51 protein-coding genes are annotated in these 56,611 nt (G+C 57.6%); 22 read left to right on the top strand and 29 right to left on the bottom strand.

All coding sequences use genetic code 11. The annotated features are described in order from the left end of the window. Positions 1-28: 28 nt before the first annotated feature. The 4 genes from QZ517_RS02175 to QZ517_RS02160 form a co-directional block, all read right to left on the bottom strand. Positions 29-694, bottom strand: coding sequence for an alpha/beta fold hydrolase (locus QZ517_RS02175; protein ID WP_294221379.1), 666 nt, complete (start codon positions 692-694; stop codon positions 29-31). 111 nt (positions 695-805) lie between these two features. After that, positions 806-1,510 carry a purine-nucleoside phosphorylase gene (deoD, locus tag QZ517_RS02170; protein ID WP_294221374.1) on the bottom strand — a complete coding sequence of 235 codons (705 nt, stop codon included), beginning with the start codon at positions 1,508-1,510 and terminating at the stop codon, positions 806-808. Between the two features lie 192 nt (positions 1,511-1,702). Continuing rightward, on the bottom strand, positions 1,703-2,017 hold the full coding sequence (locus QZ517_RS02165; RefSeq protein ID WP_294221371.1) for an H-NS histone family protein: 315 nt from the start codon (positions 2,015-2,017) through the stop codon (positions 1,703-1,705). Positions 2,018-2,211: 194 nt separating this feature from the next. Continuing rightward, positions 2,212-4,206 (bottom strand): protein meaA, encoded by a 1,995-nt coding sequence (locus QZ517_RS02160; protein ID WP_294221361.1) that lies wholly within the window; start codon positions 4,204-4,206, stop codon positions 2,212-2,214. A gap of 192 nt (positions 4,207-4,398) precedes the next feature. Here QZ517_RS02160 and QZ517_RS02155 point away from each other — a divergent pair, with 192 nt between their 5' ends. The 3 genes from QZ517_RS02155 to QZ517_RS02145 all read left to right on the top strand — a co-directional run bounded on the left by QZ517_RS02155 (position 4,399) and on the right by QZ517_RS02145 (position 8,258). After that, a complete protein-coding gene (locus QZ517_RS02155) occupies positions 4,399-5,757 on the top strand; it encodes a 1-acyl-sn-glycerol-3-phosphate acyltransferase (RefSeq protein ID WP_294221358.1) in 1,359 nt (452 codons plus the stop codon). 151 nt (positions 5,758-5,908) lie between these two features. Next, complete coding sequence (gene ccrA, locus QZ517_RS02150; protein ID WP_294221354.1) at positions 5,909-7,195, top strand: crotonyl-CoA carboxylase/reductase; 1,287 nt, start codon at positions 5,909-5,911, stop codon at positions 7,193-7,195. Positions 7,196-7,358: 163 nt separating this feature from the next. Beyond that, on the top strand, positions 7,359-8,258 hold the full coding sequence (locus QZ517_RS02145; protein WP_294221349.1) for a PhzF family isomerase: 900 nt from the start codon (positions 7,359-7,361) through the stop codon (positions 8,256-8,258). 222 nt (positions 8,259-8,480) lie between these two features. Here the strand turns inward: QZ517_RS02145 and QZ517_RS02140 are convergent, their stop codons facing one another. Further along, positions 8,481-9,176: a hypothetical protein gene (locus QZ517_RS02140; RefSeq protein WP_294221347.1), complete on the bottom strand. Its 696-nt coding sequence runs from the start codon at positions 9,174-9,176 to the stop codon at positions 8,481-8,483. A gap of 158 nt (positions 9,177-9,334) precedes the next feature. Between QZ517_RS02140 and QZ517_RS02135 the strand changes: the two genes are divergently transcribed. After that, complete coding sequence (locus QZ517_RS02135) at positions 9,335-10,867, top strand: AAA family ATPase (protein ID WP_294221345.1); 1,533 nt, start codon at positions 9,335-9,337, stop codon at positions 10,865-10,867. Next, positions 10,864-11,592 carry an SDR family oxidoreductase gene (locus QZ517_RS02130; RefSeq protein WP_294221342.1) on the top strand — a complete coding sequence of 243 codons (729 nt, stop codon included), beginning with the start codon at positions 10,864-10,866 and terminating at the stop codon, positions 11,590-11,592. The genes QZ517_RS02135 and QZ517_RS02130 overlap by 4 nt, the downstream gene beginning before the upstream one ends. A 114-nt stretch (positions 11,593-11,706) precedes the next feature. Here QZ517_RS02130 and QZ517_RS02125 read toward each other — a convergent pair whose 3' ends face one another. The 3 genes from QZ517_RS02125 to QZ517_RS02115 form a co-directional block, all read right to left on the bottom strand. Continuing rightward, the gene (locus QZ517_RS02125; RefSeq protein WP_294221337.1) at positions 11,707-13,593 is read right to left on the bottom strand and encodes a PhoX family phosphatase; all 1,887 of its coding nucleotides are present in this window, start codon (positions 13,591-13,593) and stop codon (positions 11,707-11,709) included. A gap of 101 nt (positions 13,594-13,694) precedes the next feature. Beyond that, positions 13,695-14,180, bottom strand: a complete 486-nt coding sequence (locus QZ517_RS02120) for a VOC family protein (protein WP_294221328.1) — start codon at positions 14,178-14,180, stop codon at positions 13,695-13,697. A 251-nt stretch (positions 14,181-14,431) separates the two neighbouring features. Further along, a complete protein-coding gene (locus QZ517_RS02115) occupies positions 14,432-15,925 on the bottom strand; it encodes a BCCT family transporter (RefSeq protein ID WP_294221325.1) in 1,494 nt (497 codons plus the stop codon). 256 nt (positions 15,926-16,181) lie between these two features. On the opposite strand from QZ517_RS02115, the gene QZ517_RS02110 reads away from it, so the two are divergent. Next, positions 16,182-16,739: a GNAT family N-acetyltransferase gene (locus QZ517_RS02110; RefSeq protein WP_294221322.1), complete on the top strand. Its 558-nt coding sequence runs from the start codon at positions 16,182-16,184 to the stop codon at positions 16,737-16,739. Positions 16,740-16,794: 55 nt separating this feature from the next. Here the strand turns inward: QZ517_RS02110 and trpS are convergent, their stop codons facing one another. Then, entirely contained in the window at positions 16,795-17,832 is a 1,038-nt protein-coding gene (trpS, locus tag QZ517_RS02105; RefSeq protein WP_294221319.1) for a tryptophan--tRNA ligase, read from the bottom strand. A gap of 87 nt (positions 17,833-17,919) precedes the next feature. On the opposite strand from trpS, the gene QZ517_RS02100 reads away from it, so the two are divergent. After that, positions 17,920-18,606 (top strand): rhomboid family intramembrane serine protease, encoded by a 687-nt coding sequence (locus tag QZ517_RS02100; RefSeq protein WP_294221314.1) that lies wholly within the window; start codon positions 17,920-17,922, stop codon positions 18,604-18,606. A gap of 11 nt (positions 18,607-18,617) precedes the next feature. Here the strand turns inward: QZ517_RS02100 and QZ517_RS02095 are convergent, their stop codons facing one another. The 4 genes from QZ517_RS02095 to QZ517_RS02080 all read right to left on the bottom strand — a co-directional run bounded on the left by QZ517_RS02095 (position 18,618) and on the right by QZ517_RS02080 (position 24,742). Further along, positions 18,618-19,163 carry a DUF308 domain-containing protein gene (locus QZ517_RS02095; protein ID WP_294221309.1) on the bottom strand — a complete coding sequence of 182 codons (546 nt, stop codon included), beginning with the start codon at positions 19,161-19,163 and terminating at the stop codon, positions 18,618-18,620. Between the two features lie 95 nt (positions 19,164-19,258). Further along, a complete protein-coding gene (murJ, locus tag QZ517_RS02090; RefSeq protein ID WP_294221305.1) occupies positions 19,259-20,800 on the bottom strand; it encodes a murein biosynthesis integral membrane protein MurJ in 1,542 nt (513 codons plus the stop codon). Beyond that, entirely contained in the window at positions 20,797-23,589 is a 2,793-nt protein-coding gene (locus tag QZ517_RS02085; protein WP_294221477.1) for a [protein-PII] uridylyltransferase, read from the bottom strand. The genes murJ and QZ517_RS02085 overlap by 4 nt, the downstream gene beginning before the upstream one ends. Beyond that, positions 23,570-24,742: a penicillin-binding protein activator gene (locus QZ517_RS02080; RefSeq protein WP_294221301.1), complete on the bottom strand. Its 1,173-nt coding sequence runs from the start codon at positions 24,740-24,742 to the stop codon at positions 23,570-23,572. Before QZ517_RS02080 ends, QZ517_RS02085 begins: the two co-directional genes overlap by 20 nt. A 93-nt stretch (positions 24,743-24,835) precedes the next feature. Here QZ517_RS02080 and rsmI point away from each other — a divergent pair, with 93 nt between their 5' ends. The 3 genes from rsmI to gshB all read left to right on the top strand — a co-directional run bounded on the left by rsmI (position 24,836) and on the right by gshB (position 27,091). Then, on the top strand, positions 24,836-25,696 hold the full coding sequence (rsmI, locus tag QZ517_RS02075; protein ID WP_294221296.1) for a 16S rRNA (cytidine(1402)-2'-O)-methyltransferase: 861 nt from the start codon (positions 24,836-24,838) through the stop codon (positions 25,694-25,696). A gap of 16 nt (positions 25,697-25,712) precedes the next feature. Then, positions 25,713-26,084 (top strand): YraN family protein, encoded by a 372-nt coding sequence (locus QZ517_RS02070; RefSeq protein WP_294221288.1) that lies wholly within the window; start codon positions 25,713-25,715, stop codon positions 26,082-26,084. 71 nt (positions 26,085-26,155) lie between these two features. Further along, on the top strand, positions 26,156-27,091 hold the full coding sequence (gene gshB, locus QZ517_RS02065) for a glutathione synthase (protein ID WP_294221285.1): 936 nt from the start codon (positions 26,156-26,158) through the stop codon (positions 27,089-27,091). Here gshB and QZ517_RS02060 read toward each other — a convergent pair. The 4 genes from QZ517_RS02060 to cobU form a co-directional block, all read right to left on the bottom strand. Next, positions 27,088-28,602, bottom strand: a complete 1,515-nt coding sequence (locus QZ517_RS02060) for a YifB family Mg chelatase-like AAA ATPase (protein ID WP_294221283.1) — start codon at positions 28,600-28,602, stop codon at positions 27,088-27,090. The two genes, gshB and QZ517_RS02060, sit on opposite strands and share 4 nt — an antisense overlap. Positions 28,603-28,683: 81 nt before the next feature. Beyond that, on the bottom strand, positions 28,684-29,550 hold the full coding sequence (locus QZ517_RS02055; RefSeq protein ID WP_294221281.1) for a glutathione S-transferase: 867 nt from the start codon (positions 29,548-29,550) through the stop codon (positions 28,684-28,686). A 58-nt stretch (positions 29,551-29,608) separates the two neighbouring features. Beyond that, positions 29,609-30,187, bottom strand: a complete 579-nt coding sequence (locus tag QZ517_RS02050; RefSeq protein WP_294221278.1) for a histidine phosphatase family protein — start codon at positions 30,185-30,187, stop codon at positions 29,609-29,611. After that, positions 30,184-30,705 (bottom strand): bifunctional adenosylcobinamide kinase/adenosylcobinamide-phosphate guanylyltransferase, encoded by a 522-nt coding sequence (gene cobU, locus QZ517_RS02045; protein ID WP_294221275.1) that lies wholly within the window; start codon positions 30,703-30,705, stop codon positions 30,184-30,186. The genes QZ517_RS02050 and cobU overlap by 4 nt, the downstream gene beginning before the upstream one ends. A 121-nt stretch (positions 30,706-30,826) precedes the next feature. Here cobU and QZ517_RS02040 point away from each other — a divergent pair, with 121 nt between their 5' ends. The 9 genes from QZ517_RS02040 to QZ517_RS02000 all read left to right on the top strand — a co-directional run bounded on the left by QZ517_RS02040 (position 30,827) and on the right by QZ517_RS02000 (position 41,927). After that, positions 30,827-31,618 carry a ChaN family lipoprotein gene (locus QZ517_RS02040; protein WP_294221271.1) on the top strand — a complete coding sequence of 264 codons (792 nt, stop codon included), beginning with the start codon at positions 30,827-30,829 and terminating at the stop codon, positions 31,616-31,618. Between the two features lie 66 nt (positions 31,619-31,684). Next, positions 31,685-32,881: a bifunctional phosphopantothenoylcysteine decarboxylase/phosphopantothenate--cysteine ligase CoaBC gene (coaBC, locus tag QZ517_RS02035; RefSeq protein ID WP_294221269.1), complete on the top strand. Its 1,197-nt coding sequence runs from the start codon at positions 31,685-31,687 to the stop codon at positions 32,879-32,881. A gap of 41 nt (positions 32,882-32,922) precedes the next feature. Then, entirely contained in the window at positions 32,923-33,390 is a 468-nt protein-coding gene (dut, locus tag QZ517_RS02030; protein WP_294221474.1) for a dUTP diphosphatase, read from the top strand. Continuing rightward, a complete protein-coding gene (locus tag QZ517_RS02025; protein WP_294221266.1) occupies positions 33,390-34,445 on the top strand; it encodes a HesA/MoeB/ThiF family protein in 1,056 nt (351 codons plus the stop codon). The genes dut and QZ517_RS02025 overlap by 1 nt, the downstream gene beginning before the upstream one ends. Before the next feature lie 156 nt (positions 34,446-34,601). After that, positions 34,602-36,614: a M3 family metallopeptidase gene (locus QZ517_RS02020; RefSeq protein ID WP_294221262.1), complete on the top strand. Its 2,013-nt coding sequence runs from the start codon at positions 34,602-34,604 to the stop codon at positions 36,612-36,614. A 272-nt stretch (positions 36,615-36,886) separates the two neighbouring features. Further along, a complete protein-coding gene (locus QZ517_RS02015) occupies positions 36,887-37,300 on the top strand; it encodes a rhodanese-like domain-containing protein (protein WP_294221259.1) in 414 nt (137 codons plus the stop codon). A 39-nt stretch (positions 37,301-37,339) separates the two neighbouring features. Next, the gene (locus QZ517_RS02010) at positions 37,340-39,550 is read left to right on the top strand and encodes a methyl-accepting chemotaxis protein (RefSeq protein WP_294221256.1); all 2,211 of its coding nucleotides are present in this window, start codon (positions 37,340-37,342) and stop codon (positions 39,548-39,550) included. A 292-nt stretch (positions 39,551-39,842) separates the two neighbouring features. Next, entirely contained in the window at positions 39,843-41,135 is a 1,293-nt protein-coding gene (locus QZ517_RS02005) for a sulfite oxidase (RefSeq protein WP_294221253.1), read from the top strand. A gap of 72 nt (positions 41,136-41,207) precedes the next feature. Then, positions 41,208-41,927, top strand: coding sequence for a cytochrome c family protein (locus tag QZ517_RS02000; protein WP_294221250.1), 720 nt, complete (start codon positions 41,208-41,210; stop codon positions 41,925-41,927). Positions 41,928-42,002: 75 nt separating this feature from the next. Here QZ517_RS02000 and QZ517_RS01995 read toward each other — a convergent pair whose 3' ends face one another. The 8 genes from QZ517_RS01995 to QZ517_RS01960 form a co-directional block, all read right to left on the bottom strand. After that, positions 42,003-42,740: a hypothetical protein gene (locus tag QZ517_RS01995; protein WP_294221247.1), complete on the bottom strand. Its 738-nt coding sequence runs from the start codon at positions 42,738-42,740 to the stop codon at positions 42,003-42,005. Next, positions 42,737-43,228, bottom strand: coding sequence for an RNA polymerase sigma factor (locus tag QZ517_RS01990; RefSeq protein ID WP_294221243.1), 492 nt, complete (start codon positions 43,226-43,228; stop codon positions 42,737-42,739). Before QZ517_RS01990 ends, QZ517_RS01995 begins: the two co-directional genes overlap by 4 nt. Positions 43,229-43,517: 289 nt before the next feature. Further along, positions 43,518-45,014 (bottom strand): phosphomannomutase/phosphoglucomutase, encoded by a 1,497-nt coding sequence (locus tag QZ517_RS01985; RefSeq protein ID WP_294221238.1) that lies wholly within the window; start codon positions 45,012-45,014, stop codon positions 43,518-43,520. 30 nt (positions 45,015-45,044) lie between these two features. Then, positions 45,045-45,878, bottom strand: coding sequence for a 3-deoxy-8-phosphooctulonate synthase (gene kdsA, locus QZ517_RS01980; RefSeq protein ID WP_294221235.1), 834 nt, complete (start codon positions 45,876-45,878; stop codon positions 45,045-45,047). Beyond that, positions 45,878-47,512, bottom strand: a complete 1,635-nt coding sequence (locus QZ517_RS01975; protein WP_294221233.1) for a capsule biosynthesis protein — start codon at positions 47,510-47,512, stop codon at positions 45,878-45,880. The genes kdsA and QZ517_RS01975 overlap by 1 nt, the downstream gene beginning before the upstream one ends. Then, positions 47,490-48,149, bottom strand: coding sequence for an ATP-binding cassette domain-containing protein (locus QZ517_RS01970; RefSeq protein ID WP_294116355.1), 660 nt, complete (start codon positions 48,147-48,149; stop codon positions 47,490-47,492). Before QZ517_RS01970 ends, QZ517_RS01975 begins: the two co-directional genes overlap by 23 nt. 290 nt (positions 48,150-48,439) lie before the next feature. Continuing rightward, entirely contained in the window at positions 48,440-49,477 is a 1,038-nt protein-coding gene (locus QZ517_RS01965; protein WP_294221226.1) for a permease, read from the bottom strand. After that, on the bottom strand, positions 49,470-49,814 hold the full coding sequence (locus QZ517_RS01960; protein ID WP_164644885.1) for a metalloregulator ArsR/SmtB family transcription factor: 345 nt from the start codon (positions 49,812-49,814) through the stop codon (positions 49,470-49,472). Before QZ517_RS01960 ends, QZ517_RS01965 begins: the two co-directional genes overlap by 8 nt. Before the next feature lie 84 nt (positions 49,815-49,898). Between QZ517_RS01960 and QZ517_RS01955 the strand changes: the two genes are divergently transcribed. Together QZ517_RS01955 and QZ517_RS01950 are read left to right on the top strand one after the other, a co-directional pair. Continuing rightward, a complete protein-coding gene (locus QZ517_RS01955) occupies positions 49,899-50,480 on the top strand; it encodes a uracil-DNA glycosylase family protein (protein WP_294221214.1) in 582 nt (193 codons plus the stop codon). Beyond that, positions 50,477-51,268 carry an SseB family protein gene (locus tag QZ517_RS01950; protein ID WP_294221211.1) on the top strand — a complete coding sequence of 264 codons (792 nt, stop codon included), beginning with the start codon at positions 50,477-50,479 and terminating at the stop codon, positions 51,266-51,268. The genes QZ517_RS01955 and QZ517_RS01950 overlap by 4 nt, the downstream gene beginning before the upstream one ends. A gap of 83 nt (positions 51,269-51,351) precedes the next feature. Here QZ517_RS01950 and QZ517_RS01945 read toward each other — a convergent pair whose 3' ends face one another. Further along, the gene (locus tag QZ517_RS01945) at positions 51,352-52,281 is read right to left on the bottom strand and encodes a glyoxylate/hydroxypyruvate reductase A (protein WP_294221209.1); all 930 of its coding nucleotides are present in this window, start codon (positions 52,279-52,281) and stop codon (positions 51,352-51,354) included. Further along, positions 52,278-52,688 (bottom strand): VOC family protein, encoded by a 411-nt coding sequence (locus QZ517_RS01940; RefSeq protein WP_294221206.1) that lies wholly within the window; start codon positions 52,686-52,688, stop codon positions 52,278-52,280. Before QZ517_RS01940 ends, QZ517_RS01945 begins: the two co-directional genes overlap by 4 nt. Positions 52,689-52,790: 102 nt before the next feature. On the opposite strand from QZ517_RS01940, the gene QZ517_RS01935 reads away from it, so the two are divergent. Then, complete coding sequence (locus QZ517_RS01935; RefSeq protein ID WP_294221201.1) at positions 52,791-53,636, top strand: LysR substrate-binding domain-containing protein; 846 nt, start codon at positions 52,791-52,793, stop codon at positions 53,634-53,636. A 7-nt stretch (positions 53,637-53,643) separates the two neighbouring features. On the opposite strand, the gene rodA is transcribed toward QZ517_RS01935, so the two are convergent. Both rodA and mrdA read right to left on the bottom strand, forming a co-directional pair. Continuing rightward, on the bottom strand, positions 53,644-54,789 hold the full coding sequence (gene rodA / locus QZ517_RS01930; protein WP_294221198.1) for a rod shape-determining protein RodA: 1,146 nt from the start codon (positions 54,787-54,789) through the stop codon (positions 53,644-53,646). A gap of 7 nt (positions 54,790-54,796) precedes the next feature. Beyond that, the coding region (mrdA, locus tag QZ517_RS01925) for a penicillin-binding protein 2 (RefSeq protein WP_294221195.1) at positions 54,797-56,611 on the bottom strand (1,815 nt) is incomplete at its 5' end.

Below are 56,611 nucleotides of genomic sequence, written 5' to 3'. Positions count from 1 at the left end.
TTGTTGCGAAAATGCGCAGCCCGTGGCCTTAAAGGCCCAGTTTGTCGCGCATAAAGGCGAGGGCCACGCTCAGGCCATCCGGGGCGATGCCGTGGGCTGTGCCCTTCATGATGTGGGCGTAGACATCACTAAAGCCGGCCTCTTGCAGGGCCTCGGCGGCTTCGGGCAGTGACTGTGGCGGCACCACATCGTCCTGATCGCCGTGGATCAGCAGGATTGGCGGTTTGCTGACGGCTTCGTCTTTGAGCAGGTCCGGTTGCAGCAGGCGACCGGAGAAAGCCACAATGCCAGCCATCTCATCTTCGCGGCGGGGCGCCACATGTAGGCTCATCATGGTGCCTTGGGAGAAGCCAAGAAGCACAACCTGTTCGGGCAGCAGGTCTTCGTCAACCATGACCGCATCCAGGAAGGCGTTGAGATCTTCGACAGCGGCCATCATGCCACGTTCGCTTTCTTCTTCAGAAGAGCCGTCGATCCAGGGGATTGGGAACCATTGACGGCCCATTGGCATGCCGGGGATTTCTTCCGGCGCGTCGGGGGCCAGGAACAACGTGTCTGGCAGGTGCTCGGCAAGCGGATCGGCCAATCCCATCAGGTCGGCCCCGTTGGCGCCGTAGCCGTGCAGGAAAATCACCGCAGAGCGGGTTTCGCCGGAAACCGGTTCCTTGCGTTGAGCTTGCAATACACGTGTCATGGAGGGCCCCTTGTGTCGTTGGGCTGCGGGTGCAGCGGTTAGGGGCGTGTGTGGCATGTCAGGCGGCCTGTCGCAAGATGTGCGCGGCCGCCTGACGGGATGTGTTGCGGATCAGGCGAAGGCGGCTTCGAGCGCGATTTCAACCATGTCGCCAAAGGTCTTTTCGCGGTCCTCAGAGGGCAGGGCTTCGCCGGTCAGCAGATGGTCAGACACGGTCAGAACCGCTAGCGCGCGACGACCGTGGCGGGCGGCAAGGTTGTAAAGCTCGGCAGCTTCCATCTCGACGCCAAGGATGCCGTGGCGGGTCATCTGCTCGGTCAGGTCCGGGCGCTCGTCGTAGAACACGTCGGAACTGTAGATGCCGCCCACGTGCGTGGCAGTGCCTTTGGCCTCTGCCGCGTCAGCTGCGGCGCGCAGCAGGCTGTAATCGGCGCAAGGGGCGAAGTTCAATTCTTTGAAAATGCCGCGCGATGGGGTGGAGAGCGTGGTTGCGGTCATGGCAACAATCACGTCACGCACTTTCACGCTGTCTTGCATGCCGCCGCAGGAGCCGATGCGGATCAGGGTTTTGGCGCCGTAGTCTTTGATCAGCTCGTTCACGTAGATGGAGAGCGAGGGCATACCCATGCCGGAGCCGTGGATGGTGACGCGGTTGCCTTTCCACATGCCAGTGAAGCCCAGCATGCCACGCACTTCGTTCACCAGTTTCACGTCGGTCAGGAATGTGTCCGCCGCCCATTTGGCGCGGTAAGGATCGCCAGGCAGAAGAACGGTTTCTGCGATGTCTCCGGGTTGGGCTCCAATATGTACGGTCATGACAATTCCTTTGTGTTTTTCTATGGGCGGGGAGGTTTGCAGCATGTGCAAACGTATAAGAGTGAATCAGATGCTCAAAATTGTAGCGAGGGACAAGTCGAAAATCTGAAAAACATCTGTTGAAAAAAGAAAAAGCCGAAGCGGCGTGTCTCAACGCGCTTCGGCTTTGTGTTTGGAGCCTTTCAGGCAGGCTTAGATTTCCATGGCGTCCGGCGCGATACCAGCGGCCAGCGCTTCGTCAAACCATTTGGGTTTGCGGCCTTTGCCGGTCCAGGTTTTGGTTTTGTCGTCGGGATGCGCGTATTTTGGCACGCCTTTCATCAGGCCGCCGCGCTTTTTGCCGGTTACACTGGCCAGTTCTTCCAGGGAGAAACCGTATTTTTCGGCGGCTTCTTCAATGGCTTTCAAAGCATCCGTTTTGCGTTGTGCTTCGCGTTTTTCGAGTTGGATATCAATCCGCGCCCGCAGGTCAATCAACTCTTCACGACCCATTTCTTCCAATTTCATTTGGAGTGTCCACTCGTCTATTACGTCCAGGAAGGATAATCGCAGCGGATTTGGCGGATTTGCAAGCCGGAAGACTATTTTTGGGAGATGTTTAGGAGGTTTTGCAACCTGAAATTGATGGTAGGGTTTTCCCTACCCGTTCCATCTGCGCTATTCGAAAGAATTGAGACTTATTCGAGGGCGGTCGGGCCGCGCTATTGCGCGGCCACAGAGGCGGGATTCGCCAAGGTGACGATGTCCCCCATGATGGTGTTGAGCTCAAAGTCTTTTGGCGTATAGACGCGGGATACACCCATGGCACGCAGACGCTCGGCATCTTCGTCCGGAATGATGCCACCAACAATGACGGGGGTGTCGCCCAAGCCAACATCGCGCATGCGCTGCATTAGGTCTTCGACCAGTGGAATGTGCGACCCTGACAGGATCGACAGGCCAACCACATGGGCGTCGTCTTCAATGGCCTTGGCGACGATTTCTTCTGGGGTGAGGCGAATGCCATCGTAGGTGATGTCCATACCGCAATCTCGGGCGCGGAAGGCTATTTGCTCTGCACCGTTAGAGTGGCCGTCAAGTCCCGGTTTACCAATGACAAATTTCAGGCGGCGCCCAAGTTTGTCAGAGACAGTGTTTACCGCGTCCCGTAATTCGTCCAGACCTTCGGTTTTGTTAGATGGGGCGCCAGAGACACCGGTTGGGCCCCGGTATTCACCGTGCACCACACGCATCTGTGCGGCCCATTCACCGGTGGTGACGCCCGCTTTGGCCGCGGCAATTGACGCGGGCATGACGTTTTTGCCATCAGCAGCAGCGGCGCGCAGGTCGGCCAGAGCTTTTTCCACGGCGGCGTTGTTGCGTTGGCTGCGCCAGTCGTTGAGGCGGGTGATCTGTTCCTGCTCCACGGCAGGATCCACCACCATGATGCCGCCATCTCCGGTCATCAATGGAGAGGCTTCGCCCTTTTGGAACTTGTTCACGCCCACAACAATAGTCTCACCCGCCTCGATGCGGTTCAGGCGCTCGGCGTTGCTGTCGACAAGACGAGATTTCATATAGTCAATCGCGCCAATAGCACCGCCCATGCTTCCCAAATTGGCCAACTCGCGACGCGCGCCGTCTTTTAACTCTTCCACTTTGGCATCGACCGCAGGGTTTCCGTCAAACAGGTCGTCGTATTCCAAAAGGTCGGTTTCAAACGCCATGATTTGCTGCATGCGCATGGACCATTGCTGATCCCAGGGGCGTGGCAAACCAAGCGCTTCGTTCCAAGCAGGCAATTGCACCGCGCGGGCGCGGGCCTTTTTGGACAGAGTTACAGCGAGCATTTCGATCAGAATTCGATAGACGTTATTCTCTGGCTGCTGCTCGGTGAGGCCTAGCGAGTTGACCTGAACGCCATAGCGGAAGCGGCGGAATTTGGGATCGGTCACGCCATACCGCTCAACAAGAATTTCGTCCCAGAGATCCACAAAGGCGCGCATCTTGCACATCTCGGTGACAAAGCGGATGCCCGCGTTCACAAAGAAAGAGATGCGGCCGGCGAGGGCTGGGAAATCTTGTGCAGGCACGCGGGGTTTCAGCGCGTCGAGCACGGCAATGGCGGTGGCCAGCGCAAAGGCCAGCTCCTGCTCCGGTGTCGCACCGGCCTCCTGCAGGTGGTAGGAACAGACGTTCATTGGGTTCCACTTGGGCACATTGGTGTAGCAGTACTCCGCCACGTCCGCGATCATCTTCAGGCTGGGTTCCGGCGGGCAGATATAGGTGCCGCGTGACAGGTATTCTTTGATCAGGTCGTTTTGCACCGTGCCTTGCAGCTTGGTGACATCGGCGCCTTGCTCCTCCGCGGTGGCGATATAAAGCGCCAAGAGCCACGGGGCGGTGGCGTTGATTGTCATGGAGGTGTTCATCTGCTCTAGCGGGATCTGATCAAACAGGGTGCGCATGTCGCCGAGGTGACTGACGGGAACGCCCACTTTGCCCACTTCGCCGCGTGCAAGAATGTGGTCGCTGTCATAGCCGGTCTGAGTCGGCAGGTCGAAGGCGACAGAGAGGCCGGTTTGGCCTTTTTCCAAATTGGAGCGGTAGAGCGCGTTTGAGGCTTTTGCGGTGGAATGGCCAGCGTAGGTACGAATCAACCACGGACGATCCTTGGTTGGCTTGTCAGTGGTCTGATTTTTCTGCGTCTGCGACATACTTCTGTCCTCTGCTGGGGGTCTCGAAGCGACCTAGCAACAATCTTTCGTTTGAGGGTATGTACGCGAAACATCGTTTGCAAGTCAATTCGCTGCATTGCGGCGAAAGCCCGTCGTCACCGTCAGGGCACATCAGGACAGAGTTGTGCGAAGTCTATTGTCCTTGGCGCAAGCTGTTGTCAGAGTTTTACCATGACGTCGACAATTGAGCTCCCTCTCTGGCTGTTTGTACTGATCCTGCTGTTTGCGGTGATCACAGCGGCCAGTCATTTGCTGTTCCCCTCGGTGCGGTGGTTTTTCCGGCGGCGGATGGAGCGGGTGGTTGCGCAGGTGAACGACCGGTTGGAGCGACCCATTGAACCGTTCAAGCTGGCGCAACGTCACGATATGATCCAGCGGCTGATTTATCAGCCGGATGTGACGCGGGCGGTTTCTGAACACGCAGCGGAGGAGGGTATTCCCGAGGCGGTCGCTTTTGAGACGGCCAAACGGTATGCCGGGGAGATTGTGCCGTCGTTTTCTGCGACGATGTATTTTAGCGTGGCCATTCGCATTGCGCGGTTTTTGAGCCGGGCATTTTTCCGCGTGCGGCTGACACATGTGGATGAGGCCGCGCTAGACGCAATCCCGCAGGACAGCACGGTTGTTTATGTGATCAATCACAAGAGCAACATGGATTACGTGTTGGTGACCTATTTGGCGGCGCGGCGCTCTGCGCTGTCTTATGCTGTGGGTGAATGGGCGCGGGTGTGGCCGCTCAGCCGGTTGATCCGCGCGATGGGGGCCTATTTTATCCGGCGCAAGTCGCGCAACGATCTCTATCGCAGGGTGCTGGCGGCTTACGTGCGATTGGCAACTGAGGCGGGTGTGGCGCAGGCGATGTTCCCAGAAGGGCGTCTGTCGCTAGACGGGGCGCCGCAGGATCCGAAGCTGGGGCTGATCAAATACATCACTGACGCTTATCAGCCAGACGGGCGTGATGTGGTCTTTGTGCCGGTGGCGATCAATTACGACCGTGTGTTGGAAGATCGCATTCTGTTGGAGTCCGCGGCGCAGGGTGGAAAGGGGTTTCACGCGCGCATTTCTGTGATCGTTGGGTTTTTCTTCAAGCAGTTGTTGTTGCGACTGCGCGGCAAGGTGCATCGGTTTGGCAATGCCACGGTGCGGTTTGGCGAGCCGGTTTCGATGACCGCATTTTCCAAAGATGTGCAGGGTGACCTGGCCAAGCCGTTGGGTGTGCAGCTGATGAGGCAGATCAATGCGGTTGTTCCGATTTTGCCGGTGCCGTTGATGTCGGTTGTTTTTGAAGCTGCGCAGGGGCCGATGACACGAGAAGAGGTGGGCGCTGCCTTTGCGGCGCGATTGGCCGCGCTGCCAGAGGGCCGGGCCCAGTTTATGCGGGATGCGCCGGATGAGGCGATTGAGAGCGCGTTAAAAACACTGGTGGGCCGGCGCGTGCTGACAGAACGCAACGGAGCCTTTGGGGTCAACGCAGATCAAGCTGAGATTTTGCGGTTTTACGCCAACTCCATAAGGCATTTGGTGGCGTGAGTGTGCAGGTGCAGCAATTCATGCTGCGCCTGCTGGGTTATTAAATTACAAAATTGGACCCAAGAAGGTTGCAATGTTACCCCTCCATCAATATCACGGTGGCAGGAACGCGATTCTGCATCGCGGCGAAACGACCAATCAGGAGGCGAAAATGGCTCTGGATACCGAAAACGGCCTTGCGACTTACGACGCACCACAAAAAGATCTTTATGAAGTGGGTGAAATGCCCCCGATGGGCTATGTGCCCAAGCAGATGTACGCGTGGGCGATCCGCCGCGAGCGTCAGGGCGAGCCGGACAAGGCGATGCTGCAAGAAGTTGTGGATGTGCCAACGCTCGACAGCCATGAGGTTCTGGTTCTGGTGATGGCCGCCGGTGTGAACTACAACGGCGTTTGGGCTGGCCTCGGCGTGCCGGTGTCCATGTTTGACGTGCACAAGCAGCCATACCACATTGCCGGTTCTGATGCGGCGGGCATCGTTTGGGCTATTGGCGACAAGGTGAAGCGCTGGAAAGTGGGCGACGAAGTTGTGATCCACTGCAACCAGGATGACGGCGACGACGAGCACTGCAACGGCGGCGACCCGATGTTCTCCGACAGCCAGCGCATCTGGGGCTATGAGACCCCTGACGGATCGTTTTCTCAGTTTACCCGCGTACAGGCGCAGCAATTGATGCCACGTCCCAAGCACCTGACCTGGGAAGAGAGCGCCTGTTACACGCTGACATTGGCAACCGCCTACCGGATGCTGTTTGGTCACGAGCCACATGATCTGAAGCCGGGCCAGAACGTTCTGGTGTGGGGCGCGTCTGGTGGATTGGGCTCTTATGCGATCCAGCTGATCAACACTGCCGGTGCCAACGCGATTGGCGTGATCTCGGATGAGAGCAAGCGTGATTTTGTGATGAATCTGGGCGCCAAAGGCGTGATCAACCGGAATGACTTCAACTGCTGGGGTCAATTGCCGACTGTGAACACGCCGGAATACAATGACTGGCTGAAAGAAGCGCGCAAGTTTGGCAAGGCGATCTGGGAGATCACCGGCAAAGGCGTAAACGTGGACATGGTGTTTGAACACCCCGGTCAGGCGACCTTCCCGGTGTCCACGCTTGTGGTGAAAAAGGGCGGCATGGTTGTGATCTGTGCCGGCACCTCTGGCTTCAACTGTACCTTTGACGTGCGCTACATGTGGATGCACCAGAAACGCTTGCAGGGGTCCCACTTTGCCCACTTGAAGCAGGCCGCATCTGCAAACCAGTTGATGGTAGAGCGTCGTCTTGATCCATGCATGTCAGAAGTGTTCCCATGGGCCGAGCTGCCGGATGCACACATGAAAATGCTGCGTAACGAGCACAAGCCGGGCAACATGTCGGTGCTGGTGCAGGCACCAAAGACCGGCCTGCGCACGCTGGAAGATGTGATCGACGCAAGCAAGTAACGCGTACGGATTGGTCAAACGGTTTCCCCCGTTTCCCTCCTCAGCCCCCGGAGCCGTTTGGTTTCGGGGGTCTTTTTGTTGGTGGGGGTGGCCTCTTGTTCTATTCAGCTGTGAGTTGCATGCTGCGATCTCTGGGAATTGTTCTTAGAAGAGAGGCAGCCACGTGAGCTCTGTAGAGGTTTTTGTCATCGACGCATTTACGCGAACGCCAAACAGCGGCAACCGCGCGGGCGTTGTGCTGGATGCTGCGGGATTGGATAGCCAGCAGATGCAAGCCATCGCAGCGTTTGCAGGATACTCGGAAACGGCGTTTGTTCTTCCCGCAGATGCGCGGGATCATGATGTGCATGTTAGATACTTTACGCCTACCCGCGAAGTGCCGATTTGCGGCCACGCGACGATAGCGACACACTTTCTACGAGCTGTGCGAGGACACGCTGGGCAATACCCAATGGTTGCCAAAACGGGCGCGGGCTTGCTGCCGGTTGAACTGAGCCAATTGCATGGTGACGGTGCGTTGCGCGTGTCGATGACACAGGGGGTGCCAGAATTTATGACCCCATTTGGGGCGATAGAGCAAAACCGTCTGGTCAAAGCTCTCGGAATAATGTCGGACGATCTTATGGATCTGCCGGTGCAGATTGTCTCAACCGGGCACTCCAAAGTCATCATACCCCTGCGTGAGCGCAAGGTGCTTGATGGGTTGAAACCAGATATGCCGCAGCTTGCCGCCCTCAGTGGCGACATTGGATGTAATGGATTTTTCCCATTCGTATTGGAGGGATCGCGCGCCAACCCGGTCACCTATGGGCGTATGTTTGCGCCTGCGATTGGTATCGACGAGGATCCTGTTACGGGCAATGCAAACGGACCAACGGGCGCGTATCTTGTGCATCACGATTTGATCGATTGTGACCGCAGCTGCACCTATCCGGGGCATCAGGGCGTAGCGCTGGGCTTGCCGGGAACTGTTTATGTCACTGTCTCCCGTGAGGGCGGCAAACTGAAGGTGCAGATCGCGGGGGAAGCGGTTGAGGTTGGAACGCGGATGTATTCATTTTGAGGTTCCGACCAGCTGAGGCGCTTCATGAAACCTACGTCTGATCAGCCGTCTTAAGCGGGGAAGAAAACGTCGGAGATTGGTCAAACGGTTTCCCCTGTTTTCTTCTGCAGCCCCCGGAGCCGTTTGGTTTCGGGGGGCTTTTGTTTGGGGACTTAACTTTATAATGGCATTGCCGGATTGACCTTGTTTGGTCTTTCTACTGCCGTCCGTGGCGCTGCTAGACTAGAAAGCGCTTTGTATTCTCAGAGCTATGCTGTCCATGTCTGAAAAGCTGAGAATAGAAAAATGGAAGGCTGAATACGTTAACGTTGCGCCAATCGTAAAGAACAAGGGGGTGCGCCAGGCCAACCTGCGTTGTTGAAGCAAAATGGCTGTGGGCCTTTGTATCGCCGCGAACAGTTGGCAGAAAACCAATAGGGTACAGTACTTCGCGAAGTACTGTAGAATGTTTGTGTCAAACTCGGCGGCCCTCTGTGACAACCCGTAGTATGAGACCGACGCGATGCCCAGGAGCAAGCCAACGGTGCGATCGGAGTATTTTCTGCGGTCTATACGGCGAGCGATGTTTTCTGGAGACATCTCGCTTGGTTTGAGTTTCCTCTTGGATGCCCGATAAATTACATAGGCTTCGATTACCGTGAAAATGGATGCGATCGGGAGAAAAATCAAAACGGCGGTTGAAAAGCTGGAGAGAGTGACCTCTGCGATGTTTTGGGACGTTGTGTTTTCCAGATCGAAGATGGTATCGAGCCTGTTCGCAATGGCGAACAACAGAGGAGCCAGGCAACTCACGTATAGGCCTAAGCCGACGATGTCGGTCCTACGTGGCTTATACATGAAGGAGGTATCATCTTGCGGCCTCTCTGGGGCGTTTGCTTTGATACGGTCAATGCGCGATGAGAAATCGGTTTGAGACATGAAGTAACTCCTTGAACTTTATTTAACGCGAAATTTTCCCAGCGATAGCAATTTTTAGGCGATCTCACGTACAGCCGCGACCTGTGGGGTATTCGCAATAGTCGCGCTACGATACAAACCGGCTGGCCCCCAATCGCGGCCCCCTGTAGGGTCGCGCCATGAGCAGCACATCCGTTACATTCAGCCATGATCAGGCCGAGGCCTTTGACAATATCTCCTCCTTGCTCAAAGGGCTGGGGGTGGATTTGGACGAGGGCCTGTTGACCCCTGCAATCGAAGGCAAGCAGGCGATTGCCGCCGTCACCGGCAAGGCTGGGTCGGGCAAAACGTTGCTTTTGGCGGAGATGGTAAAGGCGCTTGAAGGCGCGGGTGTGGACATTGTCTCCGGCGACTATGAGGGCAAGCGCAAGAAAGATCACCGCACGCTGGCGATTTTGGCGCCCACCAACAAGGCGGCGAGTGTTTTGCGGATGCGCGGCGTGCCTGCGACCACCATTCACCGGATTATCTACACGCCGGTTTATGACCCTGAATATGAAAAGATCGCAGAGTGGCTGGCAGACAAGGGTGACCGGCCGGAGATCGAAGGGTTGACGGACGAAGCCTTGGATCGGGCTCATGCGTTTTATCAGCTGCACAAATCTATTCCCGGCGCAATGGCGGCGGCGGGGTTACGGGGCAGTGATTTTATCACCGGTTGGAAACGGCGGGATGATCCGCTGGACATCGGGTTTATCGACGAAAGCTCGATGCTGGATGACAAGCAGTTTGATGATTTGAAAGAGATTTTCAGCACGTTGGTGCTGTTTGGCGATCCGGCCCAATTGGCGCCTGTGAACCAGTCGGGTGCGATGGTGTTTGACAAATTGCCGGCGCCTGCGGTCTACAATCTTGAGCGTATTCATCGGCAGGACGCGGACAATCCGATTTTGGATTTGGCGCATGCGCTGGCCGATCCGCAGCTGGAATTTCACCACTTTGAGAGCATGATCGAAGACGCCGCGCGGAAAGATGATCGTGTGGTTCTGGCGCAGCGGGTGGAAGTTGATTTGATGGCACGCTCGCCGGTACTGGTGTGGCGCAATGCAACCCGTATCCGGCTGATCAACGCGTTTCGACAGGTGCACGGCGCGCCCGAAGATGCGTTGATGGAAGGGGAGCCGCTGATCTGTGACGGGATTGAGCTGCCAATGAAGCACCGCAAGAAGCGGTTGGATCTGGAAGCGCGGGGGCTGATCAAAGGCGCGCAGGTGATTTACTTGGGGCCAGGGCGCAAGCCTGGATTTTCGCGATTGCATGTGATGGGCGCGGAAGATCCGCGTGTGTCAGCGGCCTCAATTGTGAAGATCGAAATGCCGGATGAAGAAGAGCCGTTTATTCCCTATGCCGCGCGCATGGGGGCGACGTTCCTGCATGGGGCGGCGGTGACCATTCACAAGGCGCAGGGGTCCCAATGGGAAAATGTGCAGGTTTTTGCGCCGGACCTGTTTGTGGCAGCGCGGATGAATCGCAATGAAGCAGGGCAGCCGCTGTGGAAGCGCTTGGCCTATGTCGCGATCACGCGGGCAAGTGAGCGGCTGCATTGGGTGGTGCGCAACCGGCTGGCAAAACCGACTGGGCCGCTGGACGTGAGTGATTTGACGGTGGCGCCTGCGCCGCTGGAGTTGATGGCGCAGGAGGAAAATGCGTGAAGAGCATCATTGTGACCGGCGCGAGCCAAGGCATTGGCAAAGCGACAGCTGAGGCGTTTTTGAACGCTGGTTGGCGGGTTGGTGTGTTGGCGCGCAGCGCTGATAAGTTGGAGGCATTGGCCAACAAATACGACGCGGCGGTGCCGCTGGTGGCGGATGTGACGGACGCGGCGGCAATGGAAAGCGCCTTCGCGAGGTTTGTGGCCCGCACCGAGCGTTTGGATGCGCTGTTTAATAATGCGGGTATGTTTGGTCCGGCGGGCCCGATCGACGAGGTCGATCTGGGGGGATTTGATCAGGTGCTCGACGTGAACGTGCGCGGCATGTTCATTGCGGCAAAGCTGGCTTTTGCGCAGATGCGGCGCCAAGTGCCCCAAGGCGGACGGATCATCAACAACGGGTCTTTGTCAGCGCATGTGCCGCGCGAGGGATCGGTATGTTACACGCTCACGAAACATGCGGTGACCGGGCTGACCCGGACGTTGTCGTTGGACGGGCGGCCCTATGATATTGCCTGTGGGCAGATTGATATTGGCAATGCGGAGACCGACATGGTCGCAGATTTGAACGCGCGCCTGCAGGCCGACGGCAAACCACCCAATCCAACTATGGATGTTCAGGATGCCGCGAAATCGGTGCTGCATATGGCCGAGTTGCCGCTCAATGCAAACGTGCAGTTCATGACGGTGATGGCGACCAAGATGCCATACATCGGACGCGGCTAAGCGCAGTTGCTCTGAAAAGAAATGCCCCCGACCGGGGAAAGGTCGGGGGCCAAAGATTTGGTGCTAAAATTGTCGTGTCAAAAGGTCTTTTGGTAGTCAGAATTTGCGTCGTTGTTATCCGATAAGGCCACCGTCTGTGCGCCGTACCGCAAAAACACCAGACCGAGGCACGGAGGTGCCGCCATCCGGGAAATGCGAGTTGCCTTTTTCGCCCGGGTGCTGAATGCCGACAAACATGGTGCGGCGATCCGGGGACCAGCACACGCCGGTAACTTCACATTCTTTTGGACCAACCAGGAAGCGGCGGATTTCACCAGTTACGGTGTCGCCCGCAAGCATCTGGTTGTTGCCCATGCCCGCAAAGTCGCCTTCGTTAGAATATTTGCCGTCGGTCTGGATCCACAACAGGCCGGTCTCGTCAAAGGCCATGCCATCCGGAGAGTTGAACATATTCCCGGCATTGATGTTCTCGCTGCCTGCATAGGCATCGTCATGCACATCCGGGTTTCCAGCCAGAGCGAAGAGGTTCCAGCTAAAGCCGCTGGCGCTGTGGTCTTCGTTGTCCGGCATCCAGCGGGCGATTTGGCCGTAGTTGTTGTGGTCACGCGGGTTGGGGCCGTTTGCAGATGTGTCATCGCCACCGGCATTTGGCTTTTTGCCTCGGTTTTTGTTGTTGGTGAGCGCAACGTAGGCTTCTGCCTTGGTTGGGTTCACCGCCACCCATTCTGGGCGGTCCATCGTGGTTGCGCCAACGTGGGACGCAGCCTGACGGGTGTGGATGCGGATCTCTGCGTCGGACATGCCGGTGGTGTCGGGCGTCAGGGCCAGCCATTCGCCGCGCATGTCATCAAAGAACTTGGCGACAAACAGGTCGCCATTTTCCAATAGATCGCTGTTGTCGCCGGTGGCGGAGTAGGTGCCATGGGAGACAAATTTGTAGAGGAATTCGCCGCGTTCATCGTCGCCAAGGTAGACAACCGCTTTGCCGTTTGGCGCCAGTACAACAGCCGCGTTTTCATGTTTGAAGCGGCCCAGAGCTGTGCGTTTCTTAGGCGTGGAGGTTGGGTCAAATGGGTCGATCTCGACCACATAGCCTGCGCGGTTGGGTTCATTTGGGTTTTTAGAGACGTCAAAGCGCGGGTCCACCTTGGCCCAGCCGTAGCCCCAGTCTTTGGAGGAGACGCCGTAGCGTTTCAGCTCTGCAGAGACTTCATGCGCTTCATCTTCGGCGGAGAAGTAGCCGTTGAAATTCTCTTCGCAGGTTAAATAGGTGCCCCAAGGGGTCTCGCCGTTGCCGCAGTTGTTCCAGGTGCCTTTGGTGGTCATACCGGTTGGGTCTGCGTCGGTTTTCAAAAGGTCATGGCCAGCGGCGGGGCCGGTCAGGTCCATGTCGGTCTGCGGTGTGATGCGGCGGTTCAGGTCGCTGTCGACCACAACCTGCCAGTTGCCGTATGTGTCACGGGTCACTTCAAAGACAGAGATGCCGTGGGCGTTCATGCCTTTTTGTACATCGTCATCAGAGACCCATTTGCCATCTGGGTTGTTGCCCCAAAGTAATTTGCGGTTGGTGTATTCGTTGTTGATCGCCATGACGGTGCGGCCGTCTTTGGTGAAGATCGACATGCCGTCGTTGTTGTCGCCGAAGGCGCGTGCCTGAGAGGCAGCGGTACCGCGGGTGGCTTGATCAAAAGCGGGGGCGTCGGAAAACAGAGGGTCCCCCCAAGTGACAACCTGGTCCCACTCAAAGCCTTCGGGCACGGTGATGGTGTCCTCGGAGTTGGCGGCAACCTGGCTGAAGCCAAACCGATCTCCGGCAGCCACAGCGTCGCGTGTAAGCGCGGTGGTGCCGACCAAGAACGACCCAAGACCAAAGGTCATCACACCGCCTAAGAAGCCGCGACGCGACAAGGCGGTTTCAACAACTTGGTCAAAATCAGTTTCTTCTGCGCGTGGCGAAATCAGCTCGTCAATTTCGTCAAAGGAAAGATCGTCGTGGGACATGCCTGGCTCCTGAGGCTTGGATCATTGGTGATGTCCAAGATAGGAGGTCGCGGAATCAGATTCGTGACAAGCCCTTTGCAGTTTTGTGACAACGGCGGGTGTCAGGCGGCCTCCGCGAGCAAATCTTCCATCCTTAGAGGGCGACTGTACATCTGCAGGCTGCCATCGTCGTGGCGGGGCCATTCGGCAGTGTGGCGGTCGCGGTAGAGTTCGACCCCGTTGCCGTCGGGATCGTTGAAGTAGATGGCTTCGGAGACGCCGTGGTCTGACGCGCCCAAAACGGGATACCCTGCGTCGATGACGCGCTGCACTGCGGTGGCAAGGTCTGCGCGGGATGGGTACAGGATGGCGGTATGGAACAAACCTGTGTGGTGATCCGGTGCGGGGCCGCTGCCCTTGCTACGCCAAGTGTTGAGGCCGATGTGGTGATGGTAGCCATCTGATCCCAAAAAGGCGGCGTCGTTGCCGAGGCGGGTTTGCACCTCAAAGCCCAAAACGTCGGAATAAAACCCAATGGCGCGGTCGAGGTCTGCCACTTTCAAATGGACGTGGCCAATGCGGGCGGATGGGGTGTAGGGCGCGGTCATAACAGATCTCCTTTGATTGAGACCAAAATAGTCGGGCTCCAAGAGGCTGAAAACTCGCGATTAGGCGCGGATTATGTGCGGTTTTGCGCAGGTTGCAGGGCTTTTGAGGTGCCCGAGACAGGCTTTTACGCACGTATCCAGGGAAGACCCGTGGCCCAGACCTTAAGGGTCAGGCCGCAGGCTGAGCCAAATCAAAAAACCGATATAGGCAAAAACCGAGACATTGAGCATCGTGTCGACAAATGAGCCGCTCATGAGCCTTCCTCCCGCCGCAAAGTACGAAACAGACAGATAACAAGTACAGGGACGATAAAGACAAAGGCGATTGCGGACAGGGCAATGATTGAGCGCACCAATGCGATGTCCCCAACAAGTACCATTGCCAACCCGAGCGCTGCCAAAATCGCGCCCCAGACCGTGCGGATTCTAGGGGAGGGGTTTTCGTCACCTCCGGTACCTATCATCGCCAAAGTGAATCCCGCGCTTACAACGCTGGTCACAACAAACAAAAAGGCGGCGGTGATTGTGGCAACGTGAGTGATCCGACTGACCGGGAACTTGTCCAGAAGTGCAAACGTGGTGGCATCCAGATTTTCGCGGTTGATGGCAGACAGCACGCCTTCGCTGCGCAGAGCGTCAAAGAACCCAAGGCCGCCAAAGATACCGAACCAAAGAACAGAAAACAGGGTTGGGGCAACAATCACGCCGATCAGAAACTCACGGATGGTCCGGCCACGGGATATCCGGGCAATAAAAATTCCGACAAAAGGCGACCAGGCCAACCACCAGATCATGTAGTTAAGCGTCCAGCCCTGAAACCAATTGACGAGATCACCATCAAAAAACTCCGCCGTGGAAAACCCCGCGGGCAGTACATTGAACAGATATCTTCCAAAGCCGGAGACAATACCGTTCATAAGGTAGGACGTTGGTCCGGCAATCAGCAAATACACCAGGAGACCAACCGCAATGAGCATTGCAGCGTTTGACAGCTTGGCCATGCCGTCGCCCAGATCACGCCGAAGCGGAATAACAAATGCCACACACATTGCGATGAACACTGGAAACGTCAGCGTGTTGGCATCGTTGATACCAAGCAAGCCTGCAACGCCGGTTTGAATTTGAAACACTCCCATGGCCAAGGAGCCAGACAGGCCCACCGCAATGGCGACAATGGCCATTAAGTCAAATAGCCAGGCCATCACACGGATCCAAGCCGCGTCACCCAAGGCGTCGGATAGCGGTGCGCTGAGCAACAGGGGGCGGTGACGGCGATAGGCAAAATAGGCCATAATCAGCCCGACCACGCCATAGATTGCCCAAGCGTGAAAGCCCCAGTTCAAATAGGTTACAAACAAAGCATAGCCGGCGGCCTCCGGGTCTCGGATATACTTGCGCAATTCATCAAAGTGGGTCAGCGGTTCGGCAGCCCCGTAAAACAGCAATCCGATGCCCATGCCCGCAGCAAACAGCATCGCGATCCAGGCAGGTGTAGAAAACTCTGGCTCGGCATCATTGGGGCCAAGACGAATACTGCCGAAGCGGGAAAACGCGAGGAAAATTGCGACAAACAACAGCCCGCTTGCCTCCAACATGATGAACCAGCCACGGCTGCCAAATTGTAAGTGCACCGCTGAAGCTGCAAGATCGCCTAGCCCTTTGGGATCGATGATCCCCCAAAACGCGATCATCGCGCTAATGAACAGGGCGGAGATCAGCAGGAGGTTTGTGGATTTTCCAGGCATAAATGTGGTCACCTTCCGAAGCCGAGCACAGGAAAACCTGCAACACGTTGCACGCGCTCAGGCTAACCCTAAGTACGTATACTTCTCAAGCGGTTGGTTCCGTTGGTGACGTTCTGTTGGCGCGTTGCGCCTCGGGCCTCTGATTTGGTTCGCTCTTGTCTCACACTTGTGTTGCTTCGGAGTTGCTGCCTGATCCCGCTTGGATTTAGAGTGCACCGACCTGATGAAACGGACCCCAGGAAGAAAAGGCAGGTAGATGAAAACAAGCAGTTTGGTACCGGTTCTGGAAACGGAGCGCTTGGTCCTGCGAGGGCATACTTTAGCGGATTTTGAAGACAGTGCGGCGATGTGGGCGGATCCTAAAGTTGTGGCGCATATCTCTGGTGTGCCCTCAACAGCAGCGGAATCGTGGTCGCGGGTGTTGCGCTACATCGGGCATTGGCAGGCGCTGGGCTATGGCTATTGGGTGCTCGAAAGCAAAGTTGATGGCGCGTTTGTGGGCGAAGCCGGGGTGGCGGATTATCACCGCAATTCAAAGCCGAGTGTGCACGGGAAGCCGGAAGCGGGCTGGGCGCTGAAGACGTCCGCGCAGGGGCAGGGGTTGGCGACAGAGGCTGTGAGCGCGGTTTTGACCTGGGCGGATGAAGTATTGGCCAAGGAGTTTCCGATGGCCTGTGCGATTTTTGATCCGGCGCATGCGGCCTCTGTGCGGGTTGCCGAAAAGGTTGGGTTTGGCAATCCGGTCATGGGTACGTTTGGGGATCAGGAGGCGCTATTTTTAGAGCGGTCGCTTGGGAGAATCCCAAGGAGCTAACAAAAAAAAAGCCCCGCCAGTGGCGGGGCTGATTGTTTGCAGGGATATGGAAGGCTTAGGCGCCGACCATGCCAACAATTTCGTAGGTCCTTTTCAAGATCGGTGCAGCGATCTCGCGGGCCTGACCTGCGCCGTGGGCGAGGATTTTGTCGATCTCGTCCTGGTGCTCCATCAGGCGGGCCATTTCCGTGCTGATCGGAGACAGTTTGGAAACCGCGAGGTCAGACAGCATTGGCTTGAACTCGGAGAACTGCTTGCCGCCCACGTCCGCCAGTACCTGATCCACGGTCAGGCCAGACAGACCTGCGTAGATGTTGACCAGGTTGCGGGCCTCTGGGCGCTCTTCCAGACCTTTGGCTTCTGATGGCAGGGCTTCCGGGTCGGTTTTGGCCTTGCGGATCTTCTTGGCAATGGTGTCCGCGTTGTCGGTCATGTTGATGCGGGAGGCATCAGATGGATCAGACTTGGACATCTTCTTGGTGCCATCGCGGAAGGACATCACACGGGTGGCCGCGCCTTCGATCACCGGTTCGGTGATGGGGAAGAAGTCAACGCCGTAATCGTGGTTGAACTTGGTCGCCACATCGCGGGTCAGCTCAAGGTGCTGTTTCTGGTCCTCGCCCACAGGCACGTGGGTGGCGTGGTAGATCAGAATATCCGCCGCCATGAGCGCCGGGTAGGCAAACAGGCCCAGCGAGGCGTTTTGCGAGTTTTTACCAGCTTTGTCTTTCCATTGGGTCATGCGCTGCATCCAGCCCATGCGGGCGACGCAGTTGAAGATCCAAGCCAGTTGCGCGTGCTCCGGCGCTGCGGATTGGTTGAACAGGATCGATTTTTTCGGATCGATGCCCGCAGCAATAAAGCCGGCGCAGAGTTCTCGGGTGGCGCGTTGCAGTTTGACAGGGTCTTGCCAGACTGTGATGGCGTGCAGGTCAACCATGCAGAATACGGTCTCATGGGTACCGGCCTCTTGCATGTCGACAAAGCGCTTCATTGCGCCGAGGTAATTGCCCAGCGTCAGACCGCCCGAGGGTTGAATCCCGGAAAAGACGCGTGGGGTAAAGGTGGAGGACGTTTGGACCGCCTCGTTCATTGGAAATACTCCATCTGGATTTGTTAGCCTGCTTGGCTTATCTCCGAGGCCAAACACCGTCAAGCAGGACGGGTAAGGAGTACAGGCATGTCGCACCCAGATGATCAAAGCCCCGTGAACCCGCTTCCCCCGGTGGTGACGGCGTTGTTTTTGCTATTGGTCGGGGTTGAGGCGGCGCTTTGGCTTGGCTCCAAAGGGATTGTGGGTGGTCCCACGGCGGTGGGGTGGCGGTTGGATGCGATCCAGCGCTATGCGTTTTCAGCGGACATCTTTGATTGGATGGTGATCAACGGACAGTATCCGTTGGAGCATATGATCCGTTTTGTGAGCTACTTGTTTGTGCACTACAATTTCACCCACGCGCTGTTTGGCGGCGTGTTGCTCTTGGCGATGGGCAAGATGGTGGGAGAGGTGTTCTCCGGATGGGCCACATTGGCGATTTTTGTGGTGTCCGGCGTTGCGGGGGCGCTGGGTTATGCGCTGATCCTGGATGTGTCCACGCCGCTTTTGGGCAGCTACCCCGGTGTCTATGGCCTGATTGGGGCGTTTACGTTTCTTTTGTGGACCAGTCTGGGGGAAGTGGGCGAACCACAGGCGCGTGCGTTTTCATTGATTGGCATGCTGGTGGCCATTCAGTTGGGCTTTAACCTGATTTTTGGGGGCAATCCGGATTGGGTCGCCGATGTGGTCGGCTTTGGCGCAGGATTTGTGATGTCCTTTGCGCTGATCCCTGGTGGGTGGCAGCGGATCCGCGAAAAGATCCGCCGCCAGTAGAAATGGCCTGATTAGGCCGCTTCCTCTTGGTCTGTTTCAGCGTTGTTCAGATTACGCACGGCGAAGGCCAGTGCGATGGCGCTGATGCCGTTGGAGAGAAGCTCGATGGCCAGCAAAACACCCAGCAAAACTGCGGCGGATTGTGGGAAGTTGTTGAGCACCATCAGGCCCAAGATCACGGAGATCAGACCGGAAAGCAACAACGCCCAACGCGCGCTGCCTTCGAAGTTTGAGAAGCCAAATACGCCTTTGAACACGCCGGATACCAGAAACAGGATACCTGCAGCGAAGGTGAGGGACAGCAGGCCCTGAAGCGGTTGTGCGATGATGTGCACGCCAATCACCATGGCCAGAAGGCCAAGGATAACCCCTGCAATTTTGGCGCCTGTGGATGGCGCGCTAAAGGACGCGAAAGCCTGAATGGCGCCCAGGAAAAGAAAGCTCCAGCCCGCAAACACGGTTGCAGTCATGGAGGCTGCGAAAGGGTTGGCCAAAGCCAAAACACCCAAGACCACGGCCAAGATGCCGATGATCATCATTACGATCCAATTATTCATGTCTCACTCCCGAGATTTAAGAATGCCATAGGTTAATGGCACTTATGGGGGAATGGGCAACTTGTTTCTGAGTCTATTTGTCGGTTTGTGTCTGCTCAACCACGGCGGGCAGCGGCTTTTAACGCACCCGGCGTATAGGCACCGATCAGACGGCCGACGCCAAAATAGACCACCGTACCGAGGGCCAGCAAGATCAGCAAAGCCACATACCGCCAGCCGGGCAGGCTGAACCACGGGACCAGAATGACCCATGTGCCCCAGAGGGCGCCGCCCATGGCAGCGGACGCGAGGCAAATGCGCCAAAGGCGCTTGCGCAGCCGGGTGTCAAACTTGGCAACCGTGCCGTAGCCACGCGCGCCAAAGCCAAGCTGAGCCACCATAATCCAAGCCGCAACGGTGGCGGCAATGGCCGGGGCCATCCATTGGACATAAGGCGCCAATCCAAAGGCGAGCGCGGCGTTCACAACCATGGCCCAGACCGCAAAACGGAACGGGCGTTTTGTGTCTTCGCGGGCAAAATAGAGCGGTTGCAGCAGTTTTTGCAGCACAAAGGCAGGCAGCCCAATTGCATAGATCGCAAGGGCAACCGAGATCGCGGCGACGTCGTCTGAGCCGGTGGCACCGCGCTCATAGAGCACGGAGACAATTGGCAAAGGGATGACCAAAAACGCGACGGCGCAAGGGATGGTCAAAAACATGGCAAACTCGCTGGCGCGCGAGAAGGCGTTCTGAGCCCCGCCTTGATCGTCTGCTTTTAAACGGCGCGAGAGGTCGGGTAGCAAGACGATGCCGATGGCAATGCCGATCACACCCAGCGGCAATTGGTACAGGCGATCAGCGGCATAGAGCCAGCTCACCGCACCTTCGGTGTTGGAGGCTACGATTTGGCCCACCACCAGGTTGATTTGCATGACACCAGAGGCCAGCGCGGCGGGCACGGCAACGCGCACCATGCGCGCCATGTCGGGGGTCCACTTTGGTATGCGAAGGGAGATACGTAATCCCGCGCGACGGGTGGCTATCCAAACCAGGCCCAACTGTGCGACCCCGGCGACAGGAATGGTCCAGATCAGCCAAGTGATGACTTCGCCGCCCGACAGGTGGCCAAATATCAGCGCGGGAATAATCAGGATGTTGAGCAGCACCGGCGCGGCAGCTGCGGCGGCAAAGCGACCGGTTGCGTTGAGTACGCCGGAAAACAGAGCCCCCAAAGACATGAAGAAGATGTAGGGGAAGACAATGCGGCCATAGCCAACAGTCAAGTCAAAGCGCGCGTCGCCAGCAAAGCCTTCAGCGGTGAGCCAGACCAATGCGGGCATGAAGATCATACCCAGCGCGGTGAGGGTCATCACGGCGGCAAACAGGAGGCTGAGCGCCTCGCTGGCAAAATGTTCTGCGTTTTCTTCGCCTTCAAGTTTCTTGGAAAACATCGGCACAAAAGCGGCGTTAAACGCGCCTTCTGCAAAAAAACGGCGGAACATGTTGGGCAGACGGAAAGCGGCCACAAAGGCGTCCAGCAAGGGACCGGGGCCAATGAAGCTCAGCAAGAGGATTTCGCGTACAAAGCCGAGAACGCGGCTCAGGAGGGTCCAGAAACCAACGGTCAGAAAGCCGCGCATCAGGCGGATTGGCTTCATGCCTTGGCCCTTTCGGCGCCTTGCAGAATGGCTTCGCGCAGCCTTTTCTCCAGCGTTTTTTGTTTGCCTTCGGCGTGGAATTTCAGGCCAAACATGTCTTTGACGTAGAAGGTGTCCACCACCTGTTCGCCAAAGGTCGCGATCACGGCGGACGCGATGTAGACATTACTGTTGGCCAAGGCGCGGGTGAGATCAAACAGCAGCCCAGGGCGGTCGCGGGTGTCGACCTCGATGATTGTGTAGATTTCGGAGCCTTCGTTATCAAACAGGATGGTGGTTGGGACTTTGAACGCTCGTTCCCGTTTTTTGATCACGTCGCGGGACTTGATCGCCTCGGTGGTGACCACCTCTCCGGCCAGCGTGCGTTCGATCATTTTGCGCAGGCGCGGCAGGCGGGAAGCCTCATAAGGCGCATCTTCGGCGTCTTGTATCCAGAAGGCAGCGGTGGCGTAGCCGTCTTTGGAGGTGAAAGTGCGGGCATCAACGATGTTGGCCCCCACAAGCGCCAGCGCCCCGCACATGCGCGAAAAAATGCCCGGGTGATCAGCCATGGCAAAGCACACACGGGTGGCGTCGCGGTCTTCGTCGGGGTGCAGGTCGATGCGGATTTCGTCGTCCGGAATGTCACGCAGCAGCTCAGCAAAAGCTTTGTGCGCGGTGATGTGCAGGCCTTGCCAATATGGTTTGTAGTGGCGGGCGGTTTCTTTCTTGAGGTCTTTGGCAGGCCAATCAGCCAACTCTTCACGCAGGAGCTTTTTGGCTTTGGTCCCGCGATTTTCGCGGGTGATGGATTCCATGCCATCCTCGAGCACCAATTTTGTCTGGCCGTAGAGCGCACGGATCAGCACAGCTTTCCAGTTGTTCCACGTATTGGGGCCAACGCCTCGAATGTCACAGACCGTCAGGATCGTCAGCAGGTTGAGGCGATCCACGGTTTTGACCGCTTTGGCAAAGTCGCGTACTGTGCGTGGGTCAGCGATGTCGCGTTTTTGCGCCATGTCGGACATCAGCAAGTGGTAGCGCACCAGCCATTCCACAGTCTCGCTGTCGGATTTGTTCAAACCCAGGTTTGGCGCCACTTTGCGCGCAATGCGGGCGCCCAAAATCGAGTGGTCGATGTCGCGACCCTTGCCAATGTCATGAAGCAACATCGCGACCATGAGCACTTTGCGGTTGATGCCGCTGGAGGTCATGATTTCGGAGCTGAGCGGCAGCTCGTCCTCAAGATCCTTGCGCTCGATGTCCATGAAGTTGGAGATCACCTGAATGGTGTGCTCGTCCACCGTGTAGGAGTGATACATGTTGAACTGCATCATCGCCACAATGGGTTCAAACTCCGGGATGAAAGCCGAAAGCACGCCCAGTTCGTTCATCCGGCGCAGGGCGCGTTCCGGGTTGCCGTGCTTCAGAAGCAGATCGAGGAAGAGGCGACGGGCTTCTTTGTTGGCGCGGAAATCGTCGTCAATCAAATCCAGGTTGGCGGTGACCAGACGCATGGCGTCCGGGTGGATCAACATGCCGGTGCGCAGTGCCTCTTCAAACAGACGTAATAGATTCAGCGGATCGGAGAGGAAGACCTGTTCATTTGCCACGTCCAAGCGGTTGTGCACCACTTTGTAGCCAGGCTTCATCCGGGGACGGCGGCGGAAGATGCGTTCTAGTATCGGTTCTGCTTTGGCGTGGTTGGCTTCGAGTTTGGTCAACAGAATGCGGGTCAGATCCCCAACGGCCGTGGCCTGACGGAAGAACTCCTGCATGAAGTGTTCGACGCCACGACGGCCGCCTTTGTCGGTATAGCCCATCTGATCGGCAATCTCGACCTGCACATCAAAAGTCAGCTGCTCCATAGGGCGACCGGCGGTCAGATGCAGATGGCCACGCACCGCCCAGAGGAAGTTTTCGGCCTCAATGAAGCGTTCCAATTCGTCCTGAGCCAAGACCTCTTTTTCAACAAGTTCAGAGACTTCTGAGACGTGGTAGACATATTTGGCGATCCAGAAGAGGGATTGCAGGTCGCGCAGGCCGCCTTTGCCTTCTTTCACGTTGGGCTCCACAACATAGCGTTGCCCCTGCTTTTTGTGGCGCTCGTCCCGCTCGTTGAGCTTGGCTTCGATGAACTCCTGCTCGGTGCCTTTGAACAGTTCGTCCTCAAGACGGGAGGTGAGTTCCTCGTCTAACGGTTCATGTCCACGTAGAAAGCGATTTTCCAGCAACGCAGTGCGAATGGTGAAGTCTTCGCGGCCCAAGCGCAGGCAGTCTTTCACCGTGCGAGAGCTGTGACCAACTTTCAGGCGTAAATCCCAAAGCAGATAAAGCATGGATTCAATCACGCTCTCTGCCCAAGGGGTGATCTTGTACGGCGTCAGAAACAGCAGGTCGACATCTGACTGAGGCGCCATTTCACCACGGCCATAGCCGCCCACTGCAAAGAGCGCGATGCGCTCTGCTTCGGTGGGCGTGGCCAAAGGATAGAACCTGACGGTGGCAACATGGAAGGCGCAGCTGACAAGGCAATCGGTCAGCCATGTGTAAGACCGCGTCATCGCGCGGGCAGCGCGGGGCTTCTCACGGAAAGAGGCTGCGATCTGCGCCATCGCGGCTTTGCGACGGGCCATAAGCAGTGCAACTACTTCTTTGCGCAGCTCGCTTTCCTTGCCGTCCTTTTTGAGGATTTCAGCAAGCTCGGCGGTGATTTCCGCGCAATTGAAGATTTTGTCAGCAGAGCAGATCAACCCCGCGCGGGGCGGGGCTGGGAAGATATCGCCAGCTTTAGCTGCCAGCGCCTCCAAATCGGGTTGGGGCAGGGTCAATGATAACCACCTTCTTGTCGCGGATTGTGGCCACGGCCAGCCCGCGTTCGTTTGTACCGTCTGTGCGCAGGCGGAAAATGCCGTTCACACCCTGAAAACCTGCGCCTTGTGTCAACGCACCTGTGGTCAATGCATCAGATTTGCCTTGTTTGACCAGAGCACCGATTGCCGCAATGCCATCATACGCCAGGCCGCCAATAGAATGAGGCAGGCCGCCGTAAGTTTGCGCATAGCGGGTCTGAAACTGGTTGGTCAGGGTGGGGTCAGGCATCGTGTACCAGCCACCCTGCACACCAGGCAGTTCCAGAGTTTGTGCTGGGATGTCCCAACGGGTCAGGCCCATGTATTGGGTGGTTGCCGGGCTCAGCCCCGCTTCTGGCAAGAGCTGCGTCAGAAGTGGCAGAGCGCCGGAGGTGTTGGCTGTCAGGAACAGCGTGTCAGCGCCATTTTGCTGCGCGTTTAGCTTGATTTGGCTGACAGCGGCAATCACACCCTCCTGGGAAAACTCATAGCCCACGGCACCGGCGTTGTTGGCGCCTTTGCGGGTGATGGCGTTGGCGATGGCGGTGTTGCCCAGAAGGCCAGCCGAGTTGTTGGCGTGCACTGTCATGATGTTGCCTTTGCCTTGTCCCTTGGCAAAGGCGACCAAACGGTCAGCGGTGTTGTCAAATGTTGGCCCAAGCACAAACAGGTTGCCGCCGGCAATTGTGGTGTTGTTGGAAAACGACAGCACATTCACGTTGCGGGATGCCACGGCTTTGGCGGCCGCGTTGGCAGCTTCGCCAAAGACCGGGCCAAGAATGATTTTTGCACCTTCGTCTACGGCCTGAACTGCAGCAGCTTGAGCTGTGTTCGGATTTCCCGCTGTTGCATAGACGCGCAGGTCGATTTTTACGCCGCCGAGATCGGCAATCGCCAGTTTGGCCGCGTTCTCAAGGCTTTGCGCAAGAAGAGCGTCACCTGAGTTGGTGGAGCCTTTGGGCACAAGAAGTGCGACGGGCACAGGCGCGGAAGCATCAATTTTTGGACCGGAGCTTCCGGTGGTTTCGACACAAGAGACCAGCGCTAACGTGGACAGCCCTGCGACCGCCCCTTTCACAAAGCGGTGGGCGGGTTTAAGAAAAGACAACATAGGTAAGCTCCACTCCCGTTGGGGTCGCGCCCGTGATTGAGGTCCGGCCGCGTTGCTGCCGAATAATAAACGAGTGAAAAGGCGGGTCCAGCTATGAATCACCAGACCGTGAAATTGCAGCCCGGTTTGTACTTTGTCGCCACACCAATTGGCTCTGCGCGCGACATCACATTGCGGGCGTTAGATGTGCTGGCCAGTGCGGACGTGATCGCGGCAGAAGATACGCGGTCGATGAAGAAACTCCTTGAAATACACGGGGTCCCGCTGAATGGGCGGCATGTTTTGTCGTATCACGATCATTCGGGTGAAGGCGCGCGGAGCAAGCTTTTGGCACATCTGGAAGCCGGAAAATCAGTGGCTTATGCCTCTGAGGCGGGCACGCCATTGATTGCCGATCCGGGCTATCACCTGTCACTCGCCGCGGCAGAAGTGGGGCATCTTGTGACCAGCGCGCCGGGACCAAGCGCCATTATCACAGCGTTGTCGCTGGCCGGATTGCCAACGGATTCGTTTTTCTTTGCTGGATTTTTGCCCAATGCCAAGAAAGCGCGGCAAACGGCGCTGGAGGCCGTGCGTGAAGTGCCGGGCACCTTGGTGTTTTACGAATCGCCAAAACGTGTGACGGCGATGGTGGCTGATGCAGCGGAGGTTTTGGGCGGTGGGCGCAAAGCGGCTGTGGCACGTGAGTTGACCAAGAAGTTTGAAGAGGTGCTGCGCGGGTCGTTGGATGAATTGGCCGCCGCGTTGCCGGAGCGGACAATCAAAGGTGAGATTGTTGTGCTGATTGATCGGCAGCGGGGCGAGGCGACAAGTGAAGACGATGTCGAAGCGGCGTTGAAAGACGCGCTTGAGACTTTGTCAGTGCGGGATGCCTCGGATGCCATTGCCAAAGCCTATGGCATCAATCGACGTAAAGTGTACCAATTGGCGTTGAAGCTTCAAAAGGCGAGTTAACCCACAGAGGTTTGGTATGAGTGACACGCGCAGGGAAGAAACCGGGCGCAGCAATTATCTGGCAGGACAGGCCGCCGAGGATATTGTGTTGCGCCATTATGAGGCGCGCGGGCTGGTTTTGGCCAAAGCGCGTTGGCGCGGCAAAGCTGGTGAGGTGGACCTGATCCTGCGCGATGGCGAAGAACTGGTGTTTGTCGAAGTCAAACACAGCCGTAGTTTTGATAGCGCTGCGGCGCGATTGTTGCCGCAACAAGTCCAGAGGTTGAGGCGTGCGGCGGAGGAATTTGCTGGTGGCGAGCCCAAAGGTCTTCTCACCGAGATGCGGTTTGATGTGGCCTTGGTGAACGGGCGGGGCGAAGTTCACATCCTTGAGAATGCTTTGTGGTAAGTTCAGGTGTCCCATTGCAAGCGGGGGTAGCATGGGCCATGTAAGTGTGGACTTACACTCAGGATGCGCACATGAAAATCGCCTTTCAAATGGATCCGATCACCTCGGTCGACATCAATGCAGACAGCTCTTTTCGCATCGCCGAAGAGGCGCAGGCGCGGGGGCATGAGCTGTTTTTCTACTCGCCTGATCATCTGGCCTATGAAGAAGGCGAGATCACCGCACGGGGCCATTCGATGGTGGTGCGCCGTGAGCAGGGCAACCATGTGGACCTGGGGCCGTATGAGCGCGTGAATCTGAAGGATTTTGACGTGGTTTGGCTGCGCCAAGACCCGCCATTTGATATGCATTACATCACCAGCACGCATTTGCTGGATCGGCTGGCACCGGACACGCTGGTGGTGAATGATCCGTTTTGGGTGCGGAACTATCCGGAGAAGCTTATGGTGCTGGATTTCCCGGACCTGACGCCGCCAACCACCATCGCGCGCGATCTGGAAACCATCAAGGAATTCAAAGCCAAACATGGCGATGTGATCCTAAAGCCGCTGTATGGCAATGGCGGGGCCGGTGTGTTCCGACTGGATGCCAATGACCGTAACTTGACCTCGTTACACGAGCTGTTCACCGGCTTCAGCCGTGAGCCGCTGATTGTGCAGAAATTCCTGCCGGATGTGAGCAACGGTGACAAGCGGGTGATCCTTGTGAACGGTGAGCCGGTTGGCGCGATCAACCGCGTGCCTGCGGCCGGCGAGACCCGGTCCAACATGCATGTGGGCGGACGTCCGGAGAAAGTTGGTCTGACGGAGCGTGATCTGGAAATCTGTGCTGCGATTGGGCCGCTTCTGCGCGAAAAAGGTCAGGTTTTTGTCGGGATCGACGTGATTGGTGACTACCTGACCGAAATCAATGTGACCTCGCCAACCGGTATTCAAGAGCTGGAGCGGTTTGACGGCGTGAACATCGCCGAGAAAATCTGGGAAGCGATCGAAGGCAAGTTGGCCTAAACCTCTTGTGACGTAGACAGGCGGAAACTGATGGCTTCTGCCAGATGGGGGCGGCGGATTTGTTCGGCGCCCTCAAGGTCCGCGATGGTGCGGGCCACGCGCAATACGCGGTGATAGCCGCGTGCGGTAAGGCCAAAGCGTTCGGCCACTTGTGAGAGCAGTGCGCGGCCCTCGGCGTCGGGTGTGGCGATTTCTTCCAGTGCTTGACCATGGGCGTCTGCGTTGACGCGGATGCCGTCATGGGTTTCGAACCGATCCGTTTGGAGGTCGCGCGCTGCAGCGACGCGCTGGGCAACTTGCTCGGAGGTATCGCCGTCATTGGGCAAGTCCAAGTCTCGGAACGCCACCGGCGGCACTTCAATGCGCAAATCCAGACGATCCATAAGAGGGCCGGAGAGGCGCCCAAGGTAGTCTTGCCCGCAATCTGGCACGCGGGCGCAAGCTTGCGACGGGTCATACATATGGCCGCAACGGCACGGATTGGCAGCGGCGATCAGCATGAACTTGCAGGGATACGTCACATGCGCGTTGGCGCGGGCGATCATGACCTGGCCGGTCTCAATAGGTTGGCGCAGGGTTTCCAGCACAGGCCGCGAGAATTCAGGCATTTCGTCCATGAACAACACGCCGTTGTGGGCAAGGGAGATTTCGCCGGGTTGGGCGCGGCGGCCGCCGCCAACAATGGCCGCCATAGACGCGGAATGATGGGGCTCGCGAAACGGACGTGCGCGGGAGATGCCGCCTTGCTCCAAAATGCCCGCCACCGAATGGATCATCGATGTCTCGAGCGCTTCAGTAGGGCTCATGGGTGGCAGGATGGTGGGCAGGCGCGCGGCCAACATGGATTTTCCGGAACCTGGGGACCCGACCATAAACAAGTGATGTCGTCCGGCGGCTGCGATTTCCAAAGCCCGCTTGGCGCGTTCCTGGCCTTTCACGTCACGTAAGTCCAGCGTGCTGGTCTCGCCTTGCACCTCGCCGGGCTTTGAGGGCGCGAGGGGAGATTGTCCGGTGTAATGGCGCACAACGTCTGCCAGGGAGGCGGCTCCAATCACCTGCGTGGCGGCAACCCAGGCTGCTTCCGGGCTGCTGACGGCGGGGCAGAGCAACATCCGGTCGTCTTCGGCAGCGCTCATAGCGGCGGGTAGGGCGCCAGTGACGCCTACAAGCGAGCCATCAAGGGAGAGTTCGCCAAGGCTGACCGTGCTTTCGGAGGCATCTTCGGGGATGATGCCAAGGGCGGCAAGCAAGGCCACGGCAATGGGCAGGTCAAAATGACTGCCTTCTTTGGGCAGGTCTGCTGGCGATAGATTGATGGTGATGCGTTTGGAGGGCAGCGCGATGGCCATGGAGGCGAGCGCGGCGCGGATGCGGTCGCGGGCTTCGGAGACCGCTTTGTCTGGCAAGCCGACGATGGCAAAGGCCGGGAGGCCAGGCGCCAATGCGCATTGAACCTCAACCTGATGTGCCTCAACGCCTTCAAACGCAACGGTGTAGGCCCGTGCGACCATGGCAAACTCCCCGCCACCAAACAAATTAACAAACGTTAACTATTGGTAGCGAGGGATGGTTAGCGAAAGGTTAATTTGTGATTAGAGCAGCGCCATGAAGGCGGGCCAGGCTTCCGGATCAGCCACGGTTTTGTCGCGACAGAAAGCGTTGCACATGCCAAAAATACGCCCGTTGAACTCCATCAGGTGCGTGGAGGGCTTACCGGAATAAGGACAGTTGGCGTTCTCTGGCGTGCCTTCCTCGACGGCTTTGGCAACGAGAGGTACCGGGCCGGGCCAAGCGCGTGTTGGATAGTCTTTTGCATACCAAGGCAGAGTTTCGCCGCGCACAAGCCCCATAGCGCGCCAGCGACGGAATGCCGGGTCAGTTAAATGTGCGTCTACGTAGGCTTGGGCCACGTCGCCGACCGGCAGGTTGTAGCCGGCAATGCGGGCAGCCACGGGTGCAAAGAACGCATCAGCGGTGCTGTAAGGTCCACAGAGCCATGGGCCATCTTTTCCATAGGTGGCGCGCGCGTGCTCCCAAATGATTTCAAGGCGTTGCAGGTCTTTGAGGAGATCTTCGGATGGCGCTGAGTCCGCGTAGGACTGGCGTAGGTTCATTGGGCAATCGCTACGCAAAGTGAAGAACCCCGCGTGCATTTCCGCTGCCAAATTGCGGGCGGTGGCACGTGCGCCAGGGTCCGCCGGCCATAGTTCGGCGTCTTGGTGACGGCTTGCGAGCTCTTCCGCAATTGCGAGGCTGTCAGAGACAATCGCGCCCTCAGGCGTCACCATGGTGGGCACGGTGCGGGCAGGCGCAATTTTCTTCAGTTGCTCAGCCACCGATTGGTCTGAGAAGTCGACCAACGTGAGATTGCGTTTGATGCCGAATTTTTCAAACAAGAGCCAGCCGCGTAGCGACCAGGAGGAATAGGCGTAATCGCCGAGGTACAAATCATAGGTCATGTCGCAAGCGTAGCATGGAATGACATATCACCAAATTAAAACATTTTGACGAAACTCATCACGGAATGTGATTGATTGGTTGTGTGATCCAGCCGTCGTTGGCGATTTTGATTGAGGTGACCGAAAGGTTGTCGATGCGATGTGCAAAGGCCTCATCTGCGGTCAACTGCTCCGCGCGTTGGATCTGCGTGAGGATCACGCCAAAGTGTACAACCACAATCAATTTGGCACCTTGGTGTGTTGAGATCAAGCGATCAATAGCTCCATCGACACGGGTGGTGACTTCGTTCCAGCTTTCCCCTTTTGGCGGGCGGACATCACCAGGGGTCTCCCAATAGGCGCGAACACGCTCGGGATCCTCGGCCTCAATGTCAGCGAAAGACTTGAGCTCCCAGTCACCAAAATGAATTTCCCGCAGGGCAGGGTCGTGCGAGAGGCGTTTGCGGTCTCTCTGGATGGCGTCTGCGGTGGCCACACAGCGTTGCAGGTCTGAGCTGATCACAATGCCATCAGCGGGGAGGTGGCCTGCCAGCCGGGCCAATTGCGCCGTGTCGGAGAGGTCGGCTGGTAGATCGGACCAGCCAACCATGGTTTTGGCGTGGGTGGGGCCGTGGCGCACCAAATGCAACTCGGTCATGGCAGTTCTCCTTTAAGCACCATCGGCAACCCCGCCACGACAAGCACGGCCAGATCGGCCTGAGCAGCGATCGTTTGGTTCAACGCGCCCTGGGCGTCCCGGAAGCGACGGGCCAGCGCGTTTTCTGGGACGACGTCCAGGCCGACTTCATTTGACACCACCACGACTTGGGCAGGGCAAGCTGCCAATGCATCCAGCAGTTTGGTTTGCTCTTTCGCCAAATCGTGTTCAGCAAGCATTTGATTGGACAGCCACATTGTGGCGCAGTCCAGCAGAACAACAGCATCGTTGGGCAACTCCGTCAACACATCGGCGACGTTCAAAGGCGCTTCGATGGTGCGCCACACCGGCCCGCGTTGGGTGAGATGTTTGGCTACTTTTTGGCGCATTTCTTCGTCAAAAGTCTGAGCTGTCGCGATGTAGATGCGGGGCTGCGGTGTTGCCATCACAAGAGCTTCAGCAAAGGCGGATTTTCCGGACGCAGCGCCCCCTAAAATGAGGCTCAGTTTTGGCAGCATTGATAGATCTTTCTCATGTTAGCCGCACCCTGCGACATTCGCTTTTGCGGAGCAAGGTGGAATACCATGTGCGACACGACGTGGGCTTGCATCTGCTGGCGGTGCACGGTTTTGTGGCGCCATGAAGCAGATACTTTCTTTATTGGCGTTCTCGATGCTTGCAGCGCCAAGCGAGGCACAAAATGTGGCTTATGATGTGTTCCGCGATGCGGATGTGATTTTCCTTGGGGAAATTCATGACAATCCAACCCACCACGACAACCAGGCGCAAGCATTGATGGCGATCACGCCAAAAGCGGTGGTGTTTGAGATGTTGGTGCCGGAACAGGCGACACGAGTGACGGAAGAGTTGTTGGATGACCAAGACGCATTGGAGGCGGCGCTCGGCTGGGCAGAGAGCGGCTGGCCGGATTTTGAGATGTACTATCCGGTGTTTGCTGCTCTTGGCGGGGCCAAGGTTTACGGGGCGCAGGTGCCGCGGGAGGCTGCGGGTGTCGCGTTCAGCGGGGGAGACATTGGGGCTCTTTTGGATGGGGCTGGGGCCGCGTTTGGATTGACTAGACCGTTGCCAAAAGGGCAACAAGAAGAGCGCGAGGCGCTGCAATTGGCGGCCCATTGTAACGCTTTGCCAAAAGATATGTTGCCCGGAATGGTTATGGCGCAGCGGCTGCGCGATGCACGCTTGGCACAGGCGGTGACCGAGGCCTTGGCAGAGGCTGGTGGTCCGGTCGCAGTGATCACGGGCAATGGACATGCACGTTCGGATTGGGGCGCACCGGCGCTCCTGCCCTCGGAAGTTTACTCGATGTCGTTTGGACAATTTGAAGACAAACCGGAGGGCGAGCAGCCGTTTGATTTGTGGATTGTAACTCAGGCCACCCAACGGGATGATCCCTGTGCGGCGTTCAAATAACCTAACTTGCCCCTTGGGCTGTCACAGCCTAGGTTTGGGCACCTGAGCGCAAAAGAGGTCTGCTAAATGCTGACGGACAAAAGAATTCTCCTGATCATAGCCGGTGGAATCGCGGCGTATAAGTCGCTTGATCTGATCCGTCGGCTTCGGGAACGCGGGGCATGGGTGACGCCAGTCTTGACCCGTGCAGCCGAGGAATTTGTGACACCTTTGTCGGTGTCCTCCCTCGCGGGAGAGAAAGCGTATCGCGACCTGTTTGATTTGACAGACGAGGCGGACATGGGGCATATCCAATTGTCGCGTTCGGCCGATTTGATTGTGGTTGCACCGGGGACAGCGGATCTGATGGCAAAGATGGCCAATGGGCTGGCCAATGATATGGCGTCAACGCTGTTGTTGGCGACGGACACGCCAGTTTTGGTGGCACCTGCGATGAATGTGCGCATGTGGGATCACCCGGCAACGCAGCGCAATCTGGCGCAGTTGAAGGCGGATGGCGTGAGCTTTGTTGGTCCCAATGAGGGCGACATGGCTTGTGGTGAGTTTGGGCCAGGGCGGATGTCTGAGCCGATGGAAATTGTACATGCGGTGCAGGGTGCTCTGTCGGAGGGGCCGTTACTCGGGAAACGGGTTTTGGTGACGTCTGGGCCAACACATGAGCCAATTGATCCGGTCCGCTATATCGCAAACCGGTCCTCAGGTGCGCAGGGTACGGCACTTGCCAATGCGTTGGTAAAACTGGGCGCAGAGGTGGTGTTTGTCACGGGACCTGCGGATGCCGTCCGACCTGAAGGTGTTCAGCTGGTTGAGGTGCAAACAGCGGCGGAAATGATGGACGCGGTGCAGAGTGCGTTGCAAGTGGACGCCGCAATTTTCTGTGCTGCGGTGGCAGACTGGCGGGTGGCAAGTGCCTCTGACAGCAAGATAAAAAAGACCAAGGGCGGATTGCCTACTTTGGAGTTTGCAGAAAACCCGGACATCTTGGCGACGGTGAGCCAGATGGGCGCGGGGCGTCCTGGGCTGGTGGTTGGGTTTGCTGCCGAAACTGATGATGTGATCGACAACGCCACGGCGAAACGGTTGCGCAAAGGCTGCGACTGGATTGTTGCAAATGATGTGAGCCCAGCCACTGGAATTATGGGCGGCAGTGAAAACGCGGTGACCTTGATTTCGGACGCGGGATCAGAGGCTTGGCCCCGTATGGGTAAGGCTGAGGTCGCAGAGAAACTCGCGGCCCGTTTGGCGACAGCTCTCATCGGCTGACGCGCGGCCTCAGGCGGGAATGTTTTTTGGAAAGTGAAGATATGGCGGCGGTGCCCATTAAGCTAAAATGGTTGGACGATGCGGACCGAGGCGTGGCCTTGCCGTCCTATGAAACAGCAGGGGCGGCTGGTGCGGATGTGCGGGCAAATTTTCCGCCGAATCAACGGGATGGCGTCACTTTGGTACCGGGCGCACGGGCCCTGATACCAACCGGATTGGCGTTGGAAATCCCCGCAGGTTTTGAGGTGCAAATGCGGCCGCGCTCTGGCTTGGCGCTCAAACATGGGATTACATTGCCCAATAGTCCCGGAACAATTGATAGCGATTATCGCGGACCATTGGGAGTGATCGTCTTAAACGCGGGGCCGGAGGTGGTGGAGATTAGCCACGGTATGCGCATTGCGCAGATGGTTGTGGCGCCGGTTGTGGTCGCGGAGTTTCAATTGGATCAAGAGCTTAGCGAGACCAGCCGTGGCGCAGGTGGGTTTGGCTCGACGGGAGTGAGCTGATGCTGTTGGTGCTTGTGATGGTTGCCGCTCTATGGGGGATTGGCATGGTGATCGGCGCGCCAAAGTCTGCGCGCTGGACCATGATTGGTCTGCTGTATGTGGCTGTTTTGGGGGTGCAGATCGTTTTCCCGCCGCAGCATCAATTGGTGATTGCGACTGGCGGGAGCTTGGCGATGTGGCTATTGATTGGCGGGGTTGTGGCCGTGATTGTTGTCTATTCTTCGATACTGCAAAGGCTGCGCCAAAAGGCTGACAATAAAGCGCAAGATGTGGCGCAGGAAAACGCGGCGCAGGAGCTGTTTTCCGACACCGAATTGAACCGCTATGCACGCCATATTGTGTTGCGTGAATTGGGTGGATTGGGGCAGAAAAAACTGAAAGAATCCAAGGTGTTGGTGATTGGCGCTGGCGGTCTTGGATCGCCGGTTTTGCTGTATTTGGCAGCGTCCGGCGTGGGTACGGTTGGCGTGGTTGATGACGACGTGGTCGACAACTCCAATCTGCAGCGCCAGGTGATCCACAAAGATGAGGCAATTGGCACGCCAAAGGTACTGTCGGCGGCGGAGGCTATGACGGCGCAGAACCCGTTTGTGACAGTGGTGCCGTATCCGCGTCGTTTGACCGAAGAGGATGCGGCGGAGATCATTGGCGACTATGATTTGGTGTTGGATGGCACGGATAACTTTGTCACGCGCTACCTGGTCAATGAGATTTGTGTCGCGCTCGGCAAGCCGTTGATTTCGGGCGCTCTTTCTCAATGGGAAGGGCAGTTGAGCGTGTTTGATCCGGCCAACGGAACTCCTTGTTATCAATGCATTTTTTCCGAGGCGCCTGCGCCGGGCATGGCGCCAAGCTGCTCAGAGGCCGGGGTGGTTGGGCCGCTGCCCGGCGTGGTTGGAACCATGATGGCAGCGGAAGCAATCAAGGTGATCACCGGGGCTGGTGCGGCCTTGCGCGGCGAGATGATGATCTATGATGCACTGTGGGGGGAGACCCGCAAAATTGGCCTCAAGTCCCGCGCGGATTGCCCAACCTGCGGCGGCAAAAACGCCTGATTTACGCGTCGGTATTGTGTCTGTATCACGACTGTTTTGCGACTGTGGCGATCGGCGCACATGACGCGCGACGTTGTGCAGTTGCGCACGGATTGGTGAGGTGGATTGCACCTCCTTGGAGCGCTGCCTAGGGTGGGCGCAAAGGAGATTCATCTGATGACAAATCCGCTGCTGTCCGCATGGGACACCCCGTTTAAACTTGCCCCGTTTGACAAGATTTCTGACACTGATTTTGCACCCGCCTTTGAGCAGGCTTTGTCGGCGCATAAGGTCGAAATCGACGCCATTGCTGAGAGTGCCGAGGCGCCAAGCTTTGCCAATACAATTGAAGCGATGGAAGTGGCGGGCGAGGGCTTGGACAAAGTGTTGTCTGTATTCTTCTCGGTCGCAGGGGCGGACAGCAATCCGGCGCGGGAAGAGTTACAGCGGGAATTCTCGCCAAAACTGGCGGCGCATTCAGCCGAGATTTCAGCCAACAAGGCGTTGTTTGGCCGGATCAAGACGATTTGGGATGCGCGCGACACGTTGGACCTGACCGAAGAGCAGCAGCGGGTGCTGATGTTGACCCATCGCGGCTTTGTGCGCGGGGGCGCGGCGTTGGAAGGCGATGCGGACGCGCGCATGAAAGAGATCAAAGGCCGGTTGGCCGTGTTGGGTACGGAGTTCACACAGAACCTTTTGGCGGATGAGCGCGAGTGGTTCATGCCGTTGGCTGAGGATGATCTTGAAGGTCTGCCCGGGTTTGCCGTGGATGCGGCGCGGGCGGCTGGAGAAGAGAAAGGCGCGGATGGTCCTGTTGTGACGCTGTCGCGCTCCATCATCGTGCCGTTTTTGCAGTTCTCGCCCCGTCGCGATCTGCGCGAAAAGGCGTTTGCGGCTTGGGAAGCACGTGGGGCTAACGGTGGCGAGACCGATAACCGCGCGATTGCGGGCGAGATTCTGGCGCTGCGCGAAGAGCGGGCCAAGCTGTTGGGCTATGCCAGCTTTGCGGACTACAAGCTGGAAACCGAGATGGCCAAGACGCCGGAGGCCGTGCGCGGGTTGTTGATGGATGTCTGGGCACCCGCCAAAGCGCGGGCGGAGGCGGATGCCGCCGTGCTGACCGAGATGATGCATGCAGATGGCATCAACGGCGACCTGGCACCGTGGGATTGGCGTTACTACGCGGAGAAGCGGCGCAAGGCTGAACATGATCTGGATGAGGCGGCGTTAAAACCTTATTTGCAGCTTGATCGGATGATTGAGGCGAGTTTTGCCTGTGCCACCAAGTTGTTTGGCTTGGAGTTCAAAGAGTTGGATGTACCGCTTTACCACGAGGATTGCCGCGCTTGGGAAGTCACGCGGGATGGCGATCATGTGGCGGTGTTCATTGGCGACTACTTTGCACGCGGTGGCAAACGTTCCGGCGCCTGGTGTTCGGCGATGCGGGGGCAGGCGAAATTTCCTGAGGTGCAGGGGCCGGTTGTCATTAATGTCTGCAACTTTGCAAAGGGTGATCCGGCGCTGTTGTCTTACGATGATGCGCGCACGTTGTTCCATGAGTTTGGCCACGCGCTGCATCAGATGTTGTCCAATGTGACCTATGAGAGCATTTCCGGCACATCGGTGGCGCGCGACTTTGTGGAGCTGCCAAGCCAGCTGTATGAGCATTGGCTGGAGGTGCCTGAAGTTCTGGCAGAGTATGCCACCCATGCGGAGACCGGCGAGGCGATGCCGCAGGCGATGTTGGAAAAGGTGCTGGGCGCGGCGAACTTTGATCAGGGCTTTGCCACAGTGGAATATGTGGCGTCTGCATTGGTTGATTTGGCATTCCATGAGGGCGCAGCTCCAAGTGACCCTATGGCCAAGCAGGCCGAGGTTTTGGCTGAGTTGGGCATGCCCGCAGCGATCACCATGCGCCACGCGACGCCGCATTTTGCCCATGTGTTTGCCGGAGACGGTTATAGCTCGGGCTACTACAGCTACATGTGGTCAGAGGTGATGGATGCGGATGCGTTTGAGGCCTTTGAAGAGGCGGGCAGCGCGTTTGATCCGGAAATGGCCCGCGCGCTGGAGACACATATTCTGTCAACCGGCGGCTCGGTGGAGGCTGATGAGCTGTATAAGCGGTTCCGGGGACGATTGCCCGGTGTTGAGGCGCTTTTGAAAGGGCGCGGTTTGGCGGCCTGAGCGACAGATGTGACATAAGCAGCACCCGCGAGAAGCCAACGTTCGCGGGTGTTTGGGCTGTTGTGAGACATCGAGAGAGGCTCCAATTTGGCACTGGTCGGATTGTGAGTTTGCGGATGTCTTTGTCGTAACAGCGACGTTGTCCACGCGGCCTAATTTTGGGAGATGGTGGGGTGTGCAGCCTGCCTGTATTTCGCGGTTAGCAGAAAATTAGAGGAATTGCGCTTACTTGGATCCAATTGTCCAATCGGACTGTAACCTTGGAGATCCAAATGTCACATATTCTGAGCAAACTCGCGGCAGTCGCAGCGCTGGTGCTGTTGCCATTTGCTGCACTGGCGGCGCAATCCCCTGAAACCGTATCCGGCGCAACCACGATATCCCCGGCAGAGGCGGTTCAACTTTTTGATGAAGGCGTGGCCTTTATCGACGTGCGCAAGCCGTCTGATTATGAAGCGGGCCGCATTCCGGGTGCTGTGCATCTGGATGTGAAATCCGCCCTGACACAAGACGCTCTGGCCGAGGTTGTCGGCGCTGATGTGCCGGTTGTTTTCTATTGCAACGGCCACTCCTGCATGCGGTCTTCAAAAGCGGCTGAGATGGCCGTCTCCTGGGGCTTTGGCAAGGTATATTACTTCCGCGATGGCTACCCTGCGTGGGAAAATGCGGGTTTCCCGATTGAATAATCGACCAACGATTTAAGAAAACTATTGGGGACAGCACATATGTCACTTTCAAACCGTATCGTCGTGGGGCTTTGTATTTTTGCAATGGCTATGACCGCAGCTTTTGTTATTGGCGGCGGGGCAATCCTGAAACGGGTTGAGACAACTTTGCTGTCCCTAAACGCTGAAAACGCCAGTGTCGCCGCGCTGCAAGTGTTGCAACGCAGCGAGAAGACACTGACCAATCATGGGCGCACTGTGTCGCGAGCCCGCGACAGTATGAAGGCCCTTAAGGACGGCGATTTTGCGGTCGTTCAAGAGGACCTGTCCTCGACGTTTAACCGGGCCTCCGCGTCGGGCGAGATCTCTGATCTGATCATTTTTGACAAAGAAACGTCCGTTGTTGCCGCCTTCAGCACCCACAATGAAAACCTCTCTCAGGCCACGGCACCGGACATTGTTCGCGGCGTAAAGGAAAGTCGTCAGCGCGCGTTTGGCATCACACAGATTGATGAAACACGGTATGGCGCGGTTTATGCGTTCCCGCTGTTTTCCGGCCGTGATGTGGTGGGCTACGGTATGCTAGCCTTGGATGCGCAATCCAGCCTTCCGGTGATTGCGGAAGCCATGCAAATGAGTGTTTTGCTTGCGGAAATTACGCCTGACTCACAATGGGAGCTGCAAGGCTATGAAGCCCCCGCGGTGCCTGAGGCCGAAACGACAGCTGACAAAGATTCCACAGCCGCAGAGTCTGCTGTGCCGACTCCAAAAGCGATCACGACTGCGACGATGACCGCGCTTGCTGGCAATGAGCTTACCTTTGATGTGATTGCGGTCGGGGACAATCACTTTGTTGCAGCGCGCAATCGGATTGCGGTTGACCAAAACGGCACTGCGTTTGATCTGATTTTGCTGTCGGATTTCTCGGCGCAACAAGCCGAGAAAAATGCGGTGATTTTCCGGGCTATGGGTGCGCTTCTTGGCATGATCGCGCTTTTCCTTGGCGCCATGATGATCTGGTGCCGTCGACAGCTGCGCCCTTTGCGTGAAGGCACACAGGCATTGGCCTCCGCTGCCCGCGGGGATGAGGCAGAACCGCTGAAATACCGCAGCTCCGCCAAGGAAATTGCCGAATTACATGCCTCCATTGAGCTGTTGTTGGCCCAACGCGCCTCAGAAAAGGTCGCAGCCGAAGAGATCGCCGAAGTGGTCGAAGCTTGTGCCCGTGGTGATTTCACCGGGCAGCTTGGCACTGAGGACAAAGAGGGCATCTTCAAAGAGATCTGTGTGAAGGTGAACAGCATTGGCAGCTCTGCAAATGAAGGTCTGGAAGCGGTGCGCACCGGGCTGAGCCATATAGAGCAGCAGGATTTGACCTATCGGATGCCGGACGGGTTTCAGGGGATATTTGGCGATATCGCCACCTCGATGAACACCGCAACCGACAGCCTGTCTGAAAAAATCAATCTGGTGTCAAAATCCGCGGCGGTTGTGGAAAATGTGTCGTCAGAAGTGTCTCGCACCACGGATTCTGTAGCGGCAAACTCGGAACAAAACGCCGCGGCCTTGGAAGAAACCGCGGCAGCGTTGGAGCAGATGTCCTCTACGGTTGGATCCATGGCGGCGTCGGCAACTGATGCAAACACCTCCGTTGACGACATCACCAATCGCGCGGCCCAAGGGCAGCAGGTCATGAGCTTGGCGGTTGAGGCAATGGCGGAAATCGAAGCGGCGACAGATTCAATTGATGGCACCTTGGCCGTTATCGAGGACATTGCGTTTCAAACCAACCTGCTGGCGCTCAACGCGGGGGTCGAAGCGGCCCGTGCCGGAGAAGCTGGGCAAGGGTTTGCTGTTGTGGCCTCTGAAGTCCGAGCCTTGGCGCAAAAATCGTCAGAGTCTGCCAGACAAATCTCCGAGCTCATCAAAACCACCGGATCGACTGTGGAGCGAGGCGTGTCTTTGGTCCGCGACACAGGCAAAGCCTTTGATGAGATTGTCGTTGGCGTAAACGGCGCCACGGACCAAATTCGCCACATTGCGGCAGCCACCAAAGACACCTCTGTTGGAATTAACGAAATCAACGTGGCGGTGGGTCGTTTGGACAAATCAACACAGGAAAATGCAGCGGCGTTTTTTGAAGTCAACTCTGCCATGCAAGGGGCGCAATCGGAATCCAAGATTCTGTCCACCACCGTGTCTGGTTTCAAAGTCATGCACGCGCCGGATCAGGACGCTGATGACGGGGCCAGAGGCAGCTTGGTTGCGTGATTAAAGAGCCCGTTTTAGGGATCAGCCTTCCGGATTTGCGTCCGGGGGGCTTTTTCATTTTTGGGGCGTCTGTGCGGTCTCGCGATCGGGTGGCGTGACCACTTTTTTGCGGTGTGACCCGAAGAAGGACGTGTGTATAGGGGGCAATTTGCCCGCTGTGTTCCAGACCTCCACGCTCATTCCCAAAAAATATGACTCTCAAAGGAATATTTTAGCGGTGCCATCCGTTAGTCCCTTGCAACCACCAATTCAGAGTGGGGCGCCCAACAGCACTACGCCATGGGAGGATAATATGGCCGACGACGATAAGACTAAGGACGTAAACAGCTTTTTCGCCGAGAATCCGGAGAAGGCGGACAAGGAGTTTTACGGCCGAGTGCCAAACCCGGACCGCCGCGGCTTCCTCAAGCGCACTGGCCTGGCCACTATGGCGGCCATGGTGGGCACGTCGATCCCGTTCCACCGCAATATGCCAATTGGCTTTGTGCCAGCGGCCATGGCGTCTGAGGACGTGCTGGTGGGCAAAGACGGCCTGACATTGCTCAACGACCGGCCGGTAAACGCGGAAACACCACCAGAGCTTCTGGACGATGCAATCACCCCCACGTCGCGCCACTTTGTGCGCAACAACGGCATTCCACCTGAGGATGTTGATGCGGCAAGCTGGACATTGACCATCGATGGCTTTGTTGACACGCCCCTCACCTTGAGCATCGCCGATCTGAAAGAAAAATTCGAAGTGGTCACCAGTGCGCTGACGCTGGAATGTGGCGGCAACGGCCGTGGCTTCTTTAATCCGCCAGCCAAAGGCAACCAGTGGACCTATGGTGCGGTGGCCTGTTCTGAATGGACCGGTGTGCGTTTGAAAGACGTGCTGGAAGCGGCAGGCGTACAATCTAACGTGGTGTACACTGCCCACTATGGCGCGGATGCGCATCTGTCTGGTGATCCTGCCAAACTGCCAATTTCGCGCGGCATGCCAATTGCCAAAGCGATGACAGACGAGATCCTGATTGCGTTTGAAATGAACGGTGCGCCGCTGCACCCGCTGAACGGCGCACCTCTGCGGCTCGTGGTGCCAGGTTGGCCTGCCTCCACAGCTCAAAAATGGCTGACACGCATCGAGTTGCGTGATGTGGTGCATGACGGTCCAAAAATGACCGGCAAAGCCTACCGCGTACCAAACCGTCCTGTGGCCCCAGGTGAAAAGGTGGAAACCGAAGATTTTGTGATCATCGAGCGGATGCCGGTGAAATCTTTGGTGACCTTCCCGGCCAATGGCGCAGAAGTGGGTATGGAAACTGAAGTGCGCGGGCACGCGTGGTCCGGTGACCGTACAATTGAGAAGCTGGAAGTTTCCTCAGACTTTGGTGCCACCTGGCAGACCGCAGAGCTGGATGCACCGGTGAACTCCGGCGCTTGGCAGAATTGGCGTTCCAACGTGTCCTTCCCGCAGGCAGGCTACTACGAAGTCTGGGCGCGTGCGACAGACAGCAATGGCGAGATGCAACCTTTTGCCATTGACTGGAATCCAAAAGGCTACCTCAACAACACCATGCACCGGGTTGGTCTGCGCGTCAGCTAACCCACCCAATTTGGACGGCGTTGCGGCGCCGTCCATGACAAGACACACTCACACCACCACCAGGAGACCTCCATGCGTATCCCCGCCATCGGGGCAAGTCTGGGCTTTTGCCTGACGCTTGCTTTGCCAGCCATGACCACTGCCGAAACCGTCGCCGAACTGTTGCCGCAAGCCGACATTGCCAAAGGCGAAAAAGCCTTCAAGAAATGTAAGGCCTGTCACACGGTTGATCAGGGCGGCAAGAAAAAGACCGGCCCCAATCTTTATGGTATTGTGGGCGCGCCGGTGGCCGCCGTGGATGGCTACAAATACTCCAAGCCGCTTGTTGCGTTGGGTGGTACGTGGTCGGTGGATCAATTGGATGCATTTCTGACCAAACCAAAAGCCGTGGTCAAAGGCACCAAGATGACTTTTGCGGGCATGAAAAAAGCCTCTGACCGGGCCAATCTGATTGCGTTTCTTAATCAGAACAGTGACGCACCGCTGAGCTTTGACGCTGCGGCGGAGACAGCCTCAGGTGAGGCCGCTGACGCGCAAGAAGACTACGAATACGGCATTCTCTTTGACGCACCGGGCGTGGAAGAGACCTTTTATGCCTGTTCTGCCTGCCACTCCGAGATGATTGTCGCGCAGCAGGGGCTTAGCCGGGATGGCTGGATCGAGTTGTTCGAGTGGATGGTCGAAGACCAGGGCATGGACGAATTTGAAGAGCCAGAGCGCAGCATCATTCTCGACTACCTCACCGTGAACTATGGCGTAGATCGCCCGAACTTCCCGGGCAAAAAGAACTAATGTCTTAAAGTTGAGGCCCTTTGCCGGCGAAACGCGGCATAGGGCCACTTTAGCTCGGCTCAAGCGAGATCCGGATCAGACTTGCTGACAAGGGGCAGCGGCGTCTGTGGCCTGTTTCATGGCCAAGACGGTTTTCGGTTGGGTTGGCGCATGGGTCGCCTGACGCAGGAACTCTGCAATGGCATTAAACCGACGCTGATCCATGCCTGAAGCCATCACAACAAAGCCACGATCGTCGTTGAGCCACTGGGCAAAACGTACGCCTTCCGGCACGTCCTTGGCGCTCACCTCCGGCCCGGACATCAGTGTCAAACGGCAGTTGTTGCGCCCTTTGTAATGCGCAGCGCTGCGGTCCCCGGACAAACTTGTCTGCTCCACCAGATATAGATTGGCCATCAGTAGCTCAGGCGCCAGCGGGTTTGCCTGAACGTCAACGTCTTGAACGTCAGACACTGACGGCAGTGTGTAGCTTGTGTCCAAGAATGCCTGATGCAGCTCAAGGGCAGATTTTGGCACTTTGGATGACATGAAAAACAGGCCTGCGGCGACAATCGTCATGGCCGCAATTGAGGCGCAAGTCGCAAGCGGGCGCCAGTTGCGGTTTGCGGGTTGCACGGGTTCGAGCGCAGGCATGGCCACCTCAGGGCGCATCTGTGCCAATGCGCTGGACACTTTTTGCACCTGCTGCAACGCCTCTTGTAGCGCAGGCTCAATGGCCAGGCGCGCTTCGAAGGCCGCCAGATCACTGGCGGGCAGTTCGCCATCTGCATAGGCGTTGATCAGGTCCCAATCGCTGTCGCTTAGATCGGTCATCTTTTGGTGTCCTTGTTGGCCTGCTCTGGCGTGGCCTCAATTGCTTCGATCAACGCGCGGCGGGCGCGGCTTATCCGGCTCATCACTGTGCCATGTGGCACGTCCATGATTTTGGCGGCTTCGGCGTATTTCATGCCCATAACATCCACGAGAAACAACACCTCGCGCATGGCGGGCGGTAAAGTTGCAAATGTCGTCCGTACAGTTATGTCTTCGGCATGGTCGTGGCTTTGCGTTAGATCAATAGATAAACGGCTTTGCGTATTGGAATATTCCATGCGCACCCGTTTTTTTCGCGTCTCATCCACATGCAGGTTGCGAATGATGCGAAACATCCATGGGCGCAGATCAGCTAGTGGTTTGGGGCGTTTGTCCGACCGCAGTGCCCGTTCGATCGCGTCTTGAACCAAGTCTTCGGAATCATGCCGGTGTTTGGACAGCGACAGCGCATAGGCGCGCAGTTCCGGCAGCAAGACGTCGATCGTCATTATTGCGCCGGTGCCTGTTGAGAGCTGTGCGTGTTCGTGCGTTCCATAAGCGGCAGCGTAATGGATACAGGTCGTAACTGCCAGCATTTGTGGACCAGATGGGCGAATAGAAACGTAGTGGTTTAGAGGTGTTGCAGGAGGGCGCAGCGTGCGTCGGTTTTTGGCAATCATTCGGCAGGAAGGGGCAGGGGCCAGCCGCAAACAGAAACAGGCCCAGCATACGCGTGGGCCTGTAAATAATTGAACTATGGAGAGGCGCAAAGGCGGGCACGAGCCTGCGTTCAGCGCCTTAAATCGACTGGTCGTAGTCGCCCACACCGGGCTCGGTGCGGATCACCGCGTCGATCTCGGCAAAGATTTGGCGCATCTCCGCGTCGCTCTCGTTGCTTTCGATCACCACCACCAGGTTTGGCGTATTGGAGGACGCGCGCACGAGGCCCCAGCTGCCGTTGTCCAGGATCACGCGAGCACCATTTACGGTCACAACTTCGCTGATGGCGCGACCGGCGATCTTGTCACCGGCCTCATGCATCGCGGACAACTTGGCCACGATACGTTCCAGAATGTCGTATTTCTCTGTGTCTGACGCGTAGGGCGACATCGTGGGGGTAGACCAGGTTTTGGGCAGGGCTTTGCGCATGTCCGACATTTTCATGTCCGGGTTGCGGTCCAGCATTTTGCAGATTTCCACAGCAACGCGCATGCCGCAGTCATAGCCGCGCCCAATAGGGCCTGCGAGGAAGTAGTGGCCGGATTTTTCAAAGCCTGCCAGCGCGCCAATTTCTTTCACGCGGCGTTTCATATGGCTGTGGCCGGTTTTCCAGTAGTCGGTTTTGGCGCCGGTGGCCAAAAGGTCCGGGTCCGCCGCGTAAAGTCCGGTGGATTTCACGTCGGCAACAAAGGTGGCGTTGGGGTAGAGCTTGCCGAGGTCTTTGGCCATGATCACGCCGACCTTGTCAGCAAAGATTTCTTCACCTTCGTCATCCACCACGCCGCAGCGGTCGCCGTCGCCATCAAAGCCAAGCGCGAGGTCTGCGCCGGAGGCCTTCACGCTGTCAGACATGTCGTGCAGCATTTCCATGGCTTCGGGGTTGGGGTTGTAATGCGGGAAGGTGTAGTCGAGCTCACAGTGGCTTTCGACCACCTCCACACCCATACGTTTGAAGAGTTCCGGGGCAAAAGCGGCGGCGGTGCCGTTGCCGGTGGCGCAGACAACTTTTAGAGGGCGGGACATTTTGAAATCGCCGACCAGATCGTCGAGATAGGCCTCGCGCACACCGTCGATGATCTCGTGTTTGCCACCGTCATGGGCGTCAAAGTCGCCATTGAGCACGATGTCGCGCAGTTCGGCCATCTCATCCGGACCATGGGTCAGCGGCTTTTCAAAGCCCATTTTTACGCCGGTCCAACCATTGGGGTTGTGCGATGCGGTGACCATGGCCACGGCAGGCGCATCGAGGTGGAACTGGGAGAAATAGGCCATGGGAGACAGAGCTGGGCCGATGTCTTTGACGTGGATGCCGGCCTTCATCAGGCCGACAACCAGCGCCATTTTGATGGAGACAGAATAGTCGCGGTAATCGTTACCAACGGCAATCACCGGTTCGATACCGCGGCGCTGCATTTGGGTGCCAAGGCCAAAGCCAAGGGCGGTCATGCCAGGCAGGTTGATGCCCTCGGGGAATTGCCAGCGGGCGTCATATTCCCGAAAACCAGTAGGGGCGATCATCGGGTCGCGCAGAAATTCCCAGGTGTTTGGGCGCACTTCGGGCAATGGTTTTTTCATAGCAAAATCTTTCTCGTCAAAATAGGTCGGTCAAATGGCAATTGGGTTGGCTTTGGCCAACACATCAAACTGCATCAATGTGTCGATCAGTTGTGGCATTTGGTCAAGGTGGATCATATTGGGCCCATCTGACGGCGCGTTGTCCGGATCTTGATGGGTTTCAATGAATACAGCTGCCGTACCAATAGACACTGCCGCGCGGGCCATGACTGGGGCAAACTCGCGCTGGCCGCCGGAGCTGCCACCCTGACCGCCGGGCTGTTGCACGGAGTGGGTTGCGTCCATCACAACCGGGTAGCCGGTTTGGGCCATTTGCGGCAGGGACCGCATATCGGCGACAAGGGTGTTGTAGCCAAAAGAGGTGCCCCGTTCGGTCAACAGGATGTTGGTGTTGCCGGTGCTTTCGATCTTGGTGACGATGTTGCCCATCTCCCAAGGGGCCAGAAACTGGCCCTTCTTGACGTTCACCGCAGCGCCGGTTTTGCCCGCAGCCACCAGCATATCCGTTTGGCGACAGAGGAAGGCCGGGATTTGCAAGATGTCGACAGCCTCAGCGGCAAGAACACATTGCTCTTCGGTGTGCACATCGGTCAGCACCGGTACGTCGAAATCTTTGCGGATGCCGTCGAGCACGGACAGGCCAGAGTCCAATCCAAGACCCCGGATGCCGGTCAGTGAGGTGCGGTTGGCCTTGTCGTAGCTGGCCTTGAAGACATACTGCGCACCGGCCTTTTCACAGGCCTCTTTCATGGTGCCGACGATCATTTCGGCGTGGTCTTTGCTCTCCAACTGGCATGGGCCAGCAATGACCGTCAGTGGAAGGTCATTGCCAATGGTGAGAGCACCAACATTTACATGTTTCATTACGAAGACACCTGTTCTCTGAGGATGGACGCGGTCAGCGAGATCATCAGATAAATGCCCGAAAAGATCAGGAAGGCCAAGATCGTGTTTTCAAAGCTGCGCGGGTAAGACGGGTCTTGTGCCGACACGGGGTCAACAGAGGTGGTCAGGTAGCGCACCTGTCGGTTGGCCTCCAACTCGGTTTGCTTCAGGGTTTGCAAAGACGTTTGCATTTGCAAATCAGCCGCCGCGAGGTCGGCTTGTGCGATCTGGATTTGCGACGTTTTGGCGGCAAGGGATTCCTCGCCGGCGGTGGCCTCGGTCATGCGGGCGCGTTGGGTGGCCAAGGCTGCCTGAAGCCGGCGCACATCACCCCGCACACCATCCACGCGGGCCTTATTGGGGCGCGAGTTGTCTTCGAGGGCGGCCAGTTGCAGTTGCTTTTCTTGCAACTGGATTTCCAGATTGGTGATCTGTTGACGCAGCGAAGCAATTACACCTTCGGGGTCAAGCACGGTGCTTTCTTGCAAGCGCACCAGATCAATTTGGGCATTGCGACGTTCTTCTTTGGCGGTTTCCAAACTGTTGCGGGCGTCGCGCAGCTGGTCTTTGCGTTTGCGTTGAGACAGGTCGTCAACCCGTTGTTCCGCATAGGAAATCAGGGCTTTTGAGAACTGCGTTGCGATCTCCGGGTCTGCCGCGCTGACCTCCATGCGGATCGAGCCTTCGGTGGGGTCGTAGCCGATTTTGACAAACTTTTTGTAGACCTTATAGGCCTTTTCGTTGGATGGATTTTCGTCCAGCCGCTGAATCGGATCTATGTCTGTATTGGAGAAGTGGTCTTTGAAGCCCACATCGTTGTCCAGTCGGATCATCGCGTCTTTGCTGGTCAAGTAATCCTGTACGGCAATGGCATCCTGGTTGGAGTTGAGCTGTGCCGGAAGCAGGCCGCCGAGGGCTGAGCCGCCGGCGCTGTCGGCCTGTTGCACAAGGAAGGCCGATTTGGTGGAGTACATCGGCGTGGCCATCGAGTAGAAGTACCAGCCGGCAAAGAAGGTGGGCAGGAAGACAAAAGCTGAAAGGCGCGCGAGCAGAAGGAGCAGGCGACGGCGGCGGCGGCGCGCGATGTCTTTCTGAATTTCGCCAATTTCCAGCGCCCGCATTTCCGCCGGAGACATGGTCTCGGTTGAAGGCAGGGTTTCTTTGCCCATGGGCATGGTCTGTGGCAGCTGCACCTTGCTGCCTTTGGCGGGAGGCGTGGCGGTTTTGTCAGATGGCATCAGGTCCAGCATGTTGGTGCGCTGGAACGGGTCGATGCCAGCTTCGCGCAACAGACGCACGGCGTCATAGTCCGAGGTTGGCGCCAGATTGTTTTTCTGTGCCATGCGGCGGGCCATACGCAACTGACGGCCTGTGAGCCCTTCACGTTTGATGGCGTCAATGGCGGCCTCTGCGCCTTGCGGCGTTGGTTGCGCGGGATTGGCGGGCGTGGCTTGTGCTGTGGGCTGTCCCGGATTGGGCAGGGACACTGCACGCGGCCGTGGCTGTTGAGCGGGTTGAGGCGCAGGTTGCGCAGTGCCCTCCGCTGCCGGCTGGGCGGGCGGGGTCTCGCTGCGGCGGACGCGGAATTTCTTAGCCTTGGGTTTGGTAGTCATAGAGCTGCTTGGCCTCTTCCAAGGTGTCGAACATATACAGTTTGCCATTCAGCAGCACTGCGGCCGAACGGGCAAATTTTTCCAGCACTTGCGGCTGGTGTGACACAATCACAATTGTGGTGGTGCGCAGGCGTTCGCGGAGCACCTCACCGGCTTTTTTGTTAAAGTCCACGTCGGTGGATGAGGGCATGCCCTCGTCAATCAAGTAGATGTCGAAATCCAACGCGAGCATCAGCGCAAAGGTGAAGCGCGAGCGCATGCCCGAGGAATAGGTGCCAAGCGGCTGGTCGAAGTATTCGCCCAGGTTGCAGAGCCAACGACAAAAGGCTTCGACGTAGTCTGGATCAAGCCCATAGAGGCGAGCGATGTAGCGGCTGTTCTCCACGGCGGTGTGTTTGTTCACCACGCCGCCCATGAACCCAAGCGGGAAGGAAATGCGGCAGTCGCGGCGGATTGTGCCTTCGTCGGGCTTTTCCAGCCCCGCCATCATATTGATCAACGTGGTTTTGCCGGTGCCGTTGGGGGCCAAGATGCCCAGAGAGTTGCCCAATTCGACACGGAAAGAGACGCGCTCAAGGATGACCTTGCGCTGCGTGCCGGTCCAGAAGGACTTACTCACATTGTCGAACTCGAGCATTACCTGCTCCTGAAACTGCTCTTATGCGCCACTATAGCACAAAACTCTCTAACACGATGGTTAACGCTCTGCTGGCGTTTTGGCCAATATGTCGGATTTGTCAGGCAGATAGCAACTGTCTGAGGCGGGAATGCCGCAAGAAATGTCGAAAATTGAAGGGGAAAGCGGAAGTCTCGGAGAAAATGAGGGAAATTTGGTGTTTCTAATTGCTTTGTGAAGCGGTGACACAAAAAACCACCGATGCGGTGTGGGCATCGGTGGTTTGGCTGGATTTGGTTAACTGCGTTGGCTTAGGCGACCGCTTGCCAGATTGTGCCAGCAATCAAGGCGCCGGTCAGGGCAAAGGTGAGGTAGGCGGCAAAAATGCGTGGTTTCACCAGAGCCCAGACCGCGATCGCGGCGGGGATGCAGCTCACGCCACCTGCGATCACAAAGGACATGGCTGCACCGTTGGACATGCCTTGCTCCATCAGGCCGCTGATGAAACCCACGGCGGCAAAGCCGTTGAGGTAGGCGGGCATACCGATCAGCGCGGCAATCAAGATGGTGCCAAAACCTTCGCCTCCAAGGAACTGACCGACCCAGGCTGTGGTGTCGTAAACCACCATCAGGGCTTCGAACATGTAGGCGATCAGCAGCCATTTCACCAAGAAGAGCGCGTTGTCCACCCAGGTGGTGCGGAAGATGGTCCGACGATCCGCGTCGCCCCAGAACTTCCAGACAGGTTTGGCGGAGAACGGCGCCTTCGTGCCGCAACACCCGCCAACCTGTGGCTTCTCGCGCAGAGGCTCGGCAAAGACTGCGGTGTTGGAGAAAGTCATGGTCAGGAAACCACCCATCATGCCGATGCTCACAGCCGCGACGGTTTTGGCAAGCGCAAAGTCCAGACCAAGCTCGCCCCAAGTAATTGTAAACATGGCGGGGTCCATCAGTGGAGAGGCCAGCCAGAAAGCCATCACAGCCCCCAATGGCGCGCCTACAGCCAGCAAGGCCGCGATAAAGGGGATGACTTCGCAGGAACAGAAAGGCGACATGCCGCCCATAAAGGCCGCAAGGATGATCATGCGCACTTGATTGCCCTGGAAAGCCTTGGCGATCAGGTTGTCGGCACCGGTGGCTTTCACAAAGGCGACCAACGTGATGGCAATGATGATGAAGATGCCGGTGTGGCTCATCGCGTCAAAGACAATCTCAGACGCGGGCAGGAACTTTTCTGGCGCCATAACCAGCAGGATCAGCGGAATGAGGACAACCGCCAGCCAAGCTTTGTCGAGTTTCGCCAATCGAGATCGCCAAGGGGCGGGGGCGTTTTGGGTTGTGTCAGCCATGGTCGTGCTCCTTGCACTTTTTGGCAACGTCGGCGCAACACTCTCGCAACAGGAAGGTAGAGAGATCGCGCACGGCGTCATAAGCGATGGCGGCGCAAATGATGGAGCGCCCTTGTTTTTCCTGAGTCACCAGCCCAGCTTGGGCGAGGATCTTCATATGATGGGTCAAGGTGGAGCCAGTCACGCCAGTGCGTTTTCCGAGCTCACCGATGGAGAGGCCTTCGTGGCCTGCGCGCACAAGGCAGCGCAAAACCGACAGCCGTTGTTCTGAACCAAGCGCCGCAAAGGTGGAGGCGGCCACTTCGAGCGAGATATCTGTAGGGTCACTATGTTTCATATTTCTAAAAATATCGAAATGAATGAGTCGCGCAAGTCTTATTTCGAATATTGTCGAAATAATTTTCGATCGCTATCAGGGGGCATGTCACTACGCCAGGAAATACAGGGCTGTCAGATTTGCGCAGACCGGTTTGCCGCCACCGCGACAGGCCATAAGCCGCGGCCTGTGGTGTGGTTCGACGCGAAACCCAAGTTGTTGATTGTCGGACAGGCTCCGGGCGCGCGGGTGCATGAGAGCGGCCAGCCGTTTACCGATCCCAGTGGGGATCGCCTGAGGGACTGGATGGGTGTCGAAGAGGCTGTTTTCTATGACCGATCCCAGGTTGCGATTGTGCCAATGGCGTTTTGCTTTCCGGGCTACAATGCGGCGGGAAGTGATCTGCCGCCGCCGCCGATTTGCGCCAAAACGTGGCGGGCACGGGTGATGGCGGAGCTAGGGCAGGTGCCGCTGACTCTCGTGGTGGGTGGTTATGCCCAAAAGTGGCATCTGGGGTCCAAAGCGGGGGTGACAGATACGGTGCAGGTCTGGCGCGACCATGCGCCTAAGGTCTTCCCCTTGCCACATCCGTCGTGGCGCAATACGGCATGGCTGAAGAAGAATCTGTGGTTTGAGGGTGAGCTGTTGCCCGCGCTGCAAACCCGCATCAAGGAGGTGCTGACGTGAGTGATCTGACCCCATTGGACAAGGCCCATGCGGCGATGGAAGCGGCACCGGAAGAGGATGCGGCGCGTTTGCGGTTTTATGAACGCCTGGCGGATGCGGAGCTGTTTATGCTGCTGGAAAAAGAGCCAGAGGGTGACCGCATTGCGCCGGAGATTTTTGAAACCTCCGATGCAAGCTTTGTGCTGGTGTTTGATACCGAAGATCGACTGGCCCAGTTTGTCGGCCGGGTCGCGCCCTATGCCGGTCTGTCCGGTCGGGTGATTGCCACTATGCTGGCGGGGCAGGGCATTGGGCTTGCGGTCAATCCGGAAGTGGCGCCGTCTTCGATCTTGATCCCACATGAAGCGTTGGGCTGGTTGGCAGAAACGTTGGAGCATGCGCCTGATGAGGTTGAGGCCAAGGTGGAGAGTTTTGCGCCACCTGCGGGCCTGCCGGAAGTGCTGATTACCGCGCTGGATGCCAAGCTGAGCACGGCGGCTGGCCTGGCCAAGATGGCCTATCTGGTAGGCACGACCTATGAGAGTGGCGGCCGCTCGCACATGCTTGGCTTCGTCGATGTGGTGCCCGGCGCAGAAGGCGCGCTGGCCAAAGCCGTGAACGAAGCGCTGACCTTCTCAGGCATCGAAGCGGGCGCGCTGGATGTGGGGTTCTTTGCCATCAACGACCCGGTGGCGGCCCAGCTGGCGCGGGTTGGTTTGCGGTTTGACTTGCCGGAGCCACCCAAGGCGGAAGACCACGTGCCGGTCACACCCGGTAGTGATCCCGACAAGCCACCGATCTTGCGCTAGGACGCGCTTTCTCTTTCTCAAAATACCTCGGGGCGAATGGCGCAGCGTGCTGTGCCAGAGGGGCTGGCCCCTCTGGCCTGTGGTTAGTAGCCTGCGCCGCGATCTACGACATGCACAAAGGGGTCGCCAGCTTCTCCGCACCGCACGTTTTCGGCCACCACCTCGCTTGAAGTTTTTGTGCGGGTTTCTGAGGCGATGTGCGGCGTGACCGTGACATTGGGATGTGCCCAATAGGGGTGATCTTTTGGCAGCGGTTCCACGCGGAAGACGTCCAGGGTGGCGTGGGCGATGTGACCGGTGTTGAGTGCTACCAGAAGGGCGTCATCATCAATAAGAGGGCCGCGGCCGGGGTTCACGATCATCGCGCCTTGCGGCATCCACGACAGGCGTTCTGCGTTGAGCAGGTTTTCTGTCGCGGTGGTTTTGGGCAGGAGAAGCACGAGGATGTCAGAGCGCGACAGAGCGGTTTTTAAAACATCGTCGCCCTGCAGGCAGGTGACCCCGGAAATGTCTTTAGCGCGGCGGCTCCAGCCTGCGACGTCAAAACCCAGATCGCGCAAGGCTTCGGCACAAGCACTGCCCAATTCGCCAAGCCCCATGATGGTCACGCGGCGGTCTTGCGCCAGAGGTGGCACATGCGGAGTCCAGTCGCCGGATTGACCAAGGATATTTTGATCCATGCCAAGGTGATGGCGCATCACATGGCCAACCACCCATTCCTTCATGCCTTGGGTCATGCCGGGATCCACCATCCGGCAGAGCGGCATGGTTAGGGTTTTGTTGCCAACAATGCTTTCCACGCCGGCCCAGAGGTTCAGCACCGCTTTGCAGCGGGTGTAAGGCGTGAAATCCTGCACCGCGCTGTTGGGAGCATAGACGATGTAATCGACCTCTTCAGGTGCAAATTGAGTCTGTACGTTGGCCGTGACACCGGCGGCTTTTAATGCGTCTTTCAGCGGTGTTTCATATTCTACCCAGCGCTCTGGCTTGGCGGCGAAAAGAACGTTGATCATGTGGCAAACACTCCGGACATATCGGTAAAGCCTTTGATTTCGATGGGATTCCCAAACGGGTCGTTGAAGAACATGGTGCTTTGCTCGCCAGGCTCCCCAGCAAAACGGGTGAAGGGTTTCAGGACAAATTCAAGGCCAGCTTCAGTCAGGCGCTTGGCGAGGGTGTCCCACTGCCCTTTGGGCAGGATAACGCCAAGATGTGGCATCGGCACCATGTGCTCGCCAACATGGCCGGTGGCTGCTGTGGCAAAAGGTTCACCGATGTGCAGGGATAGTTGGTGGCCAAAGAAGTTGTAGTCCACCCAAGTGTCGGTGCTGCGGCCTTCGGTGCAGCCCAGAAGATCGCCATAGAAGGCGCGGGCTTGGTCAAGATCGCGGACGTTATAGGCGAGATGAAAGATGGTCATACGCGGTTCCTTTGGGGGAGAGAATAGGCTGTAGGCGCATAGGTAGAAGCGCAAAGTGAAGAAGGGTAGCTTGTTTTTGCATCTTCAGACATAAGAAAAACTATGGATGTGAGATTTGTAGAAACACTGCTGGCGGCGGTGGAAGAGGGGTCTTTGGCGGCGGCTGCGCGGCGTCAGGGCATCACGGCGGCGGCTGCGGCGCAGCGGATTAGCGCACTGGAGGCGGCTTTGAAAGTGCCGCTATTGGTGCGGGATGGCCGCCGCATGACGGCCACACCTGATTGTGAGGTGTTGCTAGCAGATTTGCGACAGATGGTGATGCTCAAGGCGGGCTTGGCCGGGCGGTTGGCGCAAGAACAGCTTGTTGGACAACTACGGTTGGGGGCGGTGTCGACAGCGTTGAGTGACTATGGTCCGGCGGTTGTGAAAACGCTTGAGGTAGATGCGCCGGGCGTGGAGCTGGCTTTGATCCCCGCGGCCTCCGAGCAACTATTTAAACAGTTTGAAGATGGCGCGTTGGATGCGGTGCTGATTGTGGCCCCGCCGTTTGAGTTGCCCAAAACCATGCAGTTTGACGTTTTGGCAAAACAGCCGATTGGCTTTGTATGGCCTACGGGACAAGGCGAAGATCTTAATACACCGTTTTTGGTGTATAGCCGCGCGTCCTGGGGCGGAGCGGTTTGCTGGACCGCATTGCGGTCTCAAATAAGCGAGCCAACCTTACGCTGTGAACTGGATGCGGTGGAGGTCATCGCGCAGATGGTTGAAGACGGTTTGGGGCAGGCGGTTCTCCCGCGCTGGCTGGGGTTGGGTAAGCATCATGGGGACTTGCAGTTCACAGAAATACTAGGCGCATATCGCGAAGTGGGATTGCTCACGTGGCGCCGTGATGCGCGGCGGCCGCTTGTCCGATTGCTGCGACGTACGTTGGGGGTGGCAGCCACGTAGGCCGCGATTAGACTTGTCGCGGGCGGTGTACGTGGGCGGATTGCACCAAGCCAAAGCCCACCATCAGAACCAGCATGGCAGAGCCGCCGTAGCTGACCAACGGCAAGGGCACGCCCACGACAGGCGCCAGGCCCATCACCATGGACATGTTGACCGCAAAGAACAGGAAGAAGGCGCCAGCGATGCCGAGGATCAGCAAAGACGAGTAGCGGTCTTTGTTCGAAATCGCTGAGGCGATGCAGAACACCACGATCAGGGCGTAGAGTGACAGCAGGGAAATTGCGCCGATATAGCCGAACTCTTCCGCTAAAGTGGTGAAGATGAAATCGGTGTGTTTTTCCGGCAGGAAGTTCAGGCGGCTTTGGGTGCCTTGCATAAAGCCGCGGCCCGTCCATCCGCCAGAGCCAAGGGCGATCTTGGACTGGGTGATGTGATAGCCTGCACCGAGGGGATCAGAGGATGGATCCAAGAAAGTGTCGATGCGGCGGTATTGGTAGTTTTTCAGCAGTTGCCACTCGGTACCGCGCGATTGAAAAACCGCGACCACAAGGCCCACCACCATACTGATCACGGCAGCGAAGTAGCCCCAATGCACACCAGCAAGGAACATCACAATCGCGCCGCCGGTGAGCAGCAGGATTGAGGTGCCGAGGTCCGGCTGACGCAGAACCAATGCGGTGGGGATGATGATCAACAGGACAGGGAGCAGGACCCAAAGTGGGCGGCTGGTTTTCTCCGTGGGCAGCCAGTCGTAGTAGGCTGCGAGGCACATCACGAGGGTGATTTTCATCAGCTCAGACGGCTGCAGGCGCATGAAACCCAAATCGATCCAGCGCTGAGCGCCCATGCCAACACTGCCCATGACTTCGACCAACACCAGCAATATAAAGCTGACCAGATAGGCAAAGCCCGATACCGAGCGCCAGAACCAGATCGGCACCATGGCCACCACAAACATTGCAAACACACCCAAGGCGTAGCGTTTCATTTGGGGTTCAGCCCAAGGCGAGAAGGAACCTCCCGCAACGGAGTAGAGCATCAGGAAGCCAACGCCGGCCACGGCGGTGATCAACAGCAGCAAGGCCCAGTTCAGGTGCAGCACTTTGCGCAACCCGGCGGGCACGTGTTTGACGTTATATTCGAGATAACTCATCTGCGCCTCATGCCCGGTTACGGCGCGTTATTTCGCGGCCTGGCACCAGTTTATCCAGCTCTTCTTGCTGTTTCTCGATGCGGTTGCGGTCTTTGGTGGGGTAGGCGGACAGCGGCGGGGTGCCGCCGTAAAGTGCCTGCAATGTGATGTCGCGTCCGATCGGGGTGGCAGCTTTGGAGCCGCTGCCGTGCTCAACAACAACGGCCACCGCGATTTTTGGGTTTTCAAACGGGGCGTAGTTCACAAACAACCCGTGGTCGCGGCGGTTCCAAGGCAGGTCCTCATTACGGGTCACACCACGCGCGCGTTCGGCGGCCGTGATGTTGCGCACTTGAGAGGTGCCGGTTTTGCCCGCCATGCGATATTGATCTTCGATGATGCGTTTGCTGTAGGCGGTGCCGCGGCGGTGATTGGACACCGCATACATGCCGCGTTGCACCTCTGCGAGATGTGTTGGGCTGATGTCGAGCCTTGGAGCTTCGGGCACCGGTTGGTCCACCCCGTTGATGGATTTCACCAAACGTGGGGGCACTGCTTTGCCGGTGGCGAGGCGGGCGGTCATAACCGCAAGCTGCAGCGGGGAAGCCAAGACAAACCCTTGGCCGATAGAGGCATTGGCCGTATCGCCAATCACCCAGTCTTCGCCCCGGACTGAGGATTTCCAATCGCGTGAGGGATTGAGGCCGCGGGCCACACCGGACAACGGCAGGTCAAACTTTTCGCCAATGCCAAATTGGGCGGCGATTTTGGACATCTTGTCGATGCCAACTTGCAGCGCCAAATCATAGAAGTAGACGTCGCAGCTTTCGCGCAGAGCCTGCACCAAGTTCATTTGTCCGTGGCCGCCGCGCTTCCAGCAGTGGAAGCGGCGGTTGGAAATCTCCATGTGGCCGGGGCAATAGACAGTGTTGTCATAGCCAACCACGCCTGCTTCCAGCGCGGCAAGGGCGGTGATCATTTTGAAAGTGGAGCCCGGCGGGTAGGTGCCCTGCACGGATTTAGCTGCTAGGGGGCGATGGTCGTTGTTTGTCAGATCGCCGTAGTCGGCCACCGAAATGCCCTCAACAAACAGGTTCGGGTCAAAGGTTGGGGCGGAGGCCACGGCCAAGAGGTCCCCGGTTTCGCAATCCATCACCACGGCAGCGGCGCTTTCATTGCCAAGCCGTGCCTGAGCATACGATTGCAATTGTTGATCGATGGTCAGCTGGATGTCATCGCCCTGTTCGCCTTCGCGGCGGTCCAGCTCGCGCATGATGCGGCCAACGGCGTTCACTTCGACACGTTTGGTGCCAGCCACACCACGCAGATCATCTTCCATGCGGCCTTCGAGGCCCACTTTGCCAATCTGGAAGCGGGGAATGCGCAGGAGCTGGTCGGGATTGTCGATCTTGGACAGGTCGTAGTCGGAAACCGGGCCGACATATCCAAGCACGTGTGCCATATCGCCACGCAGCGGGTAGTAGCGCGACAGGCCAACCTCGGGCGTGATGCCGGGCAAGGCCGGGGTGTTTACAGCCACGCGGGACAGCTCATCCCAGCTGACACGGTCGGCAATGGTGACCGGTAGGAATGGCGGGGAACGGCGCATTTCGGTGACAGCGCGGTCCAGTTCATTGGGGTCAAGTTCCACCAGGGTGGCCAGTTTGTCGATGACTGCGTCCACGTCGCCGGCATCTTCGGGCACAAGTGTCACGCGATAAGACGGCTCATTGCGGGCCAATACGATGCCGTTGCGATCAAAAATTTCGCCACGGGCGGGGGGGATCAGGCGGATGTTGATGCGGTTTTCTTCGGCCAGAAGCCGGTATTGGTCAGCCTGATC

Source organism: uncultured Shimia sp. (assembly GCF_913054185.1).
Lineage (GTDB): Bacteria > Pseudomonadota > Alphaproteobacteria > Rhodobacterales > Rhodobacteraceae > Shimia.
This window is presented reverse-complemented; position numbering and strand designations above follow the sequence as displayed.

Excerpts from the sequence above, each read along its gene's own strand:
- QZ517_RS02135 (WP_294221345.1), top strand. The coding sequence starts at position 9,335 with ATGAGCAGCACATCCGTTACATTCAGCCATGATCAGGCCGAGGCCTTT.
- QZ517_RS02055 (WP_294221281.1), bottom strand. The coding sequence starts at position 29,550 with ATGACCTATGATTTGTACCTCGGCGATTACGCCTATTCCTCCTGGTCG.
- QZ517_RS02125 (WP_294221337.1), bottom strand. The coding sequence starts at position 13,593 with ATGTCCCACGACGATCTTTCCTTTGACGAAATTGACGAGCTGATTTCG.
- QZ517_RS01965 (WP_294221226.1), bottom strand. The coding sequence starts at position 49,477 with ATGGCTGACACAACCCAAAACGCCCCCGCCCCTTGGCGATCTCGATTG.
- QZ517_RS01970 (WP_294116355.1), bottom strand. The coding sequence starts at position 48,149 with ATGCTCGAGTTCGACAATGTGAGTAAGTCCTTCTGGACCGGCACGCAG.
- QZ517_RS01985 (WP_294221238.1), bottom strand. The coding sequence starts at position 45,014 with ATGAAAAAACCATTGCCCGAAGTGCGCCCAAACACCTGGGAATTTCTG.
- cobU (WP_294221275.1), bottom strand. The coding sequence starts at position 30,705 with ATGCTGCCAAAACTGAGCCTCATTTTAGGGGGCGCTGCGTCCGGAAAA.
- QZ517_RS02155 (WP_294221358.1), top strand. The coding sequence starts at position 4,399 with ATGACGTCGACAATTGAGCTCCCTCTCTGGCTGTTTGTACTGATCCTG.
- QZ517_RS02050 (WP_294221278.1), bottom strand. The coding sequence starts at position 30,187 with ATGACCGAGTTGCATTTGGTGCGCCACGGCCCCACCCACGCCAAAACC.
- QZ517_RS02100 (WP_294221314.1), top strand. The coding sequence starts at position 17,920 with ATGTCGCACCCAGATGATCAAAGCCCCGTGAACCCGCTTCCCCCGGTG.
- QZ517_RS02020 (WP_294221262.1), top strand. The coding sequence starts at position 34,602 with ATGACAAATCCGCTGCTGTCCGCATGGGACACCCCGTTTAAACTTGCC.
- murJ (WP_294221305.1), bottom strand. The coding sequence starts at position 20,800 with ATGAAGCCAATCCGCCTGATGCGCGGCTTTCTGACCGTTGGTTTCTGG.
- QZ517_RS02140 (WP_294221347.1), bottom strand. The coding sequence starts at position 9,176 with ATGTCTCAAACCGATTTCTCATCGCGCATTGACCGTATCAAAGCAAAC.
- coaBC (WP_294221269.1), top strand. The coding sequence starts at position 31,685 with ATGCTGACGGACAAAAGAATTCTCCTGATCATAGCCGGTGGAATCGCG.
- deoD (WP_294221374.1), bottom strand. The coding sequence starts at position 1,510 with ATGACCGTACATATTGGAGCCCAACCCGGAGACATCGCAGAAACCGTT.
- rodA (WP_294221198.1), bottom strand. The coding sequence starts at position 54,789 with ATGAGTTATCTCGAATATAACGTCAAACACGTGCCCGCCGGGTTGCGC.
- QZ517_RS02060 (WP_294221283.1), bottom strand. The coding sequence starts at position 28,602 with ATGGTCGCACGGGCCTACACCGTTGCGTTTGAAGGCGTTGAGGCACAT.
- QZ517_RS02115 (WP_294221325.1), bottom strand. The coding sequence starts at position 15,925 with ATGCCTGGAAAATCCACAAACCTCCTGCTGATCTCCGCCCTGTTCATT.
- QZ517_RS01960 (WP_164644885.1), bottom strand. The coding sequence starts at position 49,814 with ATGAAACATAGTGACCCTACAGATATCTCGCTCGAAGTGGCCGCCTCC.
- QZ517_RS02095 (WP_294221309.1), bottom strand. The coding sequence starts at position 19,163 with ATGAATAATTGGATCGTAATGATGATCATCGGCATCTTGGCCGTGGTC.
- QZ517_RS02070 (WP_294221288.1), top strand. The coding sequence starts at position 25,713 with ATGAGTGACACGCGCAGGGAAGAAACCGGGCGCAGCAATTATCTGGCA.
- QZ517_RS01975 (WP_294221233.1), bottom strand. The coding sequence starts at position 47,512 with ATGACTACCAAACCCAAGGCTAAGAAATTCCGCGTCCGCCGCAGCGAG.
- QZ517_RS01940 (WP_294221206.1), bottom strand. The coding sequence starts at position 52,688 with ATGACCATCTTTCATCTCGCCTATAACGTCCGCGATCTTGACCAAGCC.
- kdsA (WP_294221235.1), bottom strand. The coding sequence starts at position 45,878 with ATGAAACATGTAAATGTTGGTGCTCTCACCATTGGCAATGACCTTCCA.
- QZ517_RS02015 (WP_294221259.1), top strand. The coding sequence starts at position 36,887 with ATGTCACATATTCTGAGCAAACTCGCGGCAGTCGCAGCGCTGGTGCTG.
- QZ517_RS01995 (WP_294221247.1), bottom strand. The coding sequence starts at position 42,740 with ATGACCGATCTAAGCGACAGCGATTGGGACCTGATCAACGCCTATGCA.
- ccrA (WP_294221354.1), top strand. The coding sequence starts at position 5,909 with ATGGCTCTGGATACCGAAAACGGCCTTGCGACTTACGACGCACCACAA.
- QZ517_RS02025 (WP_294221266.1), top strand. The coding sequence starts at position 33,390 with ATGCTGTTGGTGCTTGTGATGGTTGCCGCTCTATGGGGGATTGGCATG.
- QZ517_RS02160 (WP_294221361.1), bottom strand. The coding sequence starts at position 4,206 with ATGTCGCAGACGCAGAAAAATCAGACCACTGACAAGCCAACCAAGGAT.
- QZ517_RS02165 (WP_294221371.1), bottom strand. The coding sequence starts at position 2,017 with ATGAAATTGGAAGAAATGGGTCGTGAAGAGTTGATTGACCTGCGGGCG.
- QZ517_RS02080 (WP_294221301.1), bottom strand. The coding sequence starts at position 24,742 with ATGTTGTCTTTTCTTAAACCCGCCCACCGCTTTGTGAAAGGGGCGGTC.
- QZ517_RS02005 (WP_294221253.1), top strand. The coding sequence starts at position 39,843 with ATGGCCGACGACGATAAGACTAAGGACGTAAACAGCTTTTTCGCCGAG.
- QZ517_RS01990 (WP_294221243.1), bottom strand. The coding sequence starts at position 43,228 with ATGACGATCGACGTCTTGCTGCCGGAACTGCGCGCCTATGCGCTGTCG.
- QZ517_RS01955 (WP_294221214.1), top strand. The coding sequence starts at position 49,899 with ATGTCACTACGCCAGGAAATACAGGGCTGTCAGATTTGCGCAGACCGG.
- trpS (WP_294221319.1), bottom strand. The coding sequence starts at position 17,832 with ATGAACGAGGCGGTCCAAACGTCCTCCACCTTTACCCCACGCGTCTTT.
- QZ517_RS02175 (WP_294221379.1), bottom strand. The coding sequence starts at position 694 with ATGACACGTGTATTGCAAGCTCAACGCAAGGAACCGGTTTCCGGCGAA.
- QZ517_RS02010 (WP_294221256.1), top strand. The coding sequence starts at position 37,340 with ATGTCACTTTCAAACCGTATCGTCGTGGGGCTTTGTATTTTTGCAATG.
- QZ517_RS02120 (WP_294221328.1), bottom strand. The coding sequence starts at position 14,180 with ATGACCGCGCCCTACACCCCATCCGCCCGCATTGGCCACGTCCATTTG.
- dut (WP_294221474.1), top strand. The coding sequence starts at position 32,923 with ATGGCGGCGGTGCCCATTAAGCTAAAATGGTTGGACGATGCGGACCGA.
- gshB (WP_294221285.1), top strand. The coding sequence starts at position 26,156 with ATGAAAATCGCCTTTCAAATGGATCCGATCACCTCGGTCGACATCAAT.
- QZ517_RS02110 (WP_294221322.1), top strand. The coding sequence starts at position 16,182 with ATGAAAACAAGCAGTTTGGTACCGGTTCTGGAAACGGAGCGCTTGGTC.
- rsmI (WP_294221296.1), top strand. The coding sequence starts at position 24,836 with ATGAATCACCAGACCGTGAAATTGCAGCCCGGTTTGTACTTTGTCGCC.
- QZ517_RS02040 (WP_294221271.1), top strand. The coding sequence starts at position 30,827 with ATGAAGCAGATACTTTCTTTATTGGCGTTCTCGATGCTTGCAGCGCCA.
- QZ517_RS01935 (WP_294221201.1), top strand. The coding sequence starts at position 52,791 with ATGGATGTGAGATTTGTAGAAACACTGCTGGCGGCGGTGGAAGAGGGG.
- QZ517_RS01945 (WP_294221209.1), bottom strand. The coding sequence starts at position 52,281 with ATGATCAACGTTCTTTTCGCCGCCAAGCCAGAGCGCTGGGTAGAATAT.
- QZ517_RS02000 (WP_294221250.1), top strand. The coding sequence starts at position 41,208 with ATGCGTATCCCCGCCATCGGGGCAAGTCTGGGCTTTTGCCTGACGCTT.